Source organism: Acinetobacter sp. NIPH 298 (assembly GCF_000369505.1).
Taxonomy (GTDB): Bacteria; Pseudomonadota; Gammaproteobacteria; order Pseudomonadales; family Moraxellaceae; genus Acinetobacter.
This window is the reverse complement of the sequence record NZ_KB850055.1, coordinates 230,686-288,356: the sequence shown is the minus strand read 5'-3', so window position 1 is coordinate 288,356 and position 57,671 is coordinate 230,686. Positions and strand designations below refer to the sequence as shown.

General features: G+C 40.4%; 51 protein-coding genes, 1 tRNA gene and 1 pseudogene (2 of these 53 only partly in view). 27 read left to right on the top strand and 26 right to left on the bottom strand.

Annotated features, from left to right (window positions below; all coding sequences use genetic code 11):
- Positions 1-23 carry the 3' end of a pirin family protein gene (locus F903_RS06275; RefSeq protein ID WP_005195536.1) on the top strand. 856 nt of this gene lie to the left of the window's left edge, so only the last 23 of its 879 coding nucleotides appear in the window; the start codon falls outside the window, past its left edge; it ends in the stop codon at positions 21-23.
- A gap of 58 nt (positions 24-81) precedes the next feature.
- Here F903_RS06275 and rpmA read toward each other — a convergent pair whose 3' ends face one another.
- Both rpmA and rplU read right to left on the bottom strand, forming a co-directional pair.
- Positions 82-336: a 50S ribosomal protein L27 gene (gene rpmA / locus F903_RS06270; RefSeq protein ID WP_004669246.1), complete on the bottom strand. Its 255-nt coding sequence runs from the start codon at positions 334-336 to the stop codon at positions 82-84.
- Between the two features lie 18 nt (positions 337-354).
- Positions 355-666 (bottom strand): 50S ribosomal protein L21, encoded by a 312-nt coding sequence (rplU, locus tag F903_RS06265; protein ID WP_004669248.1) that lies wholly within the window; start codon positions 664-666, stop codon positions 355-357.
- A gap of 451 nt (positions 667-1,117) precedes the next feature.
- Between rplU and sdsA the strand changes: the two genes are divergently transcribed.
- From sdsA to F903_RS06225, 8 genes and pseudogenes are all read left to right on the top strand, one after another.
- Positions 1,118-2,095, top strand: a complete 978-nt coding sequence (gene sdsA / locus F903_RS06260; protein ID WP_004669250.1) for an All-trans-nonaprenyl-diphosphate synthase — start codon at positions 1,118-1,120, stop codon at positions 2,093-2,095.
- A gap of 14 nt (positions 2,096-2,109) precedes the next feature.
- Positions 2,110-4,152: a site-specific recombinase gene (locus tag F903_RS06255; protein WP_005195533.1), complete on the top strand. Its 2,043-nt coding sequence runs from the start codon at positions 2,110-2,112 to the stop codon at positions 4,150-4,152.
- A gap of 158 nt (positions 4,153-4,310) precedes the next feature.
- Positions 4,311-4,956, top strand: a pseudogene (locus F903_RS06250) (phosphatase PAP2 family protein); the annotation flags it as partial.
- Positions 4,946-6,169 (top strand): AdeA/AdeI family multidrug efflux RND transporter periplasmic adaptor subunit, encoded by a 1,224-nt coding sequence (locus F903_RS06245; protein ID WP_004669255.1) that lies wholly within the window; start codon positions 4,946-4,948, stop codon positions 6,167-6,169. The pseudogene F903_RS06250 and the gene F903_RS06245, both read left to right, overlap by 11 nt.
- A gap of 12 nt (positions 6,170-6,181) precedes the next feature.
- Entirely contained in the window at positions 6,182-9,358 is a 3,177-nt protein-coding gene (gene adeJ, locus F903_RS06240; RefSeq protein WP_005195531.1) for a multidrug efflux RND transporter permease subunit AdeJ, read from the top strand.
- Positions 9,358-10,815 carry a multidrug efflux RND transporter AdeIJK outer membrane channel subunit AdeK gene (gene adeK, locus F903_RS06235; protein ID WP_005195530.1) on the top strand — a complete coding sequence of 486 codons (1,458 nt, stop codon included), beginning with the start codon at positions 9,358-9,360 and terminating at the stop codon, positions 10,813-10,815. The genes adeJ and adeK overlap by 1 nt, the downstream gene beginning before the upstream one ends.
- A gap of 105 nt (positions 10,816-10,920) precedes the next feature.
- Positions 10,921-11,271: a YbjQ family protein gene (locus F903_RS06230; RefSeq protein ID WP_034594934.1), complete on the top strand. Its 351-nt coding sequence runs from the start codon at positions 10,921-10,923 to the stop codon at positions 11,269-11,271.
- Positions 11,272-11,280: 9 nt separating this feature from the next.
- Positions 11,281-11,721, top strand: coding sequence for a YbjQ family protein (locus tag F903_RS06225; RefSeq protein WP_005195529.1), 441 nt, complete (start codon positions 11,281-11,283; stop codon positions 11,719-11,721).
- A 41-nt stretch (positions 11,722-11,762) separates the two neighbouring features.
- Here F903_RS06225 and F903_RS06220 read toward each other — a convergent pair whose 3' ends face one another.
- From F903_RS06220 to F903_RS06205, 4 genes are all read right to left on the bottom strand, one after another.
- Positions 11,763-12,470 carry a Dph6-related ATP pyrophosphatase gene (locus F903_RS06220; RefSeq protein WP_171065259.1) on the bottom strand — a complete coding sequence of 236 codons (708 nt, stop codon included), beginning with the start codon at positions 12,468-12,470 and terminating at the stop codon, positions 11,763-11,765.
- Positions 12,467-13,273: an SDR family NAD(P)-dependent oxidoreductase gene (locus tag F903_RS06215; RefSeq protein WP_004669268.1), complete on the bottom strand. Its 807-nt coding sequence runs from the start codon at positions 13,271-13,273 to the stop codon at positions 12,467-12,469. The genes F903_RS06220 and F903_RS06215 overlap by 4 nt, the downstream gene beginning before the upstream one ends.
- A 4-nt stretch (positions 13,274-13,277) precedes the next feature.
- The gene (locus F903_RS06210; protein WP_005195524.1) at positions 13,278-13,949 is read right to left on the bottom strand and encodes a hypothetical protein; all 672 of its coding nucleotides are present in this window, start codon (positions 13,947-13,949) and stop codon (positions 13,278-13,280) included.
- Positions 13,950-14,065: 116 nt separating this feature from the next.
- Entirely contained in the window at positions 14,066-14,746 is a 681-nt protein-coding gene (locus tag F903_RS06205) for a hypothetical protein (RefSeq protein WP_005195522.1), read from the bottom strand.
- A 254-nt stretch (positions 14,747-15,000) separates the two neighbouring features.
- On the opposite strand from F903_RS06205, the gene F903_RS06200 reads away from it, so the two are divergent.
- From F903_RS06200 to F903_RS06190, 3 genes are all read left to right on the top strand, one after another.
- Positions 15,001-17,901 carry a valine--tRNA ligase gene (locus tag F903_RS06200; RefSeq protein ID WP_005195521.1) on the top strand — a complete coding sequence of 967 codons (2,901 nt, stop codon included), beginning with the start codon at positions 15,001-15,003 and terminating at the stop codon, positions 17,899-17,901.
- Between the two features lie 67 nt (positions 17,902-17,968).
- Entirely contained in the window at positions 17,969-19,513 is a 1,545-nt protein-coding gene (locus F903_RS06195; protein WP_005195520.1) for an AAA family ATPase, read from the top strand.
- The gene (locus F903_RS06190) at positions 19,506-20,177 is read left to right on the top strand and encodes an HNH endonuclease (RefSeq protein WP_005195519.1); all 672 of its coding nucleotides are present in this window, start codon (positions 19,506-19,508) and stop codon (positions 20,175-20,177) included. The genes F903_RS06195 and F903_RS06190 overlap by 8 nt, the downstream gene beginning before the upstream one ends.
- Positions 20,178-20,223: 46 nt before the next feature.
- Here the strand turns inward: F903_RS06190 and F903_RS06185 are convergent, their stop codons facing one another.
- Complete coding sequence (locus F903_RS06185) at positions 20,224-21,243, bottom strand: hypothetical protein (RefSeq protein WP_005195518.1); 1,020 nt, start codon at positions 21,241-21,243, stop codon at positions 20,224-20,226.
- Positions 21,244-21,371: 128 nt separating this feature from the next.
- Positions 21,372-22,277: an AEC family transporter gene (locus tag F903_RS06180; RefSeq protein ID WP_005195517.1), complete on the bottom strand. Its 906-nt coding sequence runs from the start codon at positions 22,275-22,277 to the stop codon at positions 21,372-21,374.
- A 414-nt stretch (positions 22,278-22,691) separates the two neighbouring features.
- Here F903_RS06180 and F903_RS06175 point away from each other — a divergent pair, with 414 nt between their 5' ends.
- The 6 genes from F903_RS06175 to F903_RS06150 all read left to right on the top strand — a co-directional run bounded on the left by F903_RS06175 (position 22,692) and on the right by F903_RS06150 (position 28,587).
- A complete protein-coding gene (locus tag F903_RS06175) occupies positions 22,692-23,879 on the top strand; it encodes an ammonium transporter (protein ID WP_005195516.1) in 1,188 nt (395 codons plus the stop codon).
- A 437-nt stretch (positions 23,880-24,316) separates the two neighbouring features.
- Positions 24,317-25,261 (top strand): transporter substrate-binding domain-containing protein, encoded by a 945-nt coding sequence (locus tag F903_RS06170; RefSeq protein ID WP_005195515.1) that lies wholly within the window; start codon positions 24,317-24,319, stop codon positions 25,259-25,261.
- 156 nt (positions 25,262-25,417) lie between these two features.
- Positions 25,418-26,161 (top strand): amino acid ABC transporter permease, encoded by a 744-nt coding sequence (locus F903_RS06165; RefSeq protein ID WP_004669289.1) that lies wholly within the window; start codon positions 25,418-25,420, stop codon positions 26,159-26,161.
- A gap of 1 nt (position 26,162) precedes the next feature.
- Entirely contained in the window at positions 26,163-26,846 is a 684-nt protein-coding gene (locus tag F903_RS06160; RefSeq protein ID WP_004669291.1) for an ABC transporter permease subunit, read from the top strand.
- Between the two features lie 14 nt (positions 26,847-26,860).
- Entirely contained in the window at positions 26,861-27,586 is a 726-nt protein-coding gene (locus F903_RS06155) for an amino acid ABC transporter ATP-binding protein (RefSeq protein ID WP_171063413.1), read from the top strand.
- 191 nt (positions 27,587-27,777) lie between these two features.
- The gene (locus F903_RS06150; RefSeq protein ID WP_005195512.1) at positions 27,778-28,587 is read left to right on the top strand and encodes a BUD32 family EKC/KEOPS complex subunit; all 810 of its coding nucleotides are present in this window, start codon (positions 27,778-27,780) and stop codon (positions 28,585-28,587) included.
- Between the two features lie 12 nt (positions 28,588-28,599).
- Here the strand turns inward: F903_RS06150 and F903_RS06145 are convergent, their stop codons facing one another.
- From F903_RS06145 to F903_RS06125, 5 genes are all read right to left on the bottom strand, one after another.
- The gene (locus tag F903_RS06145; protein WP_005195510.1) at positions 28,600-29,970 is read right to left on the bottom strand and encodes an ATP-binding protein; all 1,371 of its coding nucleotides are present in this window, start codon (positions 29,968-29,970) and stop codon (positions 28,600-28,602) included.
- A gap of 5 nt (positions 29,971-29,975) precedes the next feature.
- Positions 29,976-30,653, bottom strand: a complete 678-nt coding sequence (locus tag F903_RS06140; RefSeq protein ID WP_004669301.1) for a DNA-binding response regulator PmrA — start codon at positions 30,651-30,653, stop codon at positions 29,976-29,978.
- A gap of 14 nt (positions 30,654-30,667) precedes the next feature.
- A complete protein-coding gene (locus F903_RS06135) occupies positions 30,668-32,308 on the bottom strand; it encodes a phosphoethanolamine transferase (protein ID WP_005195508.1) in 1,641 nt (546 codons plus the stop codon).
- 156 nt (positions 32,309-32,464) lie between these two features.
- Complete coding sequence (locus tag F903_RS06130) at positions 32,465-33,760, bottom strand: DcaP family trimeric outer membrane transporter (RefSeq protein WP_005195498.1); 1,296 nt, start codon at positions 33,758-33,760, stop codon at positions 32,465-32,467.
- A gap of 705 nt (positions 33,761-34,465) precedes the next feature.
- A complete protein-coding gene (locus F903_RS06125; RefSeq protein WP_005195496.1) occupies positions 34,466-35,740 on the bottom strand; it encodes an MFS transporter in 1,275 nt (424 codons plus the stop codon).
- 144 nt (positions 35,741-35,884) lie between these two features.
- On the opposite strand from F903_RS06125, the gene F903_RS06120 reads away from it, so the two are divergent.
- From F903_RS06120 to F903_RS06105, 4 genes are all read left to right on the top strand, one after another.
- A complete protein-coding gene (locus F903_RS06120; RefSeq protein WP_005195494.1) occupies positions 35,885-36,511 on the top strand; it encodes a 1-acyl-sn-glycerol-3-phosphate acyltransferase in 627 nt (208 codons plus the stop codon).
- A gap of 62 nt (positions 36,512-36,573) precedes the next feature.
- Positions 36,574-37,491, top strand: a complete 918-nt coding sequence (locus tag F903_RS06115; RefSeq protein WP_005195491.1) for a patatin-like phospholipase family protein — start codon at positions 36,574-36,576, stop codon at positions 37,489-37,491.
- Positions 37,492-37,589: 98 nt separating this feature from the next.
- Positions 37,590-38,051, top strand: a complete 462-nt coding sequence (locus F903_RS06110) for an NfeD family protein (RefSeq protein ID WP_005195490.1) — start codon at positions 37,590-37,592, stop codon at positions 38,049-38,051.
- Between the two features lie 19 nt (positions 38,052-38,070).
- Positions 38,071-38,922, top strand: a complete 852-nt coding sequence (locus F903_RS06105) for an SPFH domain-containing protein (protein WP_004669314.1) — start codon at positions 38,071-38,073, stop codon at positions 38,920-38,922.
- Between the two features lie 46 nt (positions 38,923-38,968).
- On the opposite strand, the gene F903_RS06100 is transcribed toward F903_RS06105, so the two are convergent.
- The 3 genes from F903_RS06100 to prpF all read right to left on the bottom strand — a co-directional run bounded on the left by F903_RS06100 (position 38,969) and on the right by prpF (position 41,662).
- The gene (locus F903_RS06100) at positions 38,969-39,337 is read right to left on the bottom strand and encodes an MmcQ/YjbR family DNA-binding protein (protein WP_005195489.1); all 369 of its coding nucleotides are present in this window, start codon (positions 39,335-39,337) and stop codon (positions 38,969-38,971) included.
- 56 nt (positions 39,338-39,393) lie between these two features.
- Positions 39,394-40,305 carry a polyprenyl synthetase family protein gene (locus F903_RS06095; RefSeq protein WP_005195488.1) on the bottom strand — a complete coding sequence of 304 codons (912 nt, stop codon included), beginning with the start codon at positions 40,303-40,305 and terminating at the stop codon, positions 39,394-39,396.
- A gap of 169 nt (positions 40,306-40,474) precedes the next feature.
- Entirely contained in the window at positions 40,475-41,662 is a 1,188-nt protein-coding gene (gene prpF, locus F903_RS06090; protein WP_005195487.1) for a 2-methylaconitate cis-trans isomerase PrpF, read from the bottom strand.
- Positions 41,663-42,029: 367 nt separating this feature from the next.
- On the opposite strand from prpF, the gene F903_RS06085 reads away from it, so the two are divergent.
- Together F903_RS06085 and F903_RS06080 are read left to right on the top strand one after the other, a co-directional pair.
- Positions 42,030-43,412, top strand: a complete 1,383-nt coding sequence (locus F903_RS06085) for an amino acid permease (RefSeq protein ID WP_005195486.1) — start codon at positions 42,030-42,032, stop codon at positions 43,410-43,412.
- Between the two features lie 59 nt (positions 43,413-43,471).
- A tRNA-Arg gene (locus tag F903_RS06080) sits at positions 43,472-43,547 on the top strand.
- A 52-nt stretch (positions 43,548-43,599) separates the two neighbouring features.
- Here F903_RS06080 and F903_RS06075 read toward each other — a convergent pair.
- Positions 43,600-44,409 (bottom strand): metal-dependent hydrolase, encoded by an 810-nt coding sequence (locus F903_RS06075; RefSeq protein WP_171065213.1) that lies wholly within the window; start codon positions 44,407-44,409, stop codon positions 43,600-43,602.
- A gap of 469 nt (positions 44,410-44,878) precedes the next feature.
- Complete coding sequence (locus F903_RS06070; protein ID WP_005195482.1) at positions 44,879-45,865, bottom strand: DUF6607 family protein; 987 nt, start codon at positions 45,863-45,865, stop codon at positions 44,879-44,881.
- Positions 45,866-46,033: 168 nt separating this feature from the next.
- On the opposite strand from F903_RS06070, the gene F903_RS06065 reads away from it, so the two are divergent.
- Both F903_RS06065 and F903_RS06060 read left to right on the top strand, forming a co-directional pair.
- Positions 46,034-48,064 carry a TonB-dependent receptor plug domain-containing protein gene (locus tag F903_RS06065; protein ID WP_416202024.1) on the top strand — a complete coding sequence of 677 codons (2,031 nt, stop codon included), beginning with the start codon at positions 46,034-46,036 and terminating at the stop codon, positions 48,062-48,064.
- Between the two features lie 14 nt (positions 48,065-48,078).
- Positions 48,079-49,311: an HmuY family protein gene (locus F903_RS06060; protein ID WP_005195478.1), complete on the top strand. Its 1,233-nt coding sequence runs from the start codon at positions 48,079-48,081 to the stop codon at positions 49,309-49,311.
- A 39-nt stretch (positions 49,312-49,350) separates the two neighbouring features.
- Here F903_RS06060 and F903_RS06055 read toward each other — a convergent pair whose 3' ends face one another.
- Positions 49,351-49,905: a phosphatase PAP2 family protein gene (locus F903_RS06055; RefSeq protein WP_034595113.1), complete on the bottom strand. Its 555-nt coding sequence runs from the start codon at positions 49,903-49,905 to the stop codon at positions 49,351-49,353.
- A gap of 153 nt (positions 49,906-50,058) precedes the next feature.
- Here F903_RS06055 and F903_RS06050 point away from each other — a divergent pair, with 153 nt between their 5' ends.
- On the top strand, positions 50,059-51,519 hold the full coding sequence (locus F903_RS06050) for a coniferyl aldehyde dehydrogenase (protein WP_005195474.1): 1,461 nt from the start codon (positions 50,059-50,061) through the stop codon (positions 51,517-51,519).
- A 57-nt stretch (positions 51,520-51,576) separates the two neighbouring features.
- Here the strand turns inward: F903_RS06050 and F903_RS06045 are convergent, their stop codons facing one another.
- The 7 genes from F903_RS06045 to kdpB all read right to left on the bottom strand — a co-directional run.
- Complete coding sequence (locus F903_RS06045; RefSeq protein WP_005195473.1) at positions 51,577-52,254, bottom strand: DUF799 domain-containing protein; 678 nt, start codon at positions 52,252-52,254, stop codon at positions 51,577-51,579.
- Positions 52,251-52,619 carry a DUF4810 domain-containing protein gene (locus tag F903_RS06040; RefSeq protein WP_004669337.1) on the bottom strand — a complete coding sequence of 123 codons (369 nt, stop codon included), beginning with the start codon at positions 52,617-52,619 and terminating at the stop codon, positions 52,251-52,253. The genes F903_RS06045 and F903_RS06040 overlap by 4 nt, the downstream gene beginning before the upstream one ends.
- Positions 52,620-52,637: 18 nt before the next feature.
- A complete protein-coding gene (locus tag F903_RS06035) occupies positions 52,638-53,309 on the bottom strand; it encodes a CsgG/HfaB family protein (RefSeq protein ID WP_005195470.1) in 672 nt (223 codons plus the stop codon).
- A gap of 146 nt (positions 53,310-53,455) precedes the next feature.
- Positions 53,456-54,154, bottom strand: a complete 699-nt coding sequence (locus F903_RS06030) for a response regulator (protein ID WP_005195468.1) — start codon at positions 54,152-54,154, stop codon at positions 53,456-53,458.
- A 10-nt stretch (positions 54,155-54,164) separates the two neighbouring features.
- Positions 54,165-56,816, bottom strand: a complete 2,652-nt coding sequence (locus F903_RS06025; protein WP_005195467.1) for a sensor histidine kinase — start codon at positions 56,814-56,816, stop codon at positions 54,165-54,167.
- A gap of 13 nt (positions 56,817-56,829) precedes the next feature.
- Positions 56,830-57,441, bottom strand: coding sequence for a potassium-transporting ATPase subunit KdpC (kdpC, locus tag F903_RS06020; RefSeq protein WP_005195466.1), 612 nt, complete (start codon positions 57,439-57,441; stop codon positions 56,830-56,832).
- Positions 57,442-57,450: 9 nt separating this feature from the next.
- Positions 57,451-57,671: the end of a potassium-transporting ATPase subunit KdpB gene (gene kdpB, locus F903_RS06015; RefSeq protein WP_005195465.1), read on the bottom strand. The gene runs 1,792 nt beyond the window's last position; the window shows 221 of its 2,013 coding nt (coding positions 1,793-2,013); its start codon lies beyond the right edge, outside the window — the gene reads right to left on this strand; it ends in the stop codon at positions 57,451-57,453.

The window sequence follows — 57,671 nt, the reverse complement described above, 5'->3', positions numbered from 1 at the left end:
AATATTCAAACGAAAACACATAAGTCCAAAAAGCAGTCATAAAAAAACCCGCAAATGCGGGTTTTTCTGAACGATTAAAGCTTACACTTCAACAGTTACATAGCGACGGCCAAATTGACCCTTCACTTCAAATTTGATCACGCCATCAGCAGTTGCAAATAAAGTATGGTCACGACCCATACCAACATTTGCACCAGCGTGGAATTCGGTACCACGTTGACGAACGATGATGTTACCAGCAGTCACAGTTTGACCACCGTACATTTTAACACCTAACATCTTAGGATTCGAATCACGACCGTTCTTCGTCGATCCACCGGCTTTTTTAGTTGCCATGTCTATTTACTCCTCGTGTTAGCCTGCGATACTCGTAATTTTCAACTCGGTAAACCATTGACGGTGACCTTGTTGTTTACGGTAATGTTTACGACGACGCATTTTGATGATGCGGATTTTGTCGTGACGACCATGGCCAACGATTTCTGCGGTTACTTTCGCGCCAGCAACAACTGGAGCACCGATTTGAATGCTATCGCCGTTTACAAGCATAAGTACGTCATCAAACGTAATCGTTGCACCAGTTTCAGCTTTCAATAATTCAACTTTAAGGGTTTCACCCTCAACCACACGGTGCTGTTTACCACCGCTTTGGATTACTGCGTACATAATGTACTCCAACATGCCCGTGTCGTCGTGCCGATAAAGGAAGATATCGAGCTTAAAACGAACGCCACTGGGGTATATAAGGGGACAAATTTTAAGTGAAATTTGATCAAACAACAAGTTATTTTGCATAAATGCACACATATACACGCATTATTTATTTTTTATAATAAAATCAAATAGATTGATGACACATTGTTTTGATTGATTCTTTCTGTGATTTGCAATACATTTTCAAAAAGTAAATATGACCAAAATGAACTCGGTTTATAGAGGGTCACACGCAGTGCCATCTCTGTATTGTCTGAGAAGCGTCCTGTTTGTGGCTAAATTAAGATCAGAAAATACATCGTCATGTTTTAAATGACAAATTACACCGTTGCTATCACTGTTTAGCAACAGATTACTTGGTACACTTACACCATTCACCCATCTATACGAGGCTCTTCTTCATATGGTCGTCGATTTCAAGCAAGACATTCTCTCCCCTGTTGCGACAGATTTTGCTGCGATGGATCAACTCATCAATGAAGGGATCAGCTCTAAAGTTGGCTTGGTTATGTCGGTTAGTAAACATGTGGTTGAAGCTGGCGGTAAACGTATGCGCCCAATCATGTGCCTACTCGCTGCTCGTGCCTGTGGTTTAGCCAACATGCAGCAAGCCCAACATTTGGCGGCTGTGATTGAAATGCTACACACCGCAACCTTGGTTCATGATGATGTTGTCGATGAGTCTAACTTGCGTCGTGGACGACCAACGGCCAATGCGACATGGAACAATCAGACTGCTGTTTTAGTCGGCGATTTCTTGATTTCACGTGCATTCGATCTTTTGGTCGATTTAAATAACATGACCTTGTTAAAAGATTTTTCGACAGGTACTTGTGAAATTGCTGAAGGTGAAGTGTTACAACTTCAATCACAACATCAACCAGACACCACTGAAGAAACCTATTTAAGAATTATTCACGGAAAAACATCTCGTTTATTTGAGCTCGCAACCGAAGGTGCTGCGATTTTGGCGGGTACAGAGGAATATCGTGAGCCTTTACGTCGATTTGCAGGTCATTTTGGCAATGCATTCCAAATTATTGATGATATTTTAGACTACACCTCTGATGCAGAAACATTAGGTAAAAATATTGGCGATGATTTGATGGAAGGTAAACCTACTTTACCGTTAATTTCTGCATTGGCTCACTCTACTGGTGAGGATCATGCGATTATTCGTCGTAGCATCGCTACTGGTGGTGTTGAACATTTGGATAAAGTCATTGAAATAGTGCACAACTCGGGCGGTTTAGACTATTGTCAAAAACGTGCCCAACAGGAAACGGACGCCGCTTTAGAGGCTTTAAAAGCGCTACCAGATAATGAATATCGCCAAGCATTGATCAATTTGACTTTAATGGCATTACATCGACTACAATAACTTTCTGAGTGTCCATGCATTTAAATTTATCTGATTTATTTTTAAAAATGCAGGAACAGCTTGATCAACCACAAGCTGTTCTTGACGAAAACCTGATTATTGAATTGGTCAATCGTTTACGCCCCAAAAATCCCAATGACGCTGAAGAGGTTAAACAGCGTCTTCAAGCTTTCGTCAGAATATTGTTACTTACCCCCACTTCCGCAACTTTATTACAAGACTTCATCGTCAGATTGATGAGTCAATACAAACAAATTAGCTTATATGCTGACAGCGGGATTTTATCTTTAGATGGCTTCTGGAATCAGTTAAGTCAACGTCTAGGCGCGCACTTCCTCCCTTTAGTAGAAGAAGGCAATCAACTCAGAACACTGATTGGAAAAGTTTTTCATCAAGAAAATGATCATGAGTGGTTAGAGCTGATTGAAAACCAAGATTGGGTTACGCTATTTAATTTAATTGGCGAAGGTCAAAGTAATACACTCGAAAAACAAATTTCTAAAAATGAACTGATTAAAGCCATTACGGTTTTGTCTTATCGGATTAGCGGTATTGGTCTATACCCTGAATTTATTAATGCTCAGCCCGATATTACCGAATATGAATCTCCGTTTTTGGCACAAAACCGAGACATTGTTGATTTTATTGAGAAGTATAAAAAACAAATCGACGACCAAGATGCAGTTGTGGTGCTTCCACCGCCAGATGCTTCTCAAGCCTTTGTAATGCTAGATCAGTGTCGTGATGTTGTACTCAAGATTCGTCGTGCCACGAGGCGAATTGGTGTCAGCATTAGTTTGACATATTTGCTTTCTTTATTAGAACAAGCCATAGACCGTATCGAACTGTTACTGAGCTTATTGGCCAGTAAAGATGAGGTTCGATATAAATCACTGGGCGAACTTCTAATCGATTTGACCAAAGCCCATTATGATGAAAAAAGTGTCCGACACTTACTTTCTTCTACCAGTGAACTAATCGCGCTGCAAGTGACTGAAAATGCCAGTAAAACAGGCGAGCATTATGTAAGTACAGACAAAGCTGGCTTCTTTGGCATGTACAAAGCGGCGGCTGGTGCAGGTGCAATCATTGCCATGATGGCAACCTTGAAGATATTAACCGCTCGGTTGGTACTCGCACCTTTTGCACATGCATTTTTGTATAGCATGAATTATGCTTTGGGTTTTATGCTGATCCATGTGTTGCATTTCACTGTTGCGACCAAACAACCAGCGATGACCGCAGCAGCACTGGCCTCGACCGTACAACAACAAAAAGGCAGTAAAACAGCACAGATTGCTGAGTTGGCAGCGCTGATTATCAATATTATTCGTACGCAGTTTATTGCGATACTTGGTAATATCTCGATTGCGATCCCTGTTGCAGCGCTGATCACTTTTTCATGGCAGTTTTACTTGGATGAACCTTTACTCAATCATGCCAAATCTGCAGCCTTACTACATAGCTTAAATCCGTTTACCTCGCTTGCAGTTCCTCATGCAGCAATCGCGGGCGTGTGTTTATTCTTTTCAGGTTTGATTGCGGGTTATTTCGATAATTTAGCTGTTTACCGAAATGTCGGTCCTCGATTAAAACAACACCGCCGTTTGAAACGCTGGATGGGACAACAACGACTCGACAAATTTGCCAATTATATTGAAACCAACTTAGGGGCTTTGGCTGGTAATTTCCTATTTGGGATCATGTTAGGCAGCATGGGAACGATTGGCTTTATTTTAGGTCTTCCTTTAGATATCCGTCACATCGCCTTTGCTTCGGCCAATTTCATTCAAGGTTTGATGACCATTGGATCACCTGATATTGGTTTAATCGTTGTGTCATTCTTGGGTGTTCTGCTGATTGGTTTAACCAACTTATTTGTGAGCTTTACCCTGACCATTATCGTGGCTTTACGTGCCCGTCGTGTTCGTTTTGCACAATGGAAACCTTTGGCGAATTTGGTCATGACGCATTTCCTCACTCGAACAAGTGATTTTTTCTGGCCACCTAAGCAACCTGTTGCCGTGGAAGAAAAAAGTACAACAGATAAAAAGTGAGACACTCATCAAATTTTGTTATATTTTTTTACTAAACCTTAAAAAAACATTGAAATAAATTATCATAAAATTTCAAGACTTGACCTAAAGTGTACTCAAGAGTACACTTTCAAACTTTCTATAGCCCTGAAAATGGTTATGCCAATAACGAGTTCCGCATGCCGTACCTATTACTTTGTATTGGTTGCTTTTTTTTAGTTTTAAGTGGGGTTGGATTGTTTTATCCAACCACATCAACTTTAGATCCATTGAGTATTCAAGCATTATTTGAGCATCGTTCAACTACATTGAACCATGCTGCTATTGTGCTTTCACTACTCGGCGGAATGCCATTTTTATTCTTTTTCACTGCTTTTTTGTGTGTATATCAAACTTGGATTCAAAACTATAAAAGTTTAATTTTTATCACATTGAGTATAAGTGGAAGTATTACGATTGGTTGGCTTCTGAAATGGAGCGTTGATCGAGCAAGACCTTTAGAGATTTACCACTTGGTCCAACCTTATGGCGCATCATTCCCAAGTGGCCATAGTCTTTATGCTGCAACCCTTGCGAGTTTAGTCATGTTGCTGCTGCAACAGCACAGATACCGTACTCCTGTCATTTTAGTATCTACTTTGTGGTTTATTATGATGGGGTTATCGCGAATTTATGCAGGGGTTCACTACCCGACAGATGTACTCGCTGGTTGGGGAATTGGGTTAATTTGGACTTCGTTGCTTTGGTTATGGCTGTATCAAAGCAATTTCAACAACAATTTTTTTAGATCCAAAATCTAAATTGAGGTGGAACAATGATGTCGGCAAAGCTTTGGGCACCCGCCCTCACTGCTTGCGCATTAGCAACAAGCATTGCACTTGTTGGTTGTAGCAAAGATCCAGAAGATGCACAGCAAGCTGCTGCTGCACAAAAAATGCCACCTACTGAAGTCGGTGTTATTGTTGCACAACCACAGAGTATTGAACAAAACGTTGAACTTTCAGGCCGAACCTCTGCGTATCAAATTTCAGAAGTTCGCCCACAAACCAGTGGTGTTATTTTAAAACGTCTGTTTACTGAAGGCAGTTATGTCTCTGAAGGTCAAGCACTATATGAGCTTGATTCTCGTGCTAACCGTGCGTCATTAGACACGGCCAAAGCTTCGCTCTTGCAACAACAAGCAAATTTAGCGTCTCTTCGGACCAAGCTAAACCGTTATCAACAACTTGTTTCTAGCAACGCTGTATCGAAGCAAGAGTATGATGACTTACTTGGCCAAGTGAATGTCGCTGAAGCGCAAGTTTCAGCAGCTAAGGCTCAAGTTAATAATGCTGAAGTTGATTTTGGTTATTCAACCATTCGCTCACCTATTTCAGGTCAATCAAGCCGTTCATCTGTAACAGCAGGTGCGTTGGTTACAGCGAACCAAGCTGCGCCATTGGTGACGATTCAACAACTTAATCCGATTTATGTTGATATTAACCAGTCTAGCGCCGAGTTATTGCGTTTACGCCAACAACTCAGCAAAGGCAGCTTAAGCAACAGCAACAACACCAAAGTAAAGTTGAAACTTGAAGATGGTTCAACCTATCCAATCGAAGGGCAACTTACTTTCTCTGATGCATCTGTTAACCAAGATACTGGAACAGTAACCTTACGTGCGGTGTTCTCGAACCCAAACCATTTGTTACTTCCAGGCATGTATACAACAGCGCAAATTGTTCAGGGTGTGGTTCCAAATGCTTATTTGATTCCACAAGCTGCAGTGACACGCTTACCAACAGGTCAGGCGACAGTGATGTTGGTCAATGCCAAAGGTGCGGTTGAAACACGTCCAGTCGAGACTGCAAATGTACAAGGTCAAAACTGGGTCATCACCAATGGGCTTAAAGCTGGAGACAAAGTGATTGTTGATGGTGTTGCTAAAGTGAAAGATGGTCAGGAAGTTTCAGCAAAACCTTATCAAGCTCAACCAGCAAATCCACAAAATGCAACCAAACCAGCTCAAGCAGAACAAAAAGCAACTGTGAAAGCATAAGGGGCAGATTGAATGGCTCAATTTTTTATCCATCGCCCCATTTTTGCATGGGTGATTGCACTAGTTATCATGTTGGCAGGTATTTTAACCTTGTCAAAGATGCCTATTGCCCAATATCCAACGATTGCTCCACCAACCGTTACCATTTCTGCAACCTATCCTGGTGCTTCAGCAGAAACTGTTGAAAATACGGTCACCCAGATCATCGAACAACAGATGAATGGTCTAGATGGCTTACGTTATATTTCGTCTAACAGTTCTGGTAATGGTCAAGCATCGATTGAAATCAACTTTGAACAAGGTATTGATCCTGATATCGCTCAAGTCCAAGTTCAAAACAAACTACAATCAGCAACGGCACTTCTACCTGAAGACGTACAACGTCAAGGCGTAACCGTCACAAAATCTGGCGCAAGCTTCTTGCAAGTGATTGCATTTTATTCACCAGATAATAGTTTGTCAGACTCCGATATTAAGGACTATGTAAACTCATCGATTAAAGAACCGATTAGTCGTGTTGCCGGTGTAGGTGAAGTACAAGTCTTTGGTGGCTCTTATGCGATGCGCATTTGGCTTGATCCTGCAAAACTAACAAACTACCAGTTAACTCCAAGTGATGTTGCGAGAGCGCTACAAGCGCAAAACTCACAAGTTGCAGTGGGTCAATTGGGTGGTGCACCTGCAGTTAAAGATCAAGTGATCAATGCTACTGTAAATGCCCAAAGTTTATTGCAAACCCCTGAGCAGTTTAAGAATATTTTCTTAAAAAACACTGCTGCTGGTGCTGAAGTCCGTTTAAAAGATGTTGCTCGTGTAGAATTAGGCTCTGATAGCTATGCGTTTAACTCAATGTTTAACGGGAAGCCTGCAGGTGGTCTTGCCATTAAAATGGCAACAGGTTCCAATGCACTGGATACCGCAGAAGCCGTTGAAGAACGTTTATCTGAATTACGCAAAAACTACCCTGCGGGTCTTGAAGATAAACTGGCGTATGACACTACACCATTTATTAAGCTATCGATTGAGAGTGTTGTTCATACTTTAATTGAAGCGGTGATCTTGGTATTTATCGTCATGTTCCTGTTCTTACAGAACTGGCGTGCCACCATTATCCCAACATTGGCAATCCCTGTTGTGGTATTGGGTACATTTGCTGTTATCAATATTTTTGGTTTCTCGATCAACACATTGACCATGTTTGCGATGGTACTGGCGATCGGTCTACTGGTCGATGATGCGATTGTCGTGGTTGAAAACGTCGAGCGTGTGATGACAGAGGAACACTCTGATCCTGTTGCGGCGACTGAAAAGTCAATGAAACAAATCTCTGGTGCGCTTGTCGGTATTACCAGCGTACTGAGTGCAGTATTCGTACCGATGGCTTTCTTTAGCGGAACCACTGGGGTGATTTATCGACAGTTCTCGATTACGCTCGTTACCGCAATGGTTTTATCTTTGATTGTTGCGTTAACCTTCACTCCTGCCCTGTGCGCCACACTATTGAAACAGCATGATCCAAATAAAGCACCAAGCAATAATATCTTTGCTCGCTTCTTTAGATGGTTCAACCGTAGCTTTGAACGCGTTTCACATAGCTATCAAAACGGCGTGAGTCGTATGCTGACTGCTAAGTTTTTCTCTGGCATTCTGTATGTAGCCGTGATTGGTTTATTGGTGTTCATGTTCCAAAAACTTCCGTCTTCATTCTTACCAGAAGAAGATCAGGGTGTGGTCATGACGCTGGTTCAATTACCGCCGAATGCAACACTTGATCGTACCGATAAAGTCATTGATACCATGACTGACTTCTTTATGAATGAAAAAGAGTCTGTCGAATCTATCTTTACCGTTTCTGGTTTCTCGTTTACAGGCGTGGGACAAAATGCGGGTATTGGCTTTATTAAGTTAAAAGATTGGGCTAGTCGTTCGACACCAGAGACGCAGATTGGTGCACTTATTCAGCGTGGTATGGCACTCAATATGATCGTCAAAGATGCATCATACATCATGCCATTACAGCTTCCTGCTATGCCTGAATTGGGTGTTACTGCTGGCTTTAACTTGCAACTGAAAGACTCTGCGGGTCAAGGTCATGACAAACTGATTGCGGCACGTAATGCAGTTTTAGGCTTAGCTTCGCAAGACAAACGACTGGTTGGCGTACGTCCAAATGGTCAAGAAGATACACCTCAATATCAAATCATGATCGATCAGGCACAAGCTGGTGCAATGGGTGTCAGCATTGCAGACATCAACAGTACCATGAGCATGGCTTGGGGTGGTTCTTATATCAATGACTTCATTGATCGTGGTCGTGTGAAAAAAGTTTATGTCCAAGGCGAGGCAGACAGCCGCATGATGCCTGACGACCTGAACAAATGGTATGTTCGTAACAGCTTAGGTGAAATGGTTCCATTCTCAGCGTTTGCGACAGGAAAATGGACTTATGGTTCACCGCGTCTTGAGCGTTATAACGGTGTTTCATCGGTGAATATTCAAGGAACACCTGCGCCAGGTACAAGTTCTGGTGATTCCATGAAAGCTGTAGAAGAAATTATTGCCAAGCTGCCATCGATGGGCTTAACAGGTTTCGACTACGAATGGACAGGTTTATCACTTGAAGAGCGTGAATCAGGTGCTCAAGCGCCATTCTTATACGCGCTTTCATTACTCATCGTTTTCCTTTGCTTAGCCGCATTGTATGAGAGTTGGTCTATTCCATTCTCAGTATTACTGGTTGTACCACTCGGCATCATCGGTGCAATTTTGTTAACTTACTTTGGTATGGTACTGAAAGATGATCCAAATCTTTCGAATAACATCTACTTCCAAGTCGCGATTATTGCCGTGATTGGTCTTTCTGCAAAGAATGCGATCTTGATCGTAGAATTCGCAAAAGATCTACAAGAACAAGGTGAGGAGCTGCTTGAGGCCACGTTGCATGCAGCAAAAATGCGTTTACGTCCAATCATTATGACCACCCTTGCCTTCGGTTTCGGTGTACTTCCACTCGCGCTTTCTTCTGGCGCTGGTGCTGGTAGTCAGCACTCAGTGGGTTACGGTGTCTTGGGTGGCGTAATTTCCTCAACACTTTTAGGTATCTTCTTTATCCCAGTGTTCTTCGTGTGGATTCGTAGTATCTTTAAGTACCAACCAAAAACTACAAACATTCAGGAGCATAAATCGTGATGCAAACAGTATGGTCTATTTCAGGTCGTAGCATTGCGGTATCTGCACTTGCGCTTGCTTTGACTGCATGTCAAAGCATGCGCGGCCCAGAACCGGTCGTGAAAACCGATATTCCAGAAAGCTATGCATATAACAGCGCTTCTGGTACTTCTATTGCTGAACAGGGTTATAAGCAGTTCTTTGCTGACCCTCGCCTGCTTGAAGTGATTGATTTAGCTTTGAGTAACAACCGTGACTTGCGCACAGCAACTTTAAATATTGAACGTGCGCAACAACAGTATCGAATTACACAAAACAACCAACTCCCAACGATTGGGGCAAGTGGTAGTGCGATTCGTCAAGTTACCCCTACCCGTGATCCAAATAACCCATATTCAACTTATCAAGTTGGTTTGGGTGTGACCGCTTATGAGTTAGATTTCTGGGGCCGCGTCCGTAGTTTAAAAGATGCTGCGCTCGACAGTTATCTTTCGACCCAAAGTGCGCGTGACTCAACACAAATCAGTTTGATTAGTGAAGTGACACAAGCATGGTTAAGTTATTCATTTGCGACTGCAAATTTAAAACTTGCAGAACAGACCTTTAAAGCGCAACTCGACTCTTATAACCTGAACAAAAAGCGTTTTGATGTCGGCATCGACAGCGAAGTACCTTTGCGTCAGGCTCAGATTTCAGTTGAAACTGCGCGTAATGATGTTGCAAATTATAAAACTCAAATTGCTCAGGCAAGCAACTTGTTGAATCTGTTAGTAGGTCAACCTGTACCGCAAAACCTATTACCTAAGCAACCTGTGCAACGTGTTACGCAGCAAAATGTATCTTCTGCTGGTTTACCGAGTGATTTACTCAATAACCGTCCTGATGTTAAAGCTGCGGAATATAATTTAAGTGCTGCAGGTGCAAATATCGGCGCTGCAAAAGCGAGATTATTCCCGACCATTAGTCTGACAGGTACCGCTGGCTATGCATCAACCGATTTGAGTGATCTTTTCAAATCAGGCAATGCATCATGGTCAATCGGACCAAGTCTCGACTTACCAATTTTTGACTGGGGCACTCGTAAAGCCAATATCAAAATCTCTGAAACTGATCAGAAAATTGCACTGTCTAACTATGAAAAGTCTGTACAGTCTGCGTTCCGTGAAGTGAATGATGCACTGGCAACACGCGCCAATATCGGCGAACGCTTAACGGCTCAACGTCGTTTAGTTGAAGCAACCAATACCACCTATAAACTATCTAATGCTCGCTTCCGTGCAGGTATTGATAGCTACTTAACCGTATTGGATGCTCAGCGTTCCGCATATTCAGCAGAACAAGGTTTATTGTTGTTACAACAAGCTGAACAAAACAATCAGGTTGAGCTGTATAAAACACTGGGTGGCGGGTTAAAAGCCAGCACAAATGAAACAGTGGCACCGCAACTTTCGAGTTCTGAAAAGCATTACACACCATAATCTTTCTTATTTTCAAGAAAAGCTCACTTCGGTGGGCTTTTTTATTGCAAGCATGCTCAATATTTCTTATCTTCAAGGGGAATGTCTAATGGTATAAAAAATACGATGTTATTAAGTAATTTAGAATCAGTACCCGGTCATGAGATTTTACGTCAAATTGATGTTGTTTATGGCAGTACAGTCCGCAGTAAACATGTCGGTCGAGACTTTCTCGCAGGTCTAAAAAATATTGTCGGGGGAGAGTTAACGGCCTATACCGAATTGTTAGAAGAGTCTCGCCAAGAAGCGATGCAACGTATGGTTGAGAAAGCAAAAGGCTTAGGTGCCAATGCTGTCGTCGGGATTCGTTTTTCGACATCGAATATTGCGCAGGGTGCTTCAGAGCTTTTCGTCTATGGCACTGCTGTGGTGGTACAACCGATTGTTCCAAAACTCCCAGATCCATTTAGTTCATAGGAAAATGCAATGGATGGCTTAATTTTTCAAATTGTCATTTTCCTGATTCTCTTTTCTGTAGGTTGGGGCTTTGGTCGTTATAACGAACAAAAACATTTGAGAGAGCTAGATGAAAAAGAGCGCTTATTGGCCGATATTCAATTGGATAGCCGTCGATTTGCAAGCAGCGAGCATGCTGGGCATTTAATTAGCAGCAATGTGGTCATTTCACATGATTATTTTAAATTCATACTTGCATCGATTAAAAATATCTTAGGTGGCCGCTTAATCAGTTATGAAAGTGTCGTCGAACGTGCTCGTCGCGAAGCGATTGTCCGCTTAAAACAACAAGCTAGATCCATGGGAGGCAATCAAATTTTAGGCGTGCGCCTCAGCACCACTGAAATGGGAATGCAAGGTGGAATGGTTGAAGTGTTTGCCTATGGCACAGTCATTATCAAGCCTCATTAAAAAAATGTCCTGTGCAATTTCAATTGGACAGGACATCCACCTTACGCTGCAAAAATCGCTTGCCAATAGTGATAGATTTTTTCCTCACCATCCTCTAATTTAAACGCATAAGACATCTTGCGAGTTTCAATAATTTCAAAATCTACAGGATGCTTGAATATCGCCCCTGCATAAGCGAAAGTGTGGTATTCACCATTTTCACCACATACATCAACCTCTGCGGGCATTCGCTCAATTAAGGCTGCATCAATATCTTGCCCAATAAAACTGTCATCTAGCTTGGTCGCATCGGTCACAATAATTTTGGTCCGAATCCCAGAGGCTAGAAAATCCTGCATCACTTCAGTTGAGTTGAGATTCCATATCGGTTCAACCACTTCAATCCCTAAAGGATGTAAACGATCTTCTCGATATTTGCGTACATCACTGAGGTAAATATCCCCAAAGATAAAATGTTGAACGCCCTGTGCTTTAAAATGATTGGCAGCATCCTGCATCCGCTGTTCATAGATATTTATATCTTTGGGCAACAGCACTGGGTACAACGGAATCCCAATACTTTCAGCTTGCTTTTCAAGCAGTGCATGTGGAATGGCATGCATCGAAGACAATTCAGTTTCTTCATTGACCGTTGTTAATAACGCAACAACTTCGAACTCATTTTGCTGCAATACAGCATAAAGGGCTAAAGCTGAATCTTTTCCGCCACTCCAATTAAAGACTGCTTTTTTACGACTACTCACACTTATTTCACTTTGCTTTTACGAATCATTTTGTACAACAAACTTGGTGACAAGCGCGATACCAACACACCCAGTTGCTCTTTTTTACCGCCGACCACAATATACTCTTCACCAGCCATCAGCGAGGCAACCACACGTTCCGCAAAAATATCAGCATCTAAGCCATTTTCAATCGCTTCGTCCTGATGACCTTGTGGCTTCCCTTGACCATTTAAGGCATTGAAGGAAACATTGGTTTTGACAAAACCCGGGAAAACCACCGATACGTCAACTCCATCTTTAGCCACTTCAGCACGTAAGCTATTTGCCCACATGTGAATAGCGGCTTTGGCAGCAGAATAACTCGCGCGGTATTGCGTACCCAACAAACCAGCGACACTCGAAACAAAGACCACACGACCTGATTTTTGCTTTAGAAAAGTCGGCAATATCGTTTTGGTCAAGAACACTTGAGAGAAATAATCTACTTCCATGATGGTGCGTTCAGCTTGCATGGTGGTGTCTTGAATCAAAGCGCGCTGGCTCAGTCCAGCATTATTGATGAGCCAATCAATACGTCCTTTACATGCCAAAACTTGCTCATAAGCATGGCGAACTTGTGCTTCATCGGTAATATCAGCGGCAATTGAAATATGTTGCTCAGGCTTCAATAATCCAATGCGAACAGCTTCTAACTCGTCATAACGACGTGATGTCAACACCACTTGCGCACCTTGCAAAGCACATTCACGTGCCAAGGCTTTGCCTAAACCAGAAGATGCTCCGGTAATCCATACCACTTTATTTTCAAGCGTTTTAAGCTTTGCCATATTTCTACCCTCCGTCCGCTGGGTGACGCATAAATTTTAGGAAATAATCAACATAGGTTACCGCCACTTGCTGATCGAGTTGAGTGGCTAACTTTTCTAAACGTTTATAACCTAGATGCGTGGTCATATTGATCACGCCATTTAAGGTTTTATCGACCACAAAATTGAACTTTAAGCATTTTTTAGGCTCACGAATTAAGTGGGTAACACCGACATCAATCACTTCCGTCAATCGTTTTAATGCATTCGCGACTTCACGACTATCGCCTTCAGCGAGTTTCTGTCCCGAGGCGATCACCTGCTGAGCAAGCTGTTGCTCTACAGGATAAGTCATGTAAATCTTGTCATCTTCGATTAAAAGTGTTTTCGATAAATACTCTACCAAAGGGACTAAACGTTCATTGCTAAAAAAAGAAATCGACCAAGGCATATATTTTCGAATCGCTTCTAATATTTGCTGAATGACTTTTTCAGATTCACCTGTTTTTGAGTGCTGTTGGTTTTCGTTTAATAGCACCATGAAGACTTGTTCAACCACTTCACAAGCCATTTCAGACAGAACACTGCCCAATGCATTTGCCTGACTTTCTTTGCTTGCTTGCAATAATTGTGTCCGAATATGGGCAAATCTGGCGTATGTATCCGCATGAATATTTAAAAAAACGGCGGTCTTCATCCTCACAACCTTAATTTTTGAGTTCCATAAAAAAAAGACTTGTCAAAACAAGCCTTTTATCAAATTAAATGATCTTTTCTATCGTTTTGGCTCTTCATTACCGACTTTAGCACAACCTAATTCGGTTCTGTATGCATAAGTGCCAAAAAATGGTTCACACATGCTGTTGCCGCGCCAGTGTCGACCTGCGTTCCCATTTTCTCTAAACGCTTATAACTCAATTGTACGGTCATATTAATAACCCCACTTAATGTTTTATCCACCACCCGATTAAAATTCAGACATTTCTTCGGTTCACGAACCAAATTGGTCACACCCAAATCGACGATCTGAATCAATGTTTGAAAAACATCCATCATATCCTTGATTTCATTTTGTTTTAATTGTTCTACTAAGGTATGTACCTGCTGTACCAATTGCGGGTCTATCGGATAAGAAACATAGACTTGATCATCGTGATATTTGATCATATCGGAAAAATAATTGGCAAAAGGACATAAACGATCATTGCCAAATAAAGCAATCGACCACGGCATATATTTGCGTACGGCACCCGTGATTTGCTGAATGACTTTTTCTGATTCTGCTGAATTTTGTTGGGTCAAATGGGATGGTTTACGGTTTTGAATCAGTAAAACCGAGAATACTTGCTCTACGATGTCACATGCGATCTCGGAAAGCACCTCCCCCAAAACACGGGATTGGCTTTCATTACTGCCCGCATTTAATTGTTGACGGATCGACTCAAACTGCCCATGGGTAACGTCGTTAATTTTCAAAAGAATTGAATAACTCATATGAACCATCCCTTTATTTAAGTTTTTAGCATTGTTATTTTGTTGTTTTATGCATCATCATTATTTAATTATGTGATCCAATATACATAAACTTAACGTTTTATTCGTAAAAAACCAACGCATTTCGTCGGCTTGTTGCCACTTTGTGAAGTTATTTAATGAGATAAGCTTTGGCATCAGTGAAATGACAACAGATTCGACAGATTTTTGCTACAATAGACACAATTTTTTATTCTATTTTGATCTTCTGTACTATGACTGACGCTCAATCTGCTCAAAATATCGCAACCACTTACGATCCAACTGAGATCGAGAAAAAATGGTACCAAACTTGGGAACAAAAAGGTTATTTCAAACCGTCAGGTCAAGGTGAATCATTCTGTATCATGATTCCACCGCCGAACGTCACTGGTAGCTTGCATATGGGGCATGGTTTTAACAATGCCATCATGGATGCACTGACCCGCTATAACCGTATGTCAGGTAAAAACACCTTATGGCAACCAGGTACAGACCATGCAGGTATCGCAACGCAAATGGTGGTTGAACGTCAATTGGGTGCTCAGGGTGTTAGCCGTCATGACTTAGGTCGTGAAAAATTCATCGAAAAAGTTTGGGAATGGAAAGAACAATCAGGCGGTACAATTACACGTCAAATCCGTCGTCTAGGTTCTTCGGTAGATTGGTCGCGTGAACGCTTCACCATGGATGAAGGTTTGTCCAATGCAGTGAAAGAAGTCTTTGTAAAACTACATGAAGATGGTTTGATTTATCGTGGTAAACGTCTCGTTAACTGGGATCCTAAGTTACAAACTGCCCTATCCGACTTAGAAGTAGAGTCTGATAAAGAAGAAGCAGGTTCATTGTGGCACTTCAAATATTTCTTTGAAGACAAATCACTGCGTACGCATGATGGTAAAGATCACATCGTGGTTGCAACAACGCGTCCTGAAACATTATTGGGTGATACCGCGGTTGCCGTGGCGCTTGATGATGAACGCTATTCGCACCTTGTGGGTCAGAACATTATCCTGCCAATCACAGGTCGTGCAGTTCCAATCGTTAAAGATGAATATGTCGATAAAGAATTCGGTACAGGCTGTGTAAAAATCACCCCTGCACATGACTTCAATGACTATGAAGTCGGTAAGCGTTGTGAACTCCCAATCATCAATATCTTCAATAAAAATGCAGAAGTATTGGCTGAATTTGAATACATCGCGAAAGCAGGCGAGCAAATCTCTAAAACTATTGCTGCTCCTGCGGACTATATTGGTTTAGAGCGTTTCGTAGCACGTAAGAAACTGGTTGAACAAGCAGAAGCTGAAGGTTGGTTAGACCAAATTCAACCTTATACGTTGAAACCACCTCGCGGTGACCGTTCAGGCGTGATCGTTGAGCCATTATTGACGGATCAATGGTATGTAAAAATTGCGCCATTGGCTGAGCCTGCGATTAAAGCGGTGAAAGATGGCGACATTAAATTTGTACCTGAACAGTACAGCAACATGTACATGGCGTGGATGAACAATATCCAAGACTGGTGTATTTCACGTCAGCTTTGGTGGGGTCACCGTATCCCAGCTTGGTACGATGCTGAGGGCAACATTTATGTGGGTCGTGACGAAGCTGAAGTACGTACGAAAAACAACATCCCTGCTGATGTTGCATTAAACCAAGATGAAGATGTACTCGATACATGGTTCTCATCAGCGCTTTGGACGTTCTCAACTTTAGGTTGGACGGGCGATGCCAAGAAAGATGCGGAAAACTATTTCCTCAAGACTTTCCACCCAACAGATGTATTAGTGACGGGTTTTGACATCATCTTCTTCTGGGTTGCGCGTATGATTATGTTTACGATGCATTTCATGAAGAATGAAGATGGTACGCCACAAGTACCGTTTAAAACGGTTTACGTTCATGGCTTAGTCCGTGATGGCGAAGGTCAGAAAATGTCGAAGTCTAAGGGTAACGTACTAGACCCACTCGATTTGATCGACGGTGTCGACCTTGAAGACCTCGTACAAAAACGTACTACGGGTTTGATGAATCCAAAACAAGCAGCGAAGATTGAAAAAACAACGCGTAAAGAATTCCCAGAGGGTATTCAAGCTTACGGTACGGATGCAGTTCGTTTCACATTCTGTGCGCTTGCTAATACAGGTCGTGACATTAAGTTCGATATGAAGCGTGTTGAAGGATATCGTAACTTTGCCAACAAGATCTGGAACGCAACCCGTTTCGTGATGATGAACTGTGAAAACCAAGAAATTAGTTCTGAAATTCGTCAAGATCTTTGGGAACTGCCTGAACAGTGGATCGTAAGCCGTCTGCAAAAAGCAGAAGCTGCGGTACAACAAGCCTTTGCGACTTACCGCTTAGATTTGGCTGCACAAGCAATTTACGAGTTCATTTGGAATGAATATTGTGACTGGTATGTTGAGTTAACCAAACCTGTTCTGAACGATGAGAATGTCTCTGCTGAGCGTAAAGCAGAAGTTCGTCGTGTACTCCTTGCGGTGATGGAAGCGTCTTTACGTCTTGCACATCCGCTGATGCCGTATTTGACTGAAGAAATTTGGCAAACACTTGCACCGAAACTTGGTATTTCAGGCGAAAGTATTATGCTTGCGCAATACCCTGTTGCGAACCCTGAGCGTGTAAACGAACAGGCTGAAGCTGATATGCATTGGCTACAAGGTTTAATCGGTGCTGTGCGTAATATTCGTGGTGAAATGGGCTTGGGTAATGCGCGTTTACTACCAGTTTTATTGCAAAACACTTCTGATGTTGAGCGTGAACAAATCATTCGTATCGAAGCGTTGTTTAAAGCACTCGCAAAAGTTGAAAGCATTGAATTCTTAACCAAAGATCAAGAACCACCACTTTCTTGCTCTAGCGTTGTCAGCCATGCTTCGGTATTTGTACCGATGAAAGGCTTGATTGATCCTAAAGCTGAATTAGGTCGTTTGCAGAAAGACTTAGACAAAGTTCAAAAGCAACATGATCAAATCGCTGGAAAATTAGCAAATGAAGGTTTCGTAGCCAAAGCACCTGCGGCTGTGGTTGAAGGTGAAAAAGTTAAACTTGCTGAGTTTGCTGATCAGTTAAGCAAAATTAAAGCAAGTATGGAGCAAATTGCTGCGCTGTAAGGTATTGTAATCTAAAAATTAATATGTAATATAAAGGGCTGATTATTCAGCCCTTTATAGTATTATCATGAAATATATACAAAAAATTGAAGGAACGACTAAAGGTCTCTCCTCAAAAATTAATATCCCTCTAAATGGGCGAAATCTTATAATTACCGGTCAAAATGGTGTTGGGAAAACATTTTTTCTAAATCAAGTAAATAATACTATTACAAAAGAATTATTATCTAAGATAGCATCACTCTCTGAAGAAAGTTTCAAAGCAAAAAGAACTTTTATGCTTAGATTAAATTCAATACTGGATCAAAATCCGCAATTAAACTCTATAATAGATTCTGTAGATTTAAAAAAACTCATTAGTTTAAGCAAAAACAAAAGCGAATTTAATGTAAAAAATAATAATCAATTTTACACAATATCAAAAAGTATTTTAAATGATATATACATGTTTAACAAAAATAATATTTATACAAGAAATAGATACTCACATGATATAAATACAAATAATATTATCATAGACTCAAACAGCAAATATATAGATCATATATTCCCAGAACACATTACAGATAGTCTATTCGAAAAAAACATATTATCCGAAACACATGATTTAATTTATAATTTAGAAAAAATGTCGAATATCTTAAATAATTTTGACATTTTCACTACTATTGGAAGCGATCTAAAAGTTAAAATTGAAAGTATTGATGAATTAAATAGAGATATTCGATCAACTAAAATAACATTCAATTATTTTTCAGCATTTAGACAAACTCAAATTACACATTCAACAAATACGTGCTCATTAGATGATTATATAAACAGTGCAAAAACTGGCTATGATACAAATCTTAGTCAAGCTTTTGAACAATATCTGGTAAACATCAAAATAGAGCGATCATTAGCAATAACAGAAAAATCTGATTACTTATATGCTAAAAAAATTGATCAATGGTTTAAGAAACTTGATAATGATTTAAAGTTCATCTTCGAAGATGATTCAACTTCATTGAATTTTGATCATAAAACAAAAAAGTTTTTAATAAACCAAACTCAAAAAATCTTCAACTTTCAAAACCTATCTTCTGGCTATTCCTCAATATTTACCATTTATACTGAATTACTTATGCGGTCGCAATTATTAGATATCTTACCTGATGAGTTAAATGGAATTGTTTTAATTGATGAAATAGATGCACATCTTCATATCTCATTACAAAGAAAAATTTTTCCTTTTCTCATTAAATCTTTCCCAAATATTCAGTTTATTGTAACAACCCATTCACCATTTGTTATTACTTCTGCAAATAATGATACGGTCATATTTGATTTAACCGATGGAAGTTTTATTGATGAAAATCTAAGTACCTATTCTGTAGAAGCAATAACTCAAGAACTTTTTCATGTTCATACAGAATCATTAGATTTAAAAAAAACCATAGATTATATATATGAGAATTTAAATAGTGAAAATGTAAATTTTCAAACCTTAAGTAATGAGTTAAAAAAATTACAACCATACAAATCTAAATTAAACATTGAAGCAAAAAATATTTATATGCAGGCTTTAAATTTTTTAATTGATAATGATGAATTAGGTGATCTTGATGTTTGAGATTACACGCTCACTACCTGCTCCAACAGACCTATCAAGAAATAAGTATAATACTACTCAAATTCTTGATGCACTTTCTGAAATATGTCACTCGAAATGCTATTTATGTGAAAATGACAAAGTTCAAGAAGTTGAGGTAGAACATTTTTTACCACATGCCAAACATCCAACACTAAAGTTTGAATGGGATAATTTATTTTATAGTTGTAAAAGATGTAACCGAATTAAAGGGGACAATTACGAATACATTTTAAATCCTTGTGATGTTAATCACAAAGTTTTTAGAAACTTGAGATTCATTCCTCCATCAAGAGTTAATGACCCTATCCTCATAGAAAATTTATGTCCTTCTAGTGATCCTTATTACCCAAATGCTATAACTACTGTTGAATTATTAAAAAAATGCTTTAATGATGTTTCTACTGCGGCTAGAAGAATCAGTAGACGTGAACTCGTTAATAACCTTTTAGATGAATTAAATGATATTTTAGTTATTCGGAGTAAATTGAAATCCAAAAAGCTTTCTAATTTTGAAGAAGAGCAAGAAATACAGAGATTAATTAAAATGATATCCCCAAACTATGCATTTTCTGCTTTTTGGCGTTGGTACGTTTTAGATGATGAAACACTTAATTCCAAGATGAGCTCCTATATTAATTTTTAAAAACCTGAATATACCCCTCTCCTTCTAGGAGAGGGGTAGAGAAAGCTTATAAAACCCCATGCTCCAATAACATCTCAACCCCACTCACCTTCTTCATATACTTTAAGTATTCCTTTTCCCATTTCAACTGCTGCTTTAACTCAGCACAGTCCGCATCAATCGCTTTATACACATCACTAATATGTAGATGTTCAGCTTTTATTTTTTTCGCCAACTGAAAAGAATCTAAAATCTCTTCTATTTGACTTTCAAGCTGCTGACTTTGTGCATCCAAAGCCATTTTATAAAACTTCACTTGTTCGGCAGATAACTCTTTCGCCCCTACCCCCTTATTCTGTTCAAGCTGTAACTGGAGCTTCAGCAAATAAAACAAATCCTGCTGTTCATAGGCTTGACTTGCCTGTTGGAATAACTCAGTTTTTTCCTCTTTCTTGGTTTCATCTTGCTCACGGTCAGGATGAATCATGGCAGCAATTTTTAAATACACGGTTTTCAAGGACTGCGCTGCCATTTGCTGAGCTTGTTCACGTTTCTGTTGTTGTCTCAGTTGTTTGGCTTGTTCACGAGCTTGTTGTTGTTCCGCAGCATACTGTTCAAATTCATCTTGTTCTAATTCTGCACTTTGCTCAAAACTTTCATTTTGTTCAAACTTGACTGACTGCATCTTCTTAGTCTTTTTAATCGATTGTTGTGCATGTTGCTGATAAAAGCTATCGATTTGCTGTACGAGCTTTAACTGTTCATCAGTCAACATCTGAGAGCGTTTCAACATGTGCGCAAGTTGGGCAATTTTCTCATCCAGTTGTTGCATATCGGCTTTGGAAAACTCATGCTGTTGTAATAACATCCAAAGTTGATCTAACTGCTGAAACAGGATTTCATGCAGTTCGCTATATATAGGCATCAACTTTTGCCGTGTATGCTGTTGAATCTCGGCTTGGGCATTTTGCCATGTGGCAAGACTGATTTTTTGCTGTTCGATTTGATCAATCAGCCGATTCAGCTTTTTCTGCTGTGCAGACGGCTCAGCTCCTTGCTGTAAGCTGACTTTGAGATCAAAGGACATGCTCATCCACCTGAAAATGAAAAAGTGTAGCAACAATCAAACGAGGAAGGTAGTAAACCTCCCTTTATGTATGAAACAGCATATTATTTTTAAAAGAAGCCAAAGTGGCTAGCTGAAGTATTCATCGCTTAAGATATCCACCATATCACCAATGGCAAGGTCACGGCAGCACATAAGGTCTGAAAGCTAATCACGGCAGCCATCAGCTGGCTATCCCCACCCAACACCTTTGTTAAAATATAAGCCGCTGAAGCCGTTGGTAAAGCAAAGAACACCACTAAAATTTGAGTTTGTAAACTTGGCAAACCGAACCATGTACATACGAGAAAAGCCAATGCAGGTACAGCCAAGAGTCGGGCAAAAGTATCAGCTAATAACACCACAATATCTTTTTTGATCTGCATAAACTGTAAAGCCGCGCCAACACATAACAAACCTAATGGCAAACTCGATGCAGAAAAAAGCTTGATCAAACTAGAAAGCCCATCCCAAATCGGAATACTTAATACATTAACTAATCCACCCACGATACAAGAAACAATCAATGGATTTTTCAGCAACGCGATCAAAACAGGCTTGATCGCCATCTGCTCTTTGGTGGTTAAAGCCAGCACTGAAATCACATTGACCAATGGAATACAAAGCGCCAGTAAAATCACCAAAATCGCCATCCCTTCTTTTTGAAAGAGAGAGGCAACCAATGCCAAACCGATATAAGTATTAAAACGCACCATACTTTGGACATGCACCCCAAAACGCGCGGGCTGAATATCCCAAAACATCCGTAATACATACATCACAGCCGTGACCGTCAGCACCACGATCAACATCGCAACAACAGCGCTACTCAAGCTGTGCAAATCAATTTTTGTGGTGGCTAAAGTATTGAATAATAAAGCTGGAAATAAAATATAGTAATTTAACTTCTCTGCCCCAGCCCAAAACTCTTTACTCAGAAAATTATATTTTTTAAATAGATATCCTGATGCAATGAATGCAACCAAAGGAAACAGGGCCAGAACAATATTACTCATTACTTTACTCAGCTTTTATTTCTACTGTTCATTGGCGTTTTTACAATGAACCCAACACGCCATTTATTAAAGATGATTTGCTCACATATTAAAACCTGTTTTTCCTGCTCATAAACCCAATATGATTTTTGAAGCCTAGAACATCGTACTTCCGTTTCTCATTCAAGCGTTGCAATGTTGCACGGCTCATTAAAAATAGCGCAAGCTGCCTGATACCTATTCACAGATGCACTACTTTTCACCAAAAATAAAATTATTTATCTATATTGGTGCGTTTTTTGCATAGCACAGTGCATCAAAATGAGCTTCCTTAAGATGGCTCAAGTTCTTTAGATTCGATAAATCCATTTTGGTGCAAAAAATGATCATTTATTTTGCATAAAGATTGGATTTAGCACTTATATCGAGCATGTTATGCAAAACGTAAACATCTTCTTTCTATTACTTGGTGCCGTATTGGTGCTTGCAATGCACGCAGGATTTGCATTCCTCGAGTTAGGCACAGTACGCCACAAAAACCAAGTCAATGCACTCAGTAAAATCCTAACTGACTTCTGTATCTCAGCCATTGCCTACTTCTTCGTTGGCTATTGGATTGCCTATGGTCAAAACTTCCTTGTAACAGGCGAGCTGTTATCAGCCAATCATGGCTATGACCTAATGCGTTGCTTCTTTCTATTGACCTTTGCAGCCGCCATTCCAGCGATTGTTTCTGGTGGTATTGCAGAACGTGCAAAAATGCGTTCGCAAGCATTAGCGACTTTACTGCTGGTCGCCCTGATCTATCCATTCTTTGAAGGTATGATCTGGAATGGTAACTATGGTGTGCAAACGTGGTTAGAAAACCAATTTGGTGCACCCTTCCATGACTTTGCCGGCTCAGTGGTTGTTCATGCCATGGGCGGTTGGATTGCGCTAGCGGCAGTGCTGTTGTTAGGTGCTCGAAATGGTCGCTATAAAAAAGATGGTCGTGTCAGTGCTCATCCACCTTCATCGATTCCATTCCTAGCTTTAGGTTCATGGATTTTGATTGTTGGTTGGTTCGGCTTTAACGTGATGAGTGCGCAACGTGTCGAAGCCATCTCTGGACTCGTAGCCATCAACTCACTTATGGCGATGGCTGGTGGTACGTTGGCAGCCAACTTTATGGGTAGAAATGACCCCGGTTTCTTACACAATGGTCCGCTGGCAGGTCTTGTAGCAATCTGTGCTGGGTCGGATATTGTGCATCCAATTGGGGCATTGATGATTGGCGCATGTGCAGGTGCAATCTTTGTTTACTTCTTCACTTACACGCAAAACAAACTTAAAGTCGATGATGTACTCGGGGTATGGCCTTTACATGGTGTCTGTGGTGCTTTCGGTGCTGTTGCAGCAGGAATATTTGGTCAACAAGCACTTGGTGGTTTAGGCGGTGTTTCTTTTATTTCTCAATTGATCGGCACAGGTTTAGGGATTAGCGTTGCGTTGATTGGTGGCTTTATTGTCTATGGTTTATTAAAACTGACAATTGGCATCCGTTTATCAGCAGAAGATGAATATCGTGGTGCTGACCTTTCGATTCATAAGGTTTCAGCAAATTCTGACGAATCAATGTTCTAATTTTTTAATATTTTAAAGCGGCTTAATGCCGCTTTTTTTTGTGCCCTTTAAAAAATCTTTTGATTCAACTTATTTTCCTCTCCGCTGTCTCAGTGAAAGCAACATATCTATTCTAGATTCTCATAATGATTCGATACGCACTGCAATTTAATCTTATCTTTTGTACGGTCGAAAAAATATAAATCATGGCACACATTATGCTTTCTATTTCCTGCAATTTTTACTGTAATTCACAGATTTAAAAATTGCTTAATTCATCAATAGTTACTGGTAACAAAACCGTAAAGAATATCGCTTGAGCAACCGTATTGAAGTCTATTAATATGAAAACGAATGTATTTTTATACATATAAAAAGATATTAATTTTCATAAAAACTGACCGCTCAATAGTAACAATGACGAATGCGTCCATAACGATACAAAAGGAGTTTTGTACATGACACATAAACGCACCATGACCTCTCTACTTTGCGCAAGCGCTTTAATGTTCGGCTTAAGTGCTTGTAGTGACAACAAAGCACCCGCTGCTGGTGATAAAGCCACTGAAGGTGACACTTCCACATCAGGTACCTTAAACAAAATCAAAAGCTCGGGCACCATCGTGCTGGGCTATCGCGATTCGTCCATTCCATTTTCCTACATTTCTGGCAATCCAAATCAGCCTGTCGGTTATGCGCATGATCTACAGCTTAAAGTTGTAGAGGCCGTTAAGCAAAAACTCAACATGCCTGACCTGAAAATCCGCTATAACCTCGTCACCAGCCAGAACCGTATTCCGTTGGTGTCGAATGGCACGGTGGATCTGGAATGTGGCTCTACCACGAATAATAAAGAGCGACAGCAACAAGTCGATTTCTCTATCGGTTTCTTTGAGGTCGGCTCAAGACTGTTAACGGCGAAGGATTCAGGAATTAAGGATTTTGCCGATTTAAAAGGTAAAAAACTGGTTACGACCGCAGGCACCACATCTGAGCGCTATATTCGCCAGCATCAACAAGAATTAGGAATTGGTGAAATCATTTCAGCCAAAGACCATGCTGAGTCATTCCTCATGCTGCAAAATGGTCGTGCTGTCGCGTTCATGATGGATGATATTTTGCTTGCTGGTGAAAAATCTAAAGCCAAAGACCCAAATAAATGGGATATCGTTGGAACTGCACCTATTCAAGAAATTTATGGCTGTATGCTGCGCAAAGGCGATACAGGCTTTAAACAGGTGGTCGATGACGCAATCAAAGCGACTTATGCTTCAGGCGAAATCAATCAAATGTATGAAAAATGGTTCCAGCAACCGATTCCACCTAAAAACATTAACCTGAATTTTGAGATGTCTGATCAACTAAAAGCGTTAATCAGCAATCCGCATGATCGAGATCAGTAGACCTCTTGCATAAATCTCTTTTATTTCTCCCGATGGAAGAAATAAAAGAAGAGTAAAACTTATGAAAGAGATCGAGTCATTTATCTTCGATAACTAAAATATTATTGCGGAACCGGGGAACAATGGATGTTCTCCCGCTTCTTCTCAGGAGTTATTATGAATTATAGCTGGAACTGGGGAGTTTTGTGGCAGTCTACAGGTGTGGGAGATACCACTTACCTGAACTGGATTATAACGGGTCTGGGATGGCTGGTGGTTATTGCTGTGGTGGCATGGACCATTGCCATGCTTCTTGGCAGCATCCTTGGCATCATGCGTACGCTCCCGAATAAAACAGCCAGAGCCATAGGTACGGCCTATGTCACTCTGTTTAGGAATGTTCCTTTACTCGTTCAATTATTTATTTGGTTTTATGTGGTTCCCAACTTCCTGCCTGCGCCAATTAAAAACTGGTGGATGAGTGATCTTGGTGCCAATACTACAGCATTGATTTCTGCCAGTATCGGACTAGGCTTGTTTACCGCGGCACGTGTCTGCGAACAAGTTCGGACGGGCATTGAAGCCTTACCCCAAGGTCAGATCAATGCCGGTTATGCCATGGGTTTTTCGACGGTGCAATTGTATCGCTATGTGATTCTGCCGCAGTCATTTCGTACCATTTTACCCCCGCTTAGTTCAGAGCTAACCAACTGCGTAAAAAACACTTCTGTGGCTTCTCTGGTTGGGGTTGCTGAAATTATTTCGCAGATGAAAACCATCAGTGAATACACCCAAAACACCATCGAAATTTATACCTTTGTCACCCTGATTTTCATTGTCATCAATGTCTGTCTGATTTCTGCAATGAGTCTACTGGAAAAACGTCTGCGTATTCCTGGTTTAATTTCAGGAGGGAAGTAGTATGGAATGGCTTACTTCTTTTCTAAATGATTTGCAGCAATCTGGACCTGCGCTCTGGCACGGTTTCAGCATCACCTTAAAAGTGGTGGTCATTGCCACCATTGGCGGTATTATCATTGGTACGCTGCTCGCGCTGATGCGTCTATCTTCGATTAAAATCCTAAATCTGATTGCTCAGGCCTATGTGAACCTCTTCCGTTCCATTCCCCTGCTGTTGGTGCTGATGTGGTTTTATTTTGCCGTTCCGTTTATTTATACCGCGATCACAGGCAAATATCTGACCATTGATACCGCCCTCGTTTCCAGTATTGTGGCGTTTATGCTGTTTGAAGCCGCCTATTTTTCTGAAATTGTGCGTGCAGGTATTCAGTCGATTCCCAAAGGTCAGGCCGCAGCAGCGGCGGCATTGGGCATGAGTTATGGTCAATCTATGCGGCTGATTATTCTTCCTCAAGCTTTTCGTAAAATGACCCCGTTGCTGCTTCAACAGACCATTATTCTATTTCAGGATTCCACCATGGTATATGCCATTGGTTTGCTGGACTTTTTCAGAACAAATTATGTCCGTGGAGACTTAATGGCCTTGCTGACCCAATATATTTTATTTGCAGGGTTGGTGTACTTTACCGTCAGTGCCATTGCGACATTCGCAGTTAAACGTTTACAAAGGAGGTTACGTGTATGAGCGACAATAAAGTAATGATAGACCTCCAAAATGTCAGTAAGTGGTATGAAAAATTTCAGGTACTGACTGATTGCTCTACTCAAATCCGTCAAGGTGAAGTGGTTGTGGTGTGTGGTCCGTCTGGTTCTGGAAAATCAACCCTGATTAAAACCGTGAATGGTCTTGAACCTTTTCAGCAAGGTAAAATTATTGTGGATGGCATCCCCATTCATGATCCCAAAACGGATATGACCAAACTACGCAGTCGTGTAGGCATGGTATTTCAGCACTTTGAATTATTTCCACACTTGAGCATTACCGAGAACCTGACCATTGCGCAAATCAAGGTGCTTGGCCGCTCAGAAGCAGAGGCAAATAAGAAAGGACTGGCCTATCTAGATCGAGTTGGCTTAAGTGAACAAGCCGCCAAATATCCAGCCCAACTTTCAGGCGGTCAGCAACAACGTGTCGCGATTGCCCGCGCCCTATGCATGGACCCCATTGCGATGTTATTTGATGAGCCAACATCTGCACTTGATCCTGAAATGATCAATGAAGTGCTTGATGTTATGGTTGGACTTGCTAAAGAAGGCATGACCATGATGTGTGTCACCCATGAAATGGGCTTTGCTCGTCAGGTTGCCAATCGCATTATTTTCATGGATCAAGGGAAAATTGTGGAAGACTGTTCCAAGGATGAATTTTTTGGCACCCCACGTGGTGAACGTGCTCAACAGTTTCTTGATAAAATTTTGCACTGATATTTTTTTAAAATACCAAACGCTAATAAAGCAGCCCCCTTGGGCTGCTTTATACTGAAATAAGATCAAATGATTTATCTTCTGATCAATCACATCACTAGATGTATTTTCAATTCCGTAAATGAACCACAATATGATAAAGTGACTGCTGATTGAAATGGATATGATGACTTAGGAATAGATTGCTGCCAATGGATGACTTTCAAAAATTCTTAGAAACCACTGTTATCACTCAACAAGATTCAATCCAAGCATACGAATTAAGCACGGGTAAAGTCTGGTTAAAGAAAGCGTCTGAACGTCATGGGTTGTGGTTATATACTCCTTTAAAATGGTTAGCCAAAATATTTAACCTTGGTGCCATGATCCCTGTACCCAATCAAGGTGGGGCTGCTGCGATTCAATGTGAATATAAACGTATCCAACAACTCAAAATACTCGGGATTTCTACCCCGAATGTTTTAGCACTATCTGAAAAAGGGATTTTATTAGAAGATATTGGCTCGCAACATCAAAGCAAGGTTCAACAGCTTGACCAAACCTTAGCTAGTCTTAAAAGCAATCATGAAGCACAGTTTTTATTATTTACTCAAGCCATCCAAGCTATCCAAACTCTGCATTTGAAGGATGGATATTTAAGTGAAGCTTTTGCTCGTAATATTTTAGTCGATAAACAAAATCAGTTTAGTTTTATTGATTTTGAAACAGACCCACTTGATGTACTTAGCCTACATGATTGTTTTGTTCGAGACTGGTTGCTGTTTATTTTTTCAACTGCTTATCATTTTGAGTTTGAAAAATTAACTGAAGCGAGCCAAATTTTTCATAACGCTTTGCAAACTGAACCACAAGTCTATAAAGATATCTGTAAGGTCGGCAAACGCTTAAATTGGGTATTGCGCTTCAAAGTCAGTAAAGTGGGTAATGATGGAAAGCGCATTCAAAAGTGTGTGTTATTTCTACGTTATTTAAGAGATCACGCCGAATCCACAACGAGCTAAAAAAGACTTTATTTATTTTCTAGCATCAAGTTTTGTGCTTATTTCATACAATTCTAGTTTCTTTGGTAATTTAACCAATACTGATAAACCACCCAAATCAAGACTTTTCGATAACGTCAAAACGCCGCCTAAGCGTTGAGTCGCCTTATCGACAATCGAAAGTCCAAGGCCACTCCCCACTTCTAAATGATGGTGGATACGATAAAAGCGTTTCAATACTTCATCGTATTTTTCTGGCTCAATCCCAGCACCACTGTCTTCGATTTGGATATAAGCTAAGTCATCCGTATCACTAAAAACCGAAATATTAATAATGCCCTGATTAGGCGTGTACTTAATCGCATTGTCGATCAAATTAAATATAATCGAGTGTACCGTGGATTCAAGACTCTGCATCTCAATCAATTCATTGTGTACAAAACCTAAATCGATTTCTTTTTGCATCGCTAAATTGACCAATTGCTCAACACAGTTGAGCGCGACATCATTCAAGCGAAATTGTGTATTCGGCTCAATCAAACTCAGAGCCACGTCTTGTTTCGCCAGTGCTAAAAGCTGTGTGACCAAATGTTGGATTCGCGCTAAACCTTTACTTAGATTTTGTAAGGCATCATGTTCAGGAAACTGCTTAATCAAAATTCGCGTTTGTAAATTCAATGCAGTTACAGGGGTTCTCAGCTCATGTGCGGCATCCGCAATAAATTGTTTCTGCTCAGTTTGAGCATGTTGAATCCGCTCAAATAAACGATTCATTTCTTCAATCGTCGGCATAAGCTCTTGAGGATAATGATCACTATTAATCGGTGCGAGTCCATCCGAATCACGCTGAGTAAGTTCTGTCTTAAAATCATCCAAAGGCTTTAAGTTCAAACTAATAATAAAAGCCAAAACCAAGATCGCAATCGGCAATAACAGCAAATATGGCATAAACATACTGCCCGCCAACTCCCACGCAAAGGTTTGGCGCACACTTTCACGTTGACTGACTTGAATCTGATAGTGTTTAAGCGGAATGATATAAACACGCCAGTTCCCTTGATTGGTCTGCTGACTATAAAAACCAGCTTGTTTGACTGGCGGAAGCAATAACTGACTTGGATCAGATAAATGGTTGTGATCTTGATATGCCCAAATATCAACAAGTAGCGCTTCTTTATGATAATAATAGATTTCGTGCGATTCGATACGACTCGCCATACTTGGCACTGGACGAGTTGCGGATTGCTCTGCCATATACTGCATTTGCGTATCTAAAATCTTATCGACTTCATGCAACGAAATTTTGTAGGCGGCTAAAATCAATACACAACCCAACAATAGACTGAAAATCGAGGTTCCCCAGATCAGTCTTTTCTTGAGCGAATAATGCTTAGCCTTTTTCATCACGTTTATGCTTGCCCCAAACGATAACCCAAGCCACGTATGGTGCGAATAAAATCTTTGCCCAGCTTGGCACGCAAATGATGTACATAAACCTCAATGGTATTACTGGTCACTTCACTATCAAAATCATATAACTTATCTTCAAGATTTACTTTAGAGAAGATTTTATTGGGATGTGTGACCATCGGGATTAGAATCGCCCATTCACGATTAGACAACTCGATTTGTTGCCCCTTAAAGGTCGCCAAATGTTGTTCCACATCGAGTACCAACTCACCACATTTGAGTAGCTGCGACTGATTTTTTAGCTGAGCAGTATCCGAATGCCCTCTCCGCAATAATGCATGAATCCTTGCCAGCAACTCATCGAACTCATAAGGTTTAACCAAATAATCATCTGCACCTTGATTCAAACCATCCACACGGTTTTGCAATTGATCTCGTGCTGAAATAATTAATACTGGAATCGAAGTACGCTGACGAAGTTGTTTAAGAATCTGCATCCCATCCATCAAAGGCAAACCTAAATCCAATAACACCAAATCAAAAGCATGTTTGCTCAATAAAGCCAAGCCATCTACGCCATTGTTGACCCACTCCACATCAAACTGATGATATTGCAATAGCGTCAAAGTTGACTCTGCAATCATAAAATCATCTTCTATCATCAAGATTTTGGTCATGATTTCATCTCACCTTATGGATTCAAACATGTATCTAACATGTCATTTTTAGGGTTAATTATCTTACTTTTAATATCCAACAAGCTCAGTATGGTTGGAAATAAATTATCTTGGCTAAGCTCATCTTTGGCTTGCTGAGCGAGACACTGTACTTGTTTTTTTGCGTGTTGTTTCCATGCGTCAGAAAACCACATCAACATCGGGATATGCGTTTGTTGGGTGGGTGCAATCGCATAAGGCGCACCATGTAGATACATACCGCTTTCACCCGTTGACTCACCATGATCTGATAAATACCATAAAGCTGTTTGATATTGCGTTGTATTTTTTAGTGTTTTAATTAAAACATCTAAAATATGATCGGTATAAAGCAAACTGTTGTCATAACTGTTAATCAATTGTTCTCGTGTACACCCTTGAATGGCATTGGTTTCACAGGTTGGGTTAAACACTTTAAATTGTGGCGGAACACGTCTGTAATAGGCTGGCCCATGGCTGCCGATTTGATGGAGTACGATTAATCGTGGTTGCTTGTCCTTTTGATCAAGTGCAGCTAAATATGCTTTTAGGCTATCAATCAAAATACCATCAAAACATTCACCCTCATTACACCACTTCTGTTGTAAAGATTCAGGGATTTTAAACTGTTCAACACGATCACATGCCCCTTTACAGCCAGAATTATTATCAATCCAAGTGACTTGATAACCTGCGCGCTTTGCTATATCCAATAAGCCTTCGCGGTGACTCGCAAGCTGTTCATCATAGGCTTTTCTTGGCATGCCTGAAAACATACATGGAACGGAGACTGCCGTGGCTGTACCGCATGAACTGACTTGAGAAAAGTTTAGAATATCTTGCTTGGAGAGTTTTGGATTGGTCTCTTTTTCATAACCATTCAAGGAAAAGCTTTCGGCGCGTGCAGTCTCACCCACGACCAACACCATCAATTTCGGCAATGTTGATACACTCTTTGCCTGCATAATCGCGTCTTCACCATAGCTTAGCAACGCTAAATTCTGTTTCGGTGCTTTGTGCTTATAATACGATGCAACAGATGCGATCAGATTTTGTGGTGAAATCATTTCTTTCAAATCACGATTTTCACGAAAGATCGCTGAAAAATCGACATAAAAGATAAACAGTAAACCCGTAATCAATAGCAACGAAAGTACAAGAGAAACTGCTTTTTTCCAGATTTGTTGAAGAAACGATTCTGACTTCAATGTCACGGACAAAATCACAATAGTGGGCAATACCACCATGCCTAAGCCCCATACCACCAAATCCCAAGACCATATATCACGCACTTCTGCGATATCGGTTTGCATCAAATTCTGGATTTGATCTGGCGTGATCAACACCCCTAAACTCGTCACTACATAGGAGGCAAAGCCACCCATCACCACCAATACAATCGCAAGCGGCTTAGCCGTCCATGTCCAACTGAAAATCTGCAAAATAAAGTAATATGTGGCTGCAACCACAATCACCGAAGCAGTGATGAACAATCCTGACTTGATCCCAGTATATGGCGTTAGTGCCTGTATTTTTTCGTAGAATACAATATTCAAAAAAACACCTAACCAAATTGCAAGCATCAGATTGAATGCAAATAGTGAGATGGTCTTGGTCTTGATTTCCTGTGGCGGCATCACATTGTAAAATTCGATTTCTAAGCTGTTTAAATATAATTTAAGAAACTTAAAAATGACTTAAAGCTCTCTACGAAACTGGTGGCTTTTTATATAAACAAAAAAGTCGAGGTTAAAGTTAACCTCGACTTTTTATAACTTAAGTTTTGATCAATTTTAGAAGCTGTATTTAGCCATCAAGCCAACACGATTATCTTTATAAGACTTGCCATCGAAAGTTTCACGTTTACCATTGATATACTCTACCCCCATATCAATAGGTTTTACTGGCGTATAGATAAAGTTGATCCAAGCTTGTTGGACTTTTTCATTGGCGGTAGCATTGGCTTTGGCATAGTCTGTACCATCATCGGCGAAGTGAGCACCGTATGCTAAAGTCGAACGCAAGTTCGGTAAAATCTTATAGGTTCCACCTACCTGCACTGCGATTACTTCATTCTGCTCAATATCATTATTCACTACTGTATAAGCAGTGTTGCTACCATATAGATAACTACTATTACCCACGACATAAGAGGCATCAGCAAAAAGCTTCAACGGGTCAGCAACTTTAAAGTCGGTACCTACAGCAATCCCCCAACCAGTTTTATCATCACCCGCATTTTCTGATTTATAGTTTTCAACTAAAGCCCGCGCTGAAGCAGAACCTTTACCTTCTGCATAAGCTTGCGTCACTTTAGCAGTCAACACAGGTAATCTATACTTAACTTTATCATCAGTTGCTGAGCTATCGCCTTCTTCTGCTGAAACAAGTAATTGTGTAGTCGGGCTCAATTTGTAGTTATAACGTACTTGCGGAAGACGCTTTGTACCACCACCAATGTTGGTGGAGAAGTCAATCATTTCAGGTGCGTGGCTCGACAAGAAGTTAGAAGTCGTTTGACCAAAAAGCCAGTTGTTATAAGTTAAGTATGCATGGCGGATACGTAATGCTTCATTGGTGCCCGCGAAGTCTACTTCAACCTTCCCCCCAACCTTCGCATCACCAACTGGCGTGGTAAAATCTAAACCAAGACGCGTTGTTTTGGCTGTGGCTCGTAATTTATCTTTCGTTTCGCCAGTTGACTTACTTACAGCATTAAAATCATCGTCTGCACCTTCAATTATGTAGTTCGCATCTCCCCGAACAAAACCATATAGGCTCACATCAGCACCTGTCTTAGATTTTAACGAAGCTAATGGAGAAACGGGTGCAGTTGCTTGAGGTTGTGTTTTAACTTCAGCTAACTGTACTTGCTGTTGTTGCTGTACTTGTTGCTGTACTTGTTGCTGCTGTTGCTGCACTTGTCGTTGTTCTTGAACTAAAGCTTTTAATGCTTCAACTTCTTGACGAAGCTTTTGAATTTCTTCTTTATCCGAAGCTGCCGCATGTGCTCCACTCATCATCAAAGCGGTGACCGTAAGCGCTAAGCCTTTAATTACAAATGATTTATCATTAAAAAATAGTTCCATCAAAAACTCCTAATCTATATTTTATATTGCCTATCCATGCTAAGTTGATCTGCACTATTCCTAAGAACTGAAGAACCAACTGTCTTCCAAAGTATTGAGTTGCATGGATTTGGTTACTAAGTTTCTACCCTTACTTCTTTGAGTAACAAATCCTACACAGCACCTTTATCTTACAGAACGATTAAAAAATTATTTCATTATTCTTATTTAGACTTTAGGCTAATACCCAAGGGCGATGAGGTCTTGTAAATTTACTTAGCTATTCACATGATTTTACTAATTGTAGCTACACCACTCCTTTTGTTTTTTTTATTCCTAATTCACATAAGTTATGTGTAGGGTCTGTTGACATTTCACAGATGCTTGCGACAGTGGACATTTTTTAGATGGTACAAGGCATGTTTTTCGAAATTTAGTCATTCTAAATGAGAAAGACATAACGTAGTAACAGCAAAAAATGTCCCTGTCCCATAGGGTTATGGCTAAAACTTCCCCAAACTTCGTTACGAAACTTGACAAGGGGATCGCCATTGCCTGCGTTTCATGCCTTGTTTGAGTCGTTTTTGCCTATAACGCAATGCATGGCTGAAATGTCAACAGACCCTAATTAAACTTGTATTTAAATGGCTAAAACATACACTTCACAGCATGCTTAAAAAGCATATCCAAAATATAAAAATGAGTCACCATCAACATTAAAATATTTTATTTCAAATACTTATGATTATTTTTATGTAAAACTATTTTTTTCCACAAGTAAATCGGCATTAATGTAAATACACTAACAATCACAATAATAATCAAATAATGGTAATAACCAAATAAATCCCCCAGTACACCACTGACCATGTACAGTGAGCCGCTTACTGTCGCCATAATCGACACCTGAAAAGTAAAATCTGTTCCTGCAAATGCTTTGCGACTGTATTGCATAATCAAAGTCAACATCACCACCAGCAGCATCGCAGAACAGGCATCTTCAAATGCATTGACTGCATATAACCACACAGGGCTAAGCTGATATTGCTGTTCATAGGCAAATGCTAAAAACACATAACCGATTAAACTACTGATTTTTAAAACTGAGAAAAAAATCAAGGCTGAGGGTCTGGAAACAGATCGAAGTAATACACCTGCAAGCCCTGCTCCGATGAGTGCCGCAACAGCACCAAACATGGTGATGTAAACCCCAATCTGCGAAAAGCTTAAACCCATATCAACCATTAAGGGTTTTAATAATGGCCCAGATAAACCATCTGCAACTTTAAAGCTCACTAAAATAATCAACCATGCTTTTAACTCTGCGGATGATTTAAAATAATTCAAATAGTTTTTAATGGCTTGAATAACCGGAGTTGCAACTGCTTCAGGGTTATTTTGTTTGCTGGAATGTATTGGTTCTTGAAAAAACAAAACAGGCAGCGTTTTCAAAAAAACCAATCCAGCCAATGTCAAAAAAGTCGCTTGCCAGTGTAGCCAGTCTAAGCCCCAAAGCACGGCCCCACCACCCACAATAAAACCAAGTCGCGAACCGATCACTTGAAAAGTGTTGCCCCAATGTTGCTGATCACTTTTTAGTAAATTTACAGCCAACGCATCTGTTGCAATATCTTGGGTTGCACCCGTTAGATTCATTAGAAAGAGTAATGCAAAGAAAATGAGTAAATAACTCTGTTGATCCAAGCTTTGGATCGGGAAAAATGAAAGGATAATTAGGATAATCACACTGCATAATTGCGTTGGGATGATCCAACTGCGGTACTGCCCTAAGCGCGACAATCCGATTCGATCAACAAAGGGTGCCCAAAAAATTTTAATCGCCCAAGGCAACATCAACAGACCAAAACCGCCAATATGTGCCAATGACACCCCTTGTGCTCTTAAAATCACAGGCAAAGCATGCGTCATAAAGCCAACAGGTAATCCCTGTGCCCAATATAAAGAAAATAACAGGACATAAACCTGCCGCATATTCGGCATTATTTGCATTCCTTTAGAGATCAATCAGCGCGCCTAAGTATCTAATTCTTCCAGCATGGTGACAATAAAATCTTATTTTTTGCCAATGCAGCCGATTTAATCAGCGTTTAACATAAAATAAGTTGTCATTATATATCTTCATTTATGCCACAACATTTTCCTGATTTACCACCACTCGTTCCACAACGCGGAACCGCGTCTAGTCGTGCCTTATGTAAAAAACTTTTTCTTCGCCAAGGCTGGAAGATCATAGGCGAAATCCCCAATCTCCCCAAAGCCGTTGCGATTATCTCACCACATACCTCGAATATTGATGGATGGTATGGTTTTCTAGCCATCGGCGGTCTAGGTTTAAAAGTCACTGTTTTAGGCAAAGATACTTTATTTAAACCGCCCTTTAAAGCTTTTCTCAAATGGGCTGGACTAGTGCCTGTACATCGTGACACTGCCCACGGTCTGACTGAGCAAGTGGTTGCGACTATTCAACAATACGACAGAATATGGGTCGGGATGGCGCCAGAAGGCACACGGAAAAAAGCGGAGAAAATGAAAAGTGGTTTTTATCATATTGCACATGCGGCTAGTATCCCGATCGTCATGTTTGCCTTTGATTATGATCACAAAACTATTTATAGCTTAGGTGCTTTCACACCAACAGGACGTTATCAGCAAGATCTTGAGCAAATCATACAACGCTATGTTGGTCACTTCTCTCCAAAGAATCCAGAATGGCTGGCCGAGCCATTACAAAAACTTGTGAAAAAAAACTAGAAAAAAAAGGGCAAATCTGATCTGATGTGCCCTTCCAATTGGTTAATTTATCTACACTCGATATGAATATTGCTCGACTGTCTTGTTTGGCACTTGTTAGCTTCACATTATTTGGCTGTGATCCCACTGCAAAAAAAACTGTCCCTACTCCAACGATTCAAGCGCGTGAGCCTGTCATTGCGATCGCTTTGGGTGGCGGTGGTGCGAAAGGCTTTGCCCATATAGGTGTAATTAAAGTACTGGAGTCACATGGGATTAAACCCAAAATTGTGACGGGAACCAGTGCTGGTAGCTTTGTTGGTAGTATTTATGCCAGTGGACAAACGCCTTATCAAATGCAAAATCTTGCACTCAAACTGCAAGAGTCTGATATCCGCGACTTAACCCTTAATAGCCAAGGATTCGTTCTAGGTCAGAAGCTACAGAATTACGTCAACACACAAATTGGCAACAAACCGATTGAGAAGTTTCCAATCCGTTTCGCAGCCGTTGCAACACGCTTAGATAATGGTAAAAAAGCTGAATTTATCAAAGGCAATGCGGGTCAGGCTGTACGTGCCTCTTGTAGTATTCCAAACGTATTTGTACCTGCGCTCATCGGCAACACCAAATATGTTGATGGTGGTTTAGTCAGCCCAATCCCTGTTAAAACAGCAAAAGATATGGGTGCTGATATTGTGATTGCAGTCGATATTTCTGCTCGCCCAACGGGTGATAAGCCTTTGAGCATGTGGGGGCTGTTAGATCAGACCATTAATATTATGGGGCAACACAGTATTAATGAAGAACTCAGACAAGCGACTGTGGTCATTCAACCCAAAGTAGGACATTTAGGTGTGCTTGATCTAAAATCGAGTAATCAAGCCATCCTAGAAGGCGAGAAAGCCGCTCAAGCGAAGATCGTCACCATTCAAAATGCAATCACTGCTTTTAAGAAGTCACCTGCTGCATTAAAGCCTGCTCCAGCGCCTAAATTCTAAAAAAACAATCTTTTTATATTCATAAAGATAATGATCTGCTAGAGTATTGGAGGTGAATATTTATTCACCTCCAATACTTTAATAATGCGAGCAAATCTATGGAGTTTGTAGTTGAACCTTGGCACTGGTTTGTATTAGGGATTTTACTGATTCTTTCAGAATTGATCATACCTGCATTCGCCGCTTTATGGTTCGGCATCGCAGCAGTCATGGTCTGCATTTTATTGTGGCTTTTCCCGATGATGGGCTTTCCAACGCAGGTCATTACTTGGGGCATTTTATCTATTTTATGCACCATTCTTTGGTTCAAATTTATCAAGCCACTTTCAATAGATAAAACCAAAGCAGGACTATCTCGTGAAGCGACTATCGGGCAAGTTGGGATGGTCATCCAAACTGGGCTTGAGCACGAACAAATTTTAGTCCGCTTTTCACTCCCTGTATTGGGTTCTGATGAATGGCATTGTCGCTGTACGACACCAGTAAAAGTAGGCGATCGCGTTCGCGTTATTGATATTTTGGGCAATGATTTAGTCGTCCAACCACATTGCACTTCATAAACAAAAAAGAGGGTTTCAAATGTCTGTCGGTACTATAGTTGTCATTGCGTTTTTAGCATTTGTTGCGACAACCATTTTCAAAGGGGTACGTCTCGTTCCTCAAGGTTACAAATGGATTGTTCAACGATTGGGTAAATACCATACCACTTTACGTCCTGGTCTAAATTTCGTTATTCCTTATATTGACGAAGTCGCTTATAAAATCACCACCAAAGATATTGTTTTGGATATTCCGTCGCAAGAAGTGATTACTCGTGACAATGCTGTTTTAGTGATGAATGCTGTGGCATATATCAATATTACAACACCTGAAAAAGCAGTCTATGGTATTGAGAACTATACTTGGGCGATTCAGAACATGGTTCAAACTTCACTTCGTTCAATCGCTGGTGAAATGGCTTTAGATGATGCTTTGTCTTCTCGTGATCAGATCAAGGCAAAACTTAAAGCAGCCATTTCTGATGATATTGCAGATTGGGGAATTACCCTTAAAACTGTTGAGATCCAAGATATTCAACCATCACATACCATGCAATCTGCAATGGAAGCTCAAGCAGCTGCTGAACGTCAACGTCGTGCAACCGTAACCAAAGCTGATGGTGAGAAACAAGCGGCGATCTTAGAAGCGGACGGTCGTTTAGAAGCATCTCGTCGTGATGCAGAAGCACAAGTTGTTCTTGCTGAAGCATCAAAACGTGCCATTGAAATGGTAACAAGTGCTGTTGGTGACAAAGAAACGCCTGTCGCTTACTTGCTTGGTGAACAATATGTGAAAGCAATGCAAGAGTTAGCTAAATCAAGCAACGCCAAAACTGTGGTATTGCCTGCTGACGTCTTGAATACGATTCGTGGATTGATGGGTAAACACTAAACTTGTCTCTACCGATATCCTCAAAAACAGCCTACGGGCTGTTTTTTTATTGGTCCTTCAAACGTTTTTGATCTTTGAGTGGAAGCTTTTTCACGACGAGCGTATAAGAATCATGAATCAAATCGGTTAGTAGGTCGTAGCTGAGTAAATCGTTTGCAACAATAGAAATCCAGTGTTTTTTATTCATGTGATAGCCAAGTTTAATAAAAGAATATAATTCTTGGTATTCTAGAATCTTATATGGATCACATTTTACATTGACCATTTTGACACCATTCACCTCGGCCGTGAGCAAGAAGATTTTACCTAAAATCTTAAAAACTTCATAATCAGGTCCGAAAGGCTGGGTATGCTGAGCAAAAGGAAGTTGTGCTGCAATCTCTAGTGCCTCTTGATGTAACTGCTCTCCATTCATGAGACGCTCCTCGATCAATTTATCTCAATCGGCAAGATCATTAAAATGACAAACAATTAGCTTTTTCGTGCAAGCAGAAAATGTGAAATCTCCAACAACTCCCGAGCTTGATCACCAAAATGTGCTAATGCCTCAAAAGCTTGATCATGTAAAGTTTGGGCATAGGCTTGAGCTTGTTCTAACCCCATAAGCGCAGGATAAGTCGATTTCTGAACTTGCTCATCTTTACCTGCGGTTTTACCCAAGGTTTCAGTACTTGCAGTAATATCTAGAATATCGTCTTGCACTTGGAAAGCCAAACCAATTGCTTGTCCAAACTGACGTAATTTGGGGATGGCTTGATCTGTACCTGAAAAAATCGTCACAGCCCCCATCATAATCGCTGCTTGAATCAAAGCACCTGTTTTATTACGGTGAATATTCTCTAATTCAATTTGATCGATCTTTTTACCTTCAGCTTGTAAATCTAAGACTTGTCCGCAAACCATTCTTGAGCTGGCTGTTGCTAAAATTTGGACTTGTTTCAGCACAATCGTTGAATCAGCTCCCTGCCCTTGCTCATCGAACAAACGACTGCCCAAAATCTCAAATGCCATCGACTGCAAAATATCACCCGCCAATAAGGCAGTATCTTCACCAAAAGCGACATGACAAGTTGGTTGTCCACGGCGCAATAAATCATTATCCATACAGGGCAAATCATCATGTGCCAAGGAATAGCAATGAATCAGCTCTACCGCAACAGCCGCACGTCGAGCAGCGGCAAAATTAGAGTTGGGTTGCAATGAAGCAGTCGCATAACACAAAGCAGGACGAACTCGCTTGCCACCTAACATCACCGTATGATGGACGGCTGCTTTTAAGGGTTCTGGGATGGAAAATGCAGCCAATGCGGTCAATAAATCTTGTTGAATACGTTGTTGAGCTTTTTTTAAAACATCCGCATTAACTTGAGAAATAGATGACACAATAGCCTCGGGAAATCTGAATGGAAGAATAAAATGACAAGACTCACCAGCTCGTCAGAATAGCGATATCATAGCATTATTTATTTGGATAGGCGGGTTTGTATCTTGTCCCTTTTAAATAATAAAACCTCCAAATATGGAGGTTTTATAGTAATGCGATAGTGACAGTTTAAAATGTATCACCAGGTACACGTACCCAACCTTCCATCAACACACGCGCACTACGGCTCATAATGGCTTTTTTAACAGCCCATTTATCATTAACCCACTCAGCTTGAGCACCAACACGAAGCGTGCCTGATGGATGTCCGAAACGAACCGCTTCACGCGCGCCACCACCGGCAGCTAAATTGACTAATGTACCGGGAATCGCAGCTGCAGTACCAATCGCCACCGCAGCAGTTCCCATCATGGCATGATGTAGTTTACCCATAGAAAGCGCACGAACCAGTAAATCAACGTCAGCTGCTTCAACAGTTTTACCACTTGAAGATGGATATGTTTTTGGCTTAGATACAAAAGCAATCTTCGGGGTGTGCTGACGTGATGCAGCTTCAGAGATATCTTTAAACAGTCCCATTTGAACTGCACCATAAGCACGAATCTTTTCAAAACGAGCCAATGCAGCAGCATCCCCATTGATATGATCTTGTAACTCTGTACCTTGGTAACCAATATCTTCTGCATTGAGGAAAATCGTTGGAATACCGGCATTAATAAAAGTTGCTTGGAAAGTCCCAACGTCAGGAACAACGAGTTGATCAACGACATTTCCTGTAGGGAACATATCGCCACCTTCTTCACCATCATCAGCAGGATCTAAAAATTCAATTTGAACTTCCGCTGCGGGAAAAGTCACACCATCCAGCTCAAAATCACCAGTTTCCTGCACTTGACCATTAGTGATAGGTACATGCGCAATAATGGTTTTTTGGATATTTTTCTGCCAAATACGTACCGTACATATACCATTTTCAGGCATACGCTCTGCATCGACCAAACCATTTGAAATCGCAAATGACCCCACGGCAGCAGTGAGATTGCCACAGTTACCACTCCAATCTACAAAAGGTTGATCAATCGAGACTTGTCCAAATAAATAATCAACATCATGGTCTGGCTCAGAACTTTTTGCCAAAATTACGGTCTTACTTGTGCTTGAAGTTGCCCCGCCCATCCCATCAATTTGTTTTGCATAAGGATCTGGGCTCCCTATCACACGTAAAAGCAACAGATCACGCGCTTTACCAGCAACTTGTGCTGCTTCAGGTAAATCATCTAATTTAAAAAATACACCCTTACTTGTACCACCACGCATATAGGTTGCAGGGACTTTAATTTGTGGAACTGAACTCATGTTAATTTCATCCTTTTATCATGTTCATGGTACAAAATATTGCGTCTAAAGTTACTGCACAACGATTTAAAATGCCATATACCTTATTATTTTTTGGCGATCACTGTCAGTAGAAACTAAGCTATATCTTCCATATATCAAGATAATTAAACAATGGCATCAAAGCCAACAAACCCGGTTTAAACAACAAAGATGACATTTTACAGTCTACACTTCTATTAGACTTAAATTTACTATTCACTCAAATATAAGATTTTAAATGACTTTTTTAAACTACTTTCCAGTCATAGCCTTCCTGTACTTTTACTAGGCGAAAATCTTTCAATCTATTAGAATAATCCACTTATTCCTCGTCGAGCTCAGTCCTTTGAACAACGATTCCTCTCAACTTCAGCGTGGACTAAAAAACCGTCATATCCAACTCATCGCAATGGGTGGGGCAATTGGTACGGGGTTATTTTTAGGTTCTGCACAAGTGATCCAGTCTGCTGGACCATCTATTATTTTGGGTTATGCGATTGGCGGTTTGATTGCTTTTCTAATCATGCGTCAACTCGGTGAAATGATCGTCGAAGAACCTGTTGCAGGTTCATTTAGTCATTTTGCATATCAATATTGGGGTAAATTTCCAGGCTTTTTGTCTGGCTGGAACTATTGGGTCCTTTATATTTTAGTGGCGATGGCGGAACTCACCGCTGTCGCAAAATACATTAGTTACTGGTGGCCTCATATTCCTGCTTGGTCTTCAGTTTTATTCTTCTTTGTGGTCATCACCGCAGTCAACTTAACCAATGTCAAATTCTACGGTGAGTCAGAATTTTGGTTAGCAATCATCAAAGTCACCGCAGTGATTGCGATGATTCTTTTTGGTCTGTTCTTGATTGCAACTGCTGACGCAAATTCAACCGCTTCATTTAGTAATCTTTGGACCCATGGTGGCTTCTTCCCAAATGGTTTTGAAGGCTTATTTTTCATGTTGGCTTTCCTGATGTTCGCTTTTGGTGGTATTGAACTGATCGGAATGGCGGCGGCTGAAGCGAAAGATCCAAAGAAAACGATTCCGAAAGCCATTAACCAAGTCGTGTTTCGTATCCTGATTTTCTATGTCGGTTCATTAACGATTTTACTATCGCTTGTGCCGTGGAATCAGCTTGACTTAGGTGGTTTGGATAAAAGTCCATTTGTAATGATTTTTAGTCAAATGGGGATTGGTTGGGCTGCTCATTTATTGAATTTTATTATTTTAACCGCAGCGCTCTCGGTTTATAACAGTGGTATGTATGCCAATAGCCGTATGTTGTATAGCTTAGCAAAACAAGGCAATGCGCCAAAGGTTTTTGCCAAAACCAACAAACAAGGCGTACCGATCCCAGCTGTTTTACTTTCTGCATTATTGATCTTTGGCTGCGTACTCTTGAACTACTTTGTGCCAGAAGAAGCACTTGGTCATTTGATGTATGTGGTTGTCGGTGCTTTAGTTTTAAACTGGGCAATGATCAGCATTACTCATTTAAAATATAAACGTTATATTCTTCATGCGAACATCAAACCATCGTTCCCTGCTTTATGGTCACCTTTTAGTAACTATTTGGTATTAGCCTTCATTGCTGTGGTGCTTTATATCATGTGGCAGCAAGGCTTTAAAGAATCTGTCCTGATGATTCCAATTTGGATAACACTAATGTTAATTCTGTTTGACTATTTAAATCCTAAAGATTTGAATAGTGTTAAAAAGTCAGAAGACAATTAAAATAAGTTCAAAAGTGATTGCTTCGGCAATCACTTTTTTGTTTATAATCATTGCACTATGCGCTCATAGCTTAACTGGATAGAGCAGTTGCCTCCTAAGCGACCGACGTGGGTTCGAGTCCCGCTGAGCGTACCATTTTGATCAAGCAGCAACACGAATAGACATTTTTGAATATAGTATCAATAAATTAGCTGGCTAGTAATTCTCTAGCATTTATCAATAAATCCTGCTGATCAATATCGAAGGGATGAAAATTTTCTTTGTAAAATGCTAAATAGTCAGGTAATAAACGCCACATCATTTGTACTAGAACTAAAAGTGTTTGTGCATTTTTTAAGAGTTGCTCAGGCGAATATAAAGTATTTTTACGGTCTTGCCATACAAGGTGACTTGTCATCACTATGGTGCTACTGATAAACCCCACTGTAATTGTTCGCATACTTCTACGGCGCTGAGGCAGATTGGAAAAGATCTGCTGATATACATCAAATGCAACATGTTTATGCTCAATTTCTTCAACAGCATGCCAAAGCCAAAGATTTCTCATATTTTCGGATAAACCCTTGAACACAATGTTTGGATACTTAAGCATATAACCCGCCATCATCGCTGTAAAATGCTCAAGTGCAACCGTTGCTGCCAATTGACGACGCTGACTTAAGGTCCGTAAGCGAATCATTTCCTGCTCGTAAGCCTTTTCAAATTTTTTCAAATGATATTCGCTGCTTTGAACCAATTGATTGAACTGTTCATGAGCACGGGCATGATGTGCCTCTTGACCAATAAAACCTGAAATATCTTTTTGTAGTTGCTCATCACTAATTTGATCACGAACATTTCGAACAGTTTCTACAAAAAACCGTTCGCCCTGAGGAAAGCTCATGGATAATGCTGTGAGAAAATGTGACATCAAAGTCGATTCAGTATAATGCGTTTTAATTTTCTCCGCTTTGAATTGCGTTTGACGCACAGTAATTGTATTTATATCTTTTGACATCATGGCTTCCCTCGTCCATAAAGCTTTAACAAGCAATCACACGATCACCTTCACGGAGTTTATTAAGAAAAAAGTATAATCCCCAAAAACAAGCCAATAAGAAATCACTTCAGCGATATAAATGGCTCTTGAGACCTCAGTTAAGTTCCAAATTGGAACTAACAATTAAATTATAGCTTACTATACATACTGTCAATTTATTTTTAGAGTATTACCATAATTCGTCCTATAAAGACATTTTGTGACCTCATAGGAATTACGCCATAAAGAAAAAAATATATCTATTTTTTGCTCTAAAATATAAGCTAATCAACATTTTGATATTCAATCAAAAGTACATAATCCCCTTTATTTTCGACTTGAAAAGTTATGATGAATGTTTATTCGACTATTTAAAAATAATTATTAGTTCCGCAAATTTTAAACAATCCCATGCCCAAATAAAGCATGGGATTTAAGCTGTAGTTAATTAATGAATTTTACCTTCAACAAGCTGCTGATTAAGTAGCGTTTTAGCTTGTAATTTCAGTTGATCTGCTTGAACCGATTTGCCAGCTACTGATGCCGCCTCATCATTAAAATAGCTAAAATGCGACTTCTCATCTTTCTTGGCAAATTTTAAAGCAACTACTTTATTTTGATTAAATGCCTGATTCCATGCAGCTCTTACCGCACTCCAATAAGCTGCATTTTCTTTCCAATAATCATAAGCAGGTTTGAAATCAAAATTACCCACTTTATTGTATTGATTCACCCCCAACTCACGCGCAAGTGCAGTCTTGGTCTTGGTATCAAATTTAATATTATCTTGCTCATGCACCCAGCCCGTTGCAGTTAAGGCATGGCGATTAATACCAATAATCACATCGTAATCATTCCGAATGGTATGCTCACGACGTGGCAATGGTCGATAAGTTTCATTCGAGACCCATTCAACCGCACCATTATTTTGCGTCCACTGCCCTAGACCTGCATATCGAGGAGAGTCGTCCACTTGCCAAACAGTTTGTAACCACTTGCCTTTAGTTTCTTGTTTCTTTAATGGAATACTTTGCCATTTGTAATCGCCAATATAACTCCACATGTGTTTAGGTTCATATTCCCAGTCTTGACGCCAATGCTTAACAACATGCCCACTTGCAACCAAAATATGCTGTAAAGAAACTTTGTTGGCTGTATTTTCAAGCACAATTACAGTTTCATAGCCACTTGATAAGTCATCATCTTTGATCGAATAACCATCTTTCAATGCATACAGCTCTTCAAAACGAAAATCAACTCGATACTCACCCGCCATTTTCAATATTGCTTGACGAGCTTGTTCTTGGGTTAAGTTTTGATGTAAAGATGAGTACTGTAATGCCTCAGCTAATTTAGCTGGTTGCTGTTGAGCATTTGCATTTACTCCCCCCAAAGCCAATACTGCGACTAAAACATAAGACAAATTAAGTTGCATAAAAACGTCCAATCCTATTTAAGATACTGATTTAAATCAACAAAAATAAAACACTCATGTAAGTGTTTGTGTCTTTTTGAAATAAATATTTAAGGTATTGTAAATTATTACGATAATCATTACCATTTACATTATGAAATAATTTTCATTAGTGATCATATTGTGACTATTCAATCTCCCCCATGCTTATCTAAACCATGCTTTTTATTTACGTCTTTACTTGCCGTGGGCTTAGTTTCTACCCATACACAAGCGGATCAAAATTCACTTCATGCCGCTCAACAGTCAACACCACATGTATTGGATACGATTGTTGTTACTGGTACACGCTCAGAAAAACGCTTATTGGATAGCCCGATTCGGACCGAGATCATCAATCAAGATGAATTAAAACGCACCAACGCCACGACCCTAAAAGATGCTTTGAAAAATATTCCTGGAATTTTATTACGAGAAATTCATGGTAAATCAGGTTATGAAATTTCATTGCAAGGTCTAAGTAGCGATCAAGTCCTCGTACTCATTGATGGACTACCTTTAGCGGCAAGCACAGGTTCAACCGTTGATTTAAGTCAATATCTAATTGGCGGTATTGATCATATTGAGGTGATTAAAGGAGCCGCATCAGCACAATACGGCTCATCAGCGATGGGCGGTGTGATTAACATCATCACAAACAAAGTCCAAGAAGGTATATCTGTTTCAGGACAAGTCGATATCGGTTCTTATGGCAAACAAAATGCCAATGGAAAATCAGCCTCAATCAACAACCATCATCAAAAAATCAGTATTGAAGCAGCCAATGCCACACTGACAGGTCGTTTGCTAGCAGATCAACTCAGCAGCGATGGCTTTGCAGTTAAACCGAGTGATTATCCATTGCAAGGTGATGAACAAAAACGTCAACAATACACGCTGTATGGCGCTTGGCAGCCAAATGATCAGTTCATGTTATGGACCGATTTTAATCAATATAAAGAAAAAGATCATCAAAAAGATTTACTCTTTGTCTCTCCTTTCAACTTAAAACAATACAAAGTTGAAGACATTGAACGCCAACGCATCAGTGCAGGTTCACAACTGCAACTCTTAGATTTAGGCAAAATTGATTTAAAAGCAGTCCATGAAACCTATGATACAACTTCAGTTCAAACTGTAGATGGTTTTCTATCCGCACTGCGCAACTCAAAACAAGAAAATAACCATTTCAGTTCACAGCTTTCATTGCCGATTTGGTATAAGCAAAATTGGCAATTGGGATATGATTGGCACCAAGAAAAACTAGAACAAAGCAATAACGGTAAGTTTGAAATGCAAGGCGGCAAAGTACAACGCGATCGCCATGAGTTTTATCTACAAAATGATCTCAATCTACTCAAAAATCTAGATGCAGTGTTAGGCTGGCGCTTTCAAAATGATGATGATTTTGGCAACCACAATGCCTTTAAACTCAGCACAAAATATCGCGCTTATGAGCAAAATAATCTTTTGGCCGATCTGCGTTTTAGCTATGGGCAAGGCTATCGCATACCCAATTTAAAAGAGCGTTTTTATTCTTTTGATCACAGCCACTTAGGTTATGTCGTCATTGGCAATCCCAACTTAAAGCCAGAGTCATCTGATAGTTACCAACTCGGACTTAGCCTTGTTCAAAATGAAGTATGGAATGCGAACATCAATCTGTTTTGGAATGATGTTAAAGACCTCATCCAAACAGACTATGACAATGCGACGAGCAACAACGGCATTACCCAATACAGTTATAGCAATGTCGCAAAGGCTCAAACCAAAGGTATTGAAAGTTCAGCACAATGGAAAATATCCCCGTCTTGGTCACTAAACGGCGCTTATACCTACACCGAAGCAAAAGATAAAACCCTAGGTACTTTCTTAACCCGCCGACCAAAGCATATCGCACGTCTAGGTAGCGATTTTGCACTCAATGAACAGCTTGATTTGACCATACGCGCCCGTTATCAAAGTGAAGAATACACCGATAACAGCAACAAACTTCGTTCTCCAGATTGGTTCAGCATCGACACTCAAGTTGATTATCAAATCAACCCGATGATCAGCACCTTTGTCGGCATCGACAACATTTTTGATGAACAACGTGATTTCTCTACCCCTGTCGATTATCGACCACTTGCTGGTCGCTATAGCTACATGGGTGTGCGCTTTCACTGGAATAATTTTTAAAGGATCAATAGAGTATGTCTAATCTAAGCACACATTTCTGCAAGCTTTTTGCATTAAGTACCTTAAGCGCTTTACTGGTTGCATGCGGTGGGGGTGGCGGAAGCAGTAGTAATAACAACGCATCAAATAATGGTTCCAACAATACCGACCAATTTAAAATCAAATCAGCGCAATGGACGATTACACCCAGTGCAAATTCTTCCTATTGCTATGACATTGACACGCAAGCAGAAGTTTCATGTACAGCATCGGATTGGGATTTACAATTTGCAATGGGTACACGTACGCCAATGTTATTTACCAACAGTGGTGTGAGTGGATCTGGTAATGGCGGAGCACTCTATTCACCCTTCTCAGCAACATGGCAACAACTCTCAAAAGAGCTGGATGCAACCCAAGGTGGAAGTTTACCAAGTCAAGCTTGGAATATAGATGCTTACAGCAATGCATTTATGGCAACGACAAATGGTTATAACAGTTTCTTAGAATATAACTTATTTGGTGATCATCGCATGTCACCAAATTTTAAAACCTTTTTGGTGACCACCAATACTGCCTCAACTAATGTGATTGGTAGTGCAGATCAACCTGTATTTGCAGTACAAATATACAACTATTACCAAGGAACTACGTCAGGATATGTTTCGATCCGTTATATCGACACTCGGTATCCGAATGATGTCAAAACCTTAACCGTTGATGCCACACAAGGCTGGAACTATGTTGACCTTGTCAGCGGCACCACAACCAAAGATACTCAAGCAAAATGGCAACTCGCATTTAATCGTTACTATGTGCAAGTAAATCAAAATATTGGTAATGCAGTTGCATCCCAACCTGAAGGATTCTACTCTGCTGAAGGCAAAGTCATCTTAGATAAATTCAAAGATACCAATGCCTATGCGAGCACTGAAGCAGACCTCAAAGCAGCTATTTCAGCAAAAATAACGCGTTGGGGGTCTAACACCATTAGCTCTATCCTGAACCCAGCGTATAAAGGGACTTATCCACAAAAACTATCGTATGGCTGGTATAACTACTATCCAACGCTGGCGGCTGCTCAAGCAGATGGATTACAAGCGATGCATACGCTTAAAGCAGACCCTACTGGTGCAAGTATGATCCGTAGTAATAAAGGCAATAGCTATGCACGTATGCATCTCACCGATATCCGTTATGCAGATCCAACGGACTATAACAGCTCAACGACATGGACCTTTGAGTTTGATATTCAACCAGCAAAATAAACCATAAAAAACGGAGCAATGCTCCGTTTTTCTTTAGATTTAATTCAGTAATGGTATCGCTTTACGCAATCTTATTGCCAATTCTTTTAAGCCATAATTGACAGCTACCACCAACATAAAACCAATCAAGAAAGCCCCCACGATATCAAATGGGAAATGTACGCCGACATAAATTCGAGATAATCCAACCACGAGACTCAAAACTAAGCCGATACCGCCAATCAGCTTAAATCCAGCCTTCAAATATGAGCATGCAATGATCACCATCGTCAAGGTATGCTGACTCGGAAAGGATGAACTCGAACCATGACCGATCAATTTATGTCCCACCCCAAATTGAAATGGGCGTGGATGATGATAGAAAGTATCCACTAAATCACACAATAACAACGATATAAGAACGATGAACAATGTTTTTGCAAACACTACATTGTAGATTTTCCACTGCACAACCAATAAAAACACAAGAAAACTGATAAAGACTGTGTTTAAATCATCAGCCAAGAATATCGCTATTTTGTCCAAAATCGGATATTTCAAAGCAAAAGAATTTATACAATGAAATAAATGAAGGTTTAAATTTTCAAAAATCATCTCAAGTCTATTTTTGATCAATGAATGAGTTCCAATAATTGTACAACAGTAAGATGAACGAATGATGTATTCGATTCTCCAAACCCAAGCCATTGAGACGAAATCTTTAGAATATTTAAACAATCGAGATAATGAAGTATAAAAGGAGCAATAATGAATTCCCCACACTCACTCGAATCTAGTCAATCCGCCGATAAATATATGCAATCTGTTTTTACTCAACAATGCACGGCTTTCGATGCTCAACCCTATCCAGACCTAGACACACGTCGCAGCAAATTATTTAACCTCAAAAAACAGATCATTCGCTATCAAGATGCGATCGCAACAGCGATCAACACTGACTTTAGTTCACGCTCACTCGATGAGTCCAAACTACTGGATTTACTGGGTTCAGTATTGGAAGCAGAGCATGCGATTCGTCACTTACGTAAGTGGATGCGACCAAGTAAACGCAGTACTGAATTACTTTTCCTATCCAATCGATTACGTGTGCAATACCAGCCCAAAGGGGTTGTTGGCGTTGTCGTACCGTGGAATTTCCCCGTTTATTTGGCGCTCGGTCCTCTCGTTGCAGCGATTGCAGCAGGCAATCGCGTCATGATCAAACTTCCTGAGATTACCCCAGCCACCAATGCCATGCTCAAAAGAATGTTGGCTGAAGTTTTTAGTGAAGATGAAGTCTGTGTGTTTGGTGAGGAAATCACTGATCCATCACTCTTCACATCGCTACCGTTTAACCACATCGTCTTTACTGGCTCACCTGCGATTGGACGTGTGGTGATGCGCGCAGCTGCAGAAAACCTAACGCCTGTAACGCTTGAATTAGGTGGTAAATCCCCTGCACTGATTAGCCGAAATTATCCATTAGCCGATGCAGCAAAACGTATTTTGCATGGTAAAGCCACCAATTGTGGTCAGATCTGCGTTTCCCCTGACTATGCGCTCGTGCCTAAAGAAAAAGTTGAGCAGTTCGTGCAGGAATGTAAAACCAATTTCACGGCGATGTATGGCAACAATATTCACAATAATGACAATTACACTTCGATTGTAAATGACCGGCATTTAAAGCGTATTCAAGAAATATTAGAAGACGCAAAAACCAAAGGTGCTCAAATCATTGTGTGTGGTGATTACGACACTGAGAAAGATGCGCGCCGTATGCCAGTGCATATCGTACTGAACTGCACAGCAGAGATGCTCATTTTAAAAGAAGAGTTGTTTGGACCTGTACTCCCTGTTGTTGCTTACGACACCTTAGATGATGCGATTGATTATATTAAAGTGGGTGAACGTCCATTAGCCTTATATTGCTTTACTCATGACGCCACAGAACGTGATCACATTTTAAAACAGACTCACTCTGGCGGTGTCACCATCAATGACTGGGGTTGGCATGTTGTCAACCATGATGCACCATTCGGTGGGATCGGCAACTCAGGTATGGGTACATATCATGGTGTAGAAGGTTTCCGAGAACTTTCACATGCAAAAACAGTCTTTATTCGACATCGATTCTTCCCAACCCAATTATTTTATCCACCTTATGGTACATGGGTACAAAAACTCGCTTTGCATTTCTTTTTGAAAAAAGGCGATCCAAATATTAAATAACCTTCAATAATAAAAAGCCTCATTCAGAGGCTTTTTATTATGTGTATGAACAATGGATTACTTCACAACACTATCTTGTTGATATCGAGGGGATCGTGGTCCATAGAGCAAGCCCAAACCCGGATTATGCTGCGTCGGTGTAAATAATTGCGTATTCACAATCGTTGCTAAAGGATAAGCACGATCATTTAAACTACCCGCAATTTGTTCAACCAATGCCCCAACAAGTGCAGTGAGTAAATCATTATTGCCATTATTACTTGATTGAACTGCCTTTTTCTCACCTGTCCAAAGCGTCTCATTGGTTTTTAAATCAACCAGCTTTGCCTCTACACTGACCGTCGCAACACTTTGGATGACTTGATACTTAGAGCCATATTCTTTAATTCGAATATAAAGTGCAGCATCAGCACCAAAAATTTCGTGTAATTTCTGAGTCGGAATGCTTTGAGCATCATGACCATTGGTCACGCCATTCTCTTTAAACATCGAATCAACCACAGAAATTGGAAAGACGTAATAACCTGCTTCAGCAACAGGTGTGATCACAGTTGGCCAATAGCTATAGGTTGCCTTCACATCAGGGGAATCATTGACAGGCGGTAACACCAAAATTGATTTTGGCATATGCTGCTTATACACAGTCATATCTTTATTCACTGCAGGAGAGGATGCACAGCCCGTAAACACCAAACCTGTGAGCAAAAGACTCGCAACTAAAAACGTCTTGATCATAGCTGTGTCGATCCTACATTGGCATTCATTTTCTGCAACAAACGATCCATCAACACGGTTGATTCTGGATAAACTTGTCGTTCCAATTGAAAATATTCAACTGCTTTTTGCGCATTGTTCTGTTGTAAAAATAACAACCCTAAATGCGCATAGAGTCCCGGTGGAACAGCCAAATTTTTGGCTTTTGCTTTTTCTATTTCCGCTTCTAACTTGATGATTTGTGCATTGGGTGTGGCTTTTTCTGGCGCGTTATACATCAAATAAGTCTGTTGCGTATAAGACCCCCAACTGTATAAAGGTTGAGGTCCAGCAGCACAGCCAACCAATCCAATACTCATCAGACTGGTGAAAAGAATTTTTTTCATTTTTACAGCGACCCTGTCTTATTGTGCAGTCCAACGGTTATTCTGAATATCGGTAACCAAATTGTTGACTGCTTCACGTACCGCTAAATCAAGTACCTTACCGTTCAAGGTTGAGTCATAAGAAGCTGTAGAACCAAAACCAAGTACTTCGCGCGCGCTCAATGCATATTCGCCCGCACCCTGCACTGAATGCACGATCTCTGATGTTTTCACATCCACAATATTCAAGTTCACTTTGGCATAAGCAATTTGTTGTTTACCTCGTCCCAAAATCCCAAATAATTGCTGATCACCAACTTCTTTGCGGCCGAACTCAGATACATCACCCGTGAGCACATAACGCGCGCCTTTGATCGCTTGAGAGGTATTGCTATAGCCTACTTCTTGCTTGAGTTCAGACAAGTTATCGCGGTTTAAAACCGAGAAATAACCAGTTTGCTGTAGGTGAGTTTCTAAAATGGTTTTCGCTTGTCCACCAAGACGATCGACATTGTCCGAGAATATTCCTCTCATATAACTTGAACGATTATCAAACTTACCAATCGAAACAGGTACTTTCGCTCCGTTATATTTAATTTGTTGTACCGCCGCCGTCACTTGTGGGCTTTGAATTGATTTTGATGTTTCTGTGGTTGAACAGGCCATTAAGCCTAAAGAACTAAATGCCGTAATCACTAATAATTTTTTCATTGTTGCTCAATCAAAATAAAGATAAAAAAAACCGTAAAATTATAGCTTAAAAACGTTTAGCCACCTAACAATTTACAATTCAAGCATCCATTTAAATCAGAACAAATCATTTTATAATCCAATCAATTAGATCGACTTAATCGACACTATTCGCAAAATCGCAAACCAACTCCAGCAATCGTAAAAATATAATGTGGCGTTGCGGCAGAATCACCAATTTTAGTTCTAAGCTTTTTCAGTAAAATTCTGAGATAGTGAGTATCTTCTTCATGGGTGATGCCCCACAACTCATTCATAATTTGTTTTTGCGTCACTATTTTGCCTTGATGGCGGATCAACAATGCAAAAAGCTGAAATTCTTTTTTGGTTAAAACGATTTCCTCACCAGCAAGTTTCACGACATGCTCAGCGACATCGACAAATAATTGCCCATCATTAAAAATGATATTGTGTTCTGATTGCTGTGATTTATTACGAAACAATACACGGATTCGAGCGCATAACTCCTGAATACTAAATGGTTTGGTCACATAGTCATTGGCACCCGCATCCAGTAGCTTAATTTTTTGATTTTCATCGGGTCGTGCTGAAAGAACAATGACTGGAATATCGGACCATTGCCTCATTTCAGTTAAAACAGCTTGCCCTTCCATATCAGGCAGACCTAAATCCAAAATCAATAAATCTGCACCGCGAGTTGCTAATGTCTCCAACCCTTTCATACCAGTTTCAGCAACATGCACTTGATAACCTTGAGCACGTAAGGCGATATCGAGAAACTTTCTGATTTGGGGTTCGTCATCGATAATAAGAACCGACGCTTGTTGATTAAATGTTTGTGGCATACAAATGATTTTAATCCTGATGTAACGGTAATCGTATTCGAATTAAGGTACCTTGACCATATGGTCCAGCATGGGCTGTAATGCTTCCCATATGTGCACCAATAATCGCTTTGACGATAGCAAGACCTAAACCTGTTCCAGTTTTACCACGATCACCACGTTGCATGGTATAGAACATATCAAAGATTTGCTCTCGCTCATCTTCAGGAATCCCAACACCTTGATCTACGATATCTATTTGAAGTTCAGTTTCATGCTGCTGGATCTTTACTTCAATTGGAATGTCATCGGGTGAGAACTTGGCAGCATTTTCCAAAACATTGAAAATCGCCTGTTCAATCAAAGCAGGATGCACATAGAGTTGTGGCAAATCTTCGTCAAAAGACACTTCAATATTAATATTCGGCTGATAACGTTTGAGTCGTTGGGTTGCAGAACCGATCAACTCATCCACCCCAATCCAAGCTCGACTAAGCGTCAAACCTTGATGACCCAATCGCGTCATATCGAGTAAGTTTTGAATATAACGATCTAAACGTTCCCCCTCGATATGAATCGTATCCAATAAATCGTGGCGGTCAGACACCGACATCTGCTCACTATAATATTTTAAACTGTCCGCAGAACCAATCATCGCAGCCAATGGTGAGCGTAAATCATGCGAAACAGATGACAATAAGGCTGAACGTAACTTTTCAGTTTCAGCCACGACCCGAGAGTTTTCCAACTGTAATGACAACTGTACCCGAGACACGGTTTGAGCAATATCATCGATCATCAACTCAGCCAAACGTTGTTGTTCAAAGCTGATGGTTTGGGGATGTTGGTTAAATTGAATCGCAATAACACCATATCCATCAGCTAAATGAACTGGATTGAACCACCATTCCGACTGAGTCAATGTATTAGTAAAACGTCCGCAAGGTTTAGCATTTTTTTGCGTCCAGTCTGCTGCGATTTGATCTTTTTTATTCAATAAAGAAGCTGTCTCACCTAACTCTTGAGTCCCTATTCTTAACCAAACTGCTGCATTTAAAGCGCTTTCTAAATGTTGTTTCGCCACATTTAAAACTTGCTCAATATCAACACAACTTGAGAGCTTCCTTTCCAGTTCTTGGAGTTGTAAGGAAACTGAATTTGCAGCACGCAAACTTAATACTTGAGCACGTAACTGATTTGCCAAACGTCCAACCAATAATGCCGTGACGATAAATGTCACAATCGTAATCACACCACGTTCGGCACTGACTCTAAACGTATAGCGAGGGTCAATAAAAAAGTAGTTATAAAGTAAAAAACAAATAAATACCGTTGCGAGAGTAATCACCATCCGCGCTCGCATAGCGACCAAAAGTACGGTAACAATAAAAATTAAAGCTAAATCACTATAACCAATAAATCGGTCACTCACGACCGCAGCAAAAAACCCAAGGAGAATGATAAAAATACTTTCAATCACTTCACGTTGATTAAAAGCGAAACCTTGCTCGAAAAATGATTTACTTGAAGCATCCCCTTGCTGTTGATGATCATTCTGCCTATCCTTCAACGGCTGAACAAAAGTGATCTCAAAAGGATGCTGTTTTTCTAAGAGTTGATCGGCAATATGATCTGAAAACAGTCGCTGCCACACTGATTTTTTGGGGCTTTTACCGAGTAAAATATTTGATGCGCCATAATCATAAGCCGCTTGTAAAATACTTGAGGCGATATGATTGCTATAGAGCAAATAAGTATCTGCACCTAACTTACGTGCCAAATTAAAAGCTTTAGTGACTGCAAAGGTTTGCGTGTCTTGATATCGACTCTTTTGAATCGACATCACGCTCCACGTTGCATTCCGTCTTTCTGCGATTCGATGCGCTCGTCTGACCAAATCCTCTGAAAACTCTGAGCCATCAATCGCCAGCATGACATGGTTTTGGATCGGAATAATTTGCCCTTGAGCAACGAACTTTTCTCGATAATCAATTTCCACTTGTCCAGCGACAGTTTGAATTGCTAAATCACGTAACGCAGTCAAATGTGCTGGCTTAAAAAAACCTTGCAAAGCATGCGGTGCAACATCTGCTCTATAAATTTTGCCGTGATTCATCCGTTCCAACAATTCTGGAACGGGCAAATCAACCAAGCGAATATCTTTCAGACGTTTCAATAACGCATCGGGAACTGTTTCACTGACTCGAATCCCTGTGATTTGATAGACCACATCATTCAAACTTTCGAGATGCTGGATATTTAAAGTGCTATATACATCAATACCAGCATCAAGTAATTCATTGACATCTTGCCAACGATATTCATGGCGACTATTGGGTACATTACGATGTGCCAATTCATCAACCAACACAATTTCAGGTTTTAAACTCAGTATGTGATCGAGATCCATCTCATCCAAAGTTCGATCCTGATATTCAACATTCTTCCTTGGTATAACATTAAGCCCCTGAATCAAGCGTTCCGTATCAGATCGACCATGTGTTTCCACCACGCCCACAACCACATGATGACCTTGTTGCATCAACTCATGTGCTCGGGTCAACATGGCATAGGTTTTACCCACACCGGGCGCTGCACCCAAGAAAATGGTTAAACGTCCAGATTGTTCACGCTGACTATGTGCCAACCATGCATCAGCTTTATTGTTACGGTCGATCTGCATAACGTTCGCTCTATCAACGTGGTGTAGAAGATAATTGATCTAATGCCAAGTTTAGCTGAAGTACATTCACTCGTGCTTGCCCATATATCCCCCATTGAGCAGGTTGAATATGTTGTTTGACCAGATTAGTAACCTGTTGCTCAGCTAAATGGTGTTGTTCAGCCACACGTTTGACCTGTAATAACGCACTCTCAGGTGAGATATCAGGATCAATCCCACTTCCCGAAGCAGTGATCATCTCATTCGGCACTTGCTCTGCCGTCGTATGATTGTGTTGCGCAAACTGGGCTGTTCTTTCTTTTATTTGCCGATGTAATTCAGGATTTGAAACAGCCAGATTACTTCCCCCAACCGCAAACGCATCATAGTCAATAGCACTAGGGCGAGCGTGAAAATAGTGATCACTCACAAAGGACTGTCCAACCAAGCTTGACCCTACAATTTTACCATTCGTAGTAATTAAACTACCATTCGCCTGCGTTGGAAATATGAGCTGTGCAATCGAGACACTCACACTGCAATACAGCGCACCAGCAATCAGGAATCCAACCATAATCAAACCAAGGCTAGGACGGAGTAACGACTGAGACTCAATCATTGATGGAAGTTTTTCTAATGTATTCATTTCACACTCCTAAATCCACAACGAAACAACAAGATCAATCAGCTTGATTGCAATGAATGGAAATACCACCCCACCGACACCATAAATCAGCATATTACGACGGAGTAATTGCAAAGCACTTGCTGGCTTGAATTGCACCCCTTTGAGTGCAAGTGGAATCAACATTGGAATAATGAGTGCATTAAAGATCAAAGCAGAAATAACGGCACTGCTTGGACTACTCAATTGTA

Bases quoted from the DNA above. Each gene is read 5' to 3' on its own strand.
- rpmA (WP_004669246.1), bottom strand. From the start codon at position 336: ATGGCAACTAAAAAAGCCGGTGGATCGACGAAGAACGGTCGTGATTCG.
- rplU (WP_004669248.1), bottom strand. From the start codon at position 666: ATGTACGCAGTAATCCAAAGCGGTGGTAAACAGCACCGTGTGGTTGAG.
- sdsA (WP_004669250.1), top strand. From the start codon at position 1,118: ATGGTCGTCGATTTCAAGCAAGACATTCTCTCCCCTGTTGCGACAGAT.
- F903_RS06255 (WP_005195533.1), top strand. From the start codon at position 2,110: ATGCATTTAAATTTATCTGATTTATTTTTAAAAATGCAGGAACAGCTT.
- F903_RS06245 (WP_004669255.1), top strand. From the start codon at position 4,946: ATGATGTCGGCAAAGCTTTGGGCACCCGCCCTCACTGCTTGCGCATTA.
- adeJ (WP_005195531.1), top strand. From the start codon at position 6,182: ATGGCTCAATTTTTTATCCATCGCCCCATTTTTGCATGGGTGATTGCA.
- adeK (WP_005195530.1), top strand. From the start codon at position 9,358: ATGCAAACAGTATGGTCTATTTCAGGTCGTAGCATTGCGGTATCTGCA.
- F903_RS06230 (WP_034594934.1), top strand. From the start codon at position 10,921: ATGTTATTAAGTAATTTAGAATCAGTACCCGGTCATGAGATTTTACGT.
- F903_RS06225 (WP_005195529.1), top strand. From the start codon at position 11,281: ATGGATGGCTTAATTTTTCAAATTGTCATTTTCCTGATTCTCTTTTCT.
- F903_RS06215 (WP_004669268.1), bottom strand. From the start codon at position 13,273: ATGGCAAAGCTTAAAACGCTTGAAAATAAAGTGGTATGGATTACCGGA.
- F903_RS06210 (WP_005195524.1), bottom strand. From the start codon at position 13,949: ATGAAGACCGCCGTTTTTTTAAATATTCATGCGGATACATACGCCAGA.
- F903_RS06205 (WP_005195522.1), bottom strand. From the start codon at position 14,746: ATGAGTTATTCAATTCTTTTGAAAATTAACGACGTTACCCATGGGCAG.
- F903_RS06200 (WP_005195521.1), top strand. From the start codon at position 15,001: ATGACTGACGCTCAATCTGCTCAAAATATCGCAACCACTTACGATCCA.
- F903_RS06195 (WP_005195520.1), top strand. From the start codon at position 17,969: ATGAAATATATACAAAAAATTGAAGGAACGACTAAAGGTCTCTCCTCA.
- F903_RS06190 (WP_005195519.1), top strand. From the start codon at position 19,506: ATGTTTGAGATTACACGCTCACTACCTGCTCCAACAGACCTATCAAGA.
- F903_RS06185 (WP_005195518.1), bottom strand. From the start codon at position 21,243: ATGTCCTTTGATCTCAAAGTCAGCTTACAGCAAGGAGCTGAGCCGTCT.
- F903_RS06180 (WP_005195517.1), bottom strand. From the start codon at position 22,277: ATGAGTAATATTGTTCTGGCCCTGTTTCCTTTGGTTGCATTCATTGCA.
- F903_RS06175 (WP_005195516.1), top strand. From the start codon at position 22,692: ATGCAAAACGTAAACATCTTCTTTCTATTACTTGGTGCCGTATTGGTG.
- F903_RS06170 (WP_005195515.1), top strand. From the start codon at position 24,317: ATGACACATAAACGCACCATGACCTCTCTACTTTGCGCAAGCGCTTTA.
- F903_RS06165 (WP_004669289.1), top strand. From the start codon at position 25,418: ATGAATTATAGCTGGAACTGGGGAGTTTTGTGGCAGTCTACAGGTGTG.
- F903_RS06160 (WP_004669291.1), top strand. From the start codon at position 26,163: ATGGAATGGCTTACTTCTTTTCTAAATGATTTGCAGCAATCTGGACCT.
- F903_RS06155 (WP_171063413.1), top strand. From the start codon at position 26,861: ATGATAGACCTCCAAAATGTCAGTAAGTGGTATGAAAAATTTCAGGTA.
- F903_RS06150 (WP_005195512.1), top strand. From the start codon at position 27,778: ATGGATGACTTTCAAAAATTCTTAGAAACCACTGTTATCACTCAACAA.
- F903_RS06145 (WP_005195510.1), bottom strand. From the start codon at position 29,970: ATGAAAAAGGCTAAGCATTATTCGCTCAAGAAAAGACTGATCTGGGGA.
- F903_RS06140 (WP_004669301.1), bottom strand. From the start codon at position 30,653: ATGACCAAAATCTTGATGATAGAAGATGATTTTATGATTGCAGAGTCA.
- F903_RS06135 (WP_005195508.1), bottom strand. From the start codon at position 32,308: ATGCCGCCACAGGAAATCAAGACCAAGACCATCTCACTATTTGCATTC.
- F903_RS06130 (WP_005195498.1), bottom strand. From the start codon at position 33,760: ATGGAACTATTTTTTAATGATAAATCATTTGTAATTAAAGGCTTAGCG.
- F903_RS06125 (WP_005195496.1), bottom strand. From the start codon at position 35,740: ATGCCGAATATGCGGCAGGTTTATGTCCTGTTATTTTCTTTATATTGG.
- F903_RS06120 (WP_005195494.1), top strand. From the start codon at position 35,885: ATGCCACAACATTTTCCTGATTTACCACCACTCGTTCCACAACGCGGA.
- F903_RS06115 (WP_005195491.1), top strand. From the start codon at position 36,574: ATGAATATTGCTCGACTGTCTTGTTTGGCACTTGTTAGCTTCACATTA.
- F903_RS06110 (WP_005195490.1), top strand. From the start codon at position 37,590: ATGGAGTTTGTAGTTGAACCTTGGCACTGGTTTGTATTAGGGATTTTA.
- F903_RS06105 (WP_004669314.1), top strand. From the start codon at position 38,071: ATGTCTGTCGGTACTATAGTTGTCATTGCGTTTTTAGCATTTGTTGCG.
- F903_RS06100 (WP_005195489.1), bottom strand. From the start codon at position 39,337: ATGAATGGAGAGCAGTTACATCAAGAGGCACTAGAGATTGCAGCACAA.
- prpF (WP_005195487.1), bottom strand. From the start codon at position 41,662: ATGAGTTCAGTTCCACAAATTAAAGTCCCTGCAACCTATATGCGTGGT.
- F903_RS06075 (WP_171065213.1), bottom strand. From the start codon at position 44,409: ATGTCAAAAGATATAAATACAATTACTGTGCGTCAAACGCAATTCAAA.
- F903_RS06070 (WP_005195482.1), bottom strand. From the start codon at position 45,865: ATGCAACTTAATTTGTCTTATGTTTTAGTCGCAGTATTGGCTTTGGGG.
- F903_RS06060 (WP_005195478.1), top strand. From the start codon at position 48,079: ATGTCTAATCTAAGCACACATTTCTGCAAGCTTTTTGCATTAAGTACC.
- F903_RS06055 (WP_034595113.1), bottom strand. From the start codon at position 49,905: ATGATTTTTGAAAATTTAAACCTTCATTTATTTCATTGTATAAATTCT.
- F903_RS06050 (WP_005195474.1), top strand. From the start codon at position 50,059: ATGAATTCCCCACACTCACTCGAATCTAGTCAATCCGCCGATAAATAT.
- F903_RS06045 (WP_005195473.1), bottom strand. From the start codon at position 52,254: ATGATCAAGACGTTTTTAGTTGCGAGTCTTTTGCTCACAGGTTTGGTG.
- F903_RS06040 (WP_004669337.1), bottom strand. From the start codon at position 52,619: ATGAAAAAAATTCTTTTCACCAGTCTGATGAGTATTGGATTGGTTGGC.
- F903_RS06035 (WP_005195470.1), bottom strand. From the start codon at position 53,309: ATGAAAAAATTATTAGTGATTACGGCATTTAGTTCTTTAGGCTTAATG.
- F903_RS06030 (WP_005195468.1), bottom strand. From the start codon at position 54,154: ATGCCACAAACATTTAATCAACAAGCGTCGGTTCTTATTATCGATGAC.
- F903_RS06025 (WP_005195467.1), bottom strand. From the start codon at position 56,816: ATGCAGATCGACCGTAACAATAAAGCTGATGCATGGTTGGCACATAGT.
- kdpC (WP_005195466.1), bottom strand. From the start codon at position 57,441: ATGAATACATTAGAAAAACTTCCATCAATGATTGAGTCTCAGTCGTTA.